Annotated in this window: 44 protein-coding genes and 9 pseudogenes (1 of these 53 cut by a window edge); 24 read left to right on the top strand and 29 right to left on the bottom strand. The window is 67.4% G+C overall.

Going from position 1 to position 52,621, the window contains the following annotated elements; translation table 11 throughout:
- The 3 genes from OG963_RS42850 to OG963_RS42840 all read left to right on the top strand — a co-directional run.
- The coding region (locus OG963_RS42850; RefSeq protein WP_371800244.1) for a Helicase associated domain protein at nucleotides 1-1,526 on the top strand (1,526 nt) is incomplete at its 5' end.
- 92 nt (nucleotides 1,527-1,618) lie between these two features.
- The gene (locus OG963_RS42845) at nucleotides 1,619-2,374 is read left to right on the top strand and encodes a TRIC cation channel family protein (RefSeq protein ID WP_319741055.1); all 756 of its coding nucleotides are present in this window, start codon (nucleotides 1,619-1,621) and stop codon (nucleotides 2,372-2,374) included.
- Nucleotides 2,371-3,627, top strand: coding sequence for a M20 family metallopeptidase (locus OG963_RS42840; RefSeq protein WP_371800243.1), 1,257 nt, complete (start codon nucleotides 2,371-2,373; stop codon nucleotides 3,625-3,627). The genes OG963_RS42845 and OG963_RS42840 overlap by 4 nt, the downstream gene beginning before the upstream one ends.
- A 455-nt stretch (nucleotides 3,628-4,082) precedes the next feature.
- Here OG963_RS42840 and OG963_RS42835 read toward each other — a convergent pair whose 3' ends face one another.
- On the bottom strand, nucleotides 4,083-4,289 hold the full coding sequence (locus tag OG963_RS42835) for a hypothetical protein (protein ID WP_319741057.1): 207 nt from the start codon (nucleotides 4,287-4,289) through the stop codon (nucleotides 4,083-4,085).
- 229 nt (nucleotides 4,290-4,518) lie between these two features.
- Between OG963_RS42835 and OG963_RS42830 the strand changes: the two genes are divergently transcribed.
- Both OG963_RS42830 and OG963_RS42825 read left to right on the top strand, forming a co-directional pair.
- Nucleotides 4,519-4,743, top strand: coding sequence for a hypothetical protein (locus OG963_RS42830; protein WP_356476044.1), 225 nt, complete (start codon nucleotides 4,519-4,521; stop codon nucleotides 4,741-4,743).
- Nucleotides 4,743-4,892 (top strand): hypothetical protein, encoded by a 150-nt coding sequence (locus OG963_RS42825; RefSeq protein WP_319741059.1) that lies wholly within the window; start codon nucleotides 4,743-4,745, stop codon nucleotides 4,890-4,892. Before OG963_RS42830 ends, OG963_RS42825 begins: the two co-directional genes overlap by 1 nt.
- Nucleotides 4,893-4,912: 20 nt before the next feature.
- Here the strand turns inward: OG963_RS42825 and OG963_RS42820 are convergent.
- Nucleotides 4,913-5,338, bottom strand: a pseudogene (locus OG963_RS42820) (transposase); the annotation flags it as partial.
- A 742-nt stretch (nucleotides 5,339-6,080) separates the two neighbouring features.
- Here OG963_RS42820 and OG963_RS42815 point away from each other — a divergent pair.
- Nucleotides 6,081-6,272, top strand: a complete 192-nt coding sequence (locus OG963_RS42815) for a hypothetical protein (RefSeq protein ID WP_319741060.1) — start codon at nucleotides 6,081-6,083, stop codon at nucleotides 6,270-6,272.
- Between the two features lie 316 nt (nucleotides 6,273-6,588).
- On the opposite strand, the gene OG963_RS42810 is transcribed toward OG963_RS42815, so the two are convergent.
- Nucleotides 6,589-6,789, bottom strand: coding sequence for a hypothetical protein (locus OG963_RS42810; RefSeq protein WP_319741061.1), 201 nt, complete (start codon nucleotides 6,787-6,789; stop codon nucleotides 6,589-6,591).
- Between the two features lie 6 nt (nucleotides 6,790-6,795).
- On the opposite strand from OG963_RS42810, the gene OG963_RS42805 reads away from it, so the two are divergent.
- Nucleotides 6,796-7,185 (top strand): hypothetical protein, encoded by a 390-nt coding sequence (locus OG963_RS42805; protein ID WP_319741062.1) that lies wholly within the window; start codon nucleotides 6,796-6,798, stop codon nucleotides 7,183-7,185.
- A 9-nt stretch (nucleotides 7,186-7,194) separates the two neighbouring features.
- On the opposite strand, the gene OG963_RS42800 is transcribed toward OG963_RS42805, so the two are convergent.
- Nucleotides 7,195-8,550 (bottom strand): capsule biosynthesis protein CapZ, encoded by a 1,356-nt coding sequence (locus OG963_RS42800; protein ID WP_319741063.1) that lies wholly within the window; start codon nucleotides 8,548-8,550, stop codon nucleotides 7,195-7,197.
- A gap of 225 nt (nucleotides 8,551-8,775) precedes the next feature.
- On the opposite strand from OG963_RS42800, the gene OG963_RS42795 reads away from it, so the two are divergent.
- A complete protein-coding gene (locus tag OG963_RS42795; protein WP_371800242.1) occupies nucleotides 8,776-9,084 on the top strand; it encodes a hypothetical protein in 309 nt (102 codons plus the stop codon).
- Here the strand turns inward: OG963_RS42795 and OG963_RS42790 are convergent, their stop codons facing one another.
- The 7 genes from OG963_RS42790 to OG963_RS42760 all read right to left on the bottom strand — a co-directional run bounded on the left by OG963_RS42790 (nucleotide 9,085) and on the right by OG963_RS42760 (nucleotide 15,308).
- The gene (locus tag OG963_RS42790) at nucleotides 9,085-10,185 is read right to left on the bottom strand and encodes an integrase core domain-containing protein (RefSeq protein WP_319741065.1); all 1,101 of its coding nucleotides are present in this window, start codon (nucleotides 10,183-10,185) and stop codon (nucleotides 9,085-9,087) included.
- Nucleotides 10,186-10,295: 110 nt separating this feature from the next.
- A complete protein-coding gene (locus tag OG963_RS42785; RefSeq protein ID WP_319741066.1) occupies nucleotides 10,296-10,511 on the bottom strand; it encodes a hypothetical protein in 216 nt (71 codons plus the stop codon).
- 280 nt (nucleotides 10,512-10,791) lie between these two features.
- Complete coding sequence (locus OG963_RS42780; protein ID WP_371800241.1) at nucleotides 10,792-11,178, bottom strand: hypothetical protein; 387 nt, start codon at nucleotides 11,176-11,178, stop codon at nucleotides 10,792-10,794.
- 243 nt (nucleotides 11,179-11,421) lie between these two features.
- Nucleotides 11,422-12,189 (bottom strand): transposase, encoded by a 768-nt coding sequence (locus OG963_RS42775; RefSeq protein ID WP_371800240.1) that lies wholly within the window; start codon nucleotides 12,187-12,189, stop codon nucleotides 11,422-11,424.
- A gap of 35 nt (nucleotides 12,190-12,224) precedes the next feature.
- Nucleotides 12,225-12,584, bottom strand: coding sequence for a hypothetical protein (locus OG963_RS42770; RefSeq protein WP_371800239.1), 360 nt, complete (start codon nucleotides 12,582-12,584; stop codon nucleotides 12,225-12,227).
- On the bottom strand, nucleotides 12,506-13,306 hold the full coding sequence (locus OG963_RS42765; RefSeq protein WP_371800238.1) for a polymorphic toxin-type HINT domain-containing protein: 801 nt from the start codon (nucleotides 13,304-13,306) through the stop codon (nucleotides 12,506-12,508). Before OG963_RS42765 ends, OG963_RS42770 begins: the two co-directional genes overlap by 79 nt.
- A 664-nt stretch (nucleotides 13,307-13,970) precedes the next feature.
- Nucleotides 13,971-15,308, bottom strand: a complete 1,338-nt coding sequence (locus OG963_RS42760) for a hypothetical protein (RefSeq protein ID WP_356476056.1) — start codon at nucleotides 15,306-15,308, stop codon at nucleotides 13,971-13,973.
- A gap of 132 nt (nucleotides 15,309-15,440) precedes the next feature.
- Here OG963_RS42760 and OG963_RS42755 point away from each other — a divergent pair, with 132 nt between their 5' ends.
- The 5 genes and pseudogenes from OG963_RS42755 (at nucleotide 15,441) to OG963_RS42735 (ending at nucleotide 18,410) form a co-directional block, all read left to right on the top strand.
- A complete protein-coding gene (locus OG963_RS42755) occupies nucleotides 15,441-15,602 on the top strand; it encodes a nitroreductase/quinone reductase family protein (protein WP_319741070.1) in 162 nt (53 codons plus the stop codon).
- Nucleotides 15,603-15,747: 145 nt separating this feature from the next.
- A pseudogene (locus OG963_RS42750) lies at nucleotides 15,748-16,245 on the top strand (transposase); the annotation flags it as partial.
- A 149-nt stretch (nucleotides 16,246-16,394) separates the two neighbouring features.
- Nucleotides 16,395-16,649, top strand: a pseudogene (locus tag OG963_RS42745) (SMI1/KNR4 family protein); the annotation flags it as partial.
- 210 nt (nucleotides 16,650-16,859) lie between these two features.
- Nucleotides 16,860-17,966, top strand: a complete 1,107-nt coding sequence (locus tag OG963_RS42740; protein ID WP_371800237.1) for a hypothetical protein — start codon at nucleotides 16,860-16,862, stop codon at nucleotides 17,964-17,966.
- 168 nt (nucleotides 17,967-18,134) lie between these two features.
- On the top strand, nucleotides 18,135-18,410 hold the full coding sequence (locus OG963_RS42735; RefSeq protein WP_371800236.1) for a hypothetical protein: 276 nt from the start codon (nucleotides 18,135-18,137) through the stop codon (nucleotides 18,408-18,410).
- A gap of 9 nt (nucleotides 18,411-18,419) precedes the next feature.
- Here the strand turns inward: OG963_RS42735 and OG963_RS42730 are convergent, their stop codons facing one another.
- Nucleotides 18,420-20,018, bottom strand: a complete 1,599-nt coding sequence (locus tag OG963_RS42730) for an ISL3 family transposase (RefSeq protein ID WP_371800235.1) — start codon at nucleotides 20,016-20,018, stop codon at nucleotides 18,420-18,422.
- A gap of 307 nt (nucleotides 20,019-20,325) precedes the next feature.
- On the opposite strand from OG963_RS42730, the gene OG963_RS42725 reads away from it, so the two are divergent.
- The 3 genes from OG963_RS42725 (at nucleotide 20,326) to OG963_RS42715 (ending at nucleotide 23,513) form a co-directional block, all read left to right on the top strand.
- Nucleotides 20,326-22,206 (top strand): TerD family protein, encoded by a 1,881-nt coding sequence (locus OG963_RS42725; protein ID WP_371800234.1) that lies wholly within the window; start codon nucleotides 20,326-20,328, stop codon nucleotides 22,204-22,206.
- A 747-nt stretch (nucleotides 22,207-22,953) separates the two neighbouring features.
- Nucleotides 22,954-23,292: a hypothetical protein gene (locus OG963_RS42720; protein ID WP_371800233.1), complete on the top strand. Its 339-nt coding sequence runs from the start codon at nucleotides 22,954-22,956 to the stop codon at nucleotides 23,290-23,292.
- Nucleotides 23,293-23,312: 20 nt separating this feature from the next.
- Nucleotides 23,313-23,513, top strand: a complete 201-nt coding sequence (locus OG963_RS42715; protein ID WP_371800232.1) for a DUF6243 family protein — start codon at nucleotides 23,313-23,315, stop codon at nucleotides 23,511-23,513.
- Nucleotides 23,514-23,774: 261 nt separating this feature from the next.
- Here the strand turns inward: OG963_RS42715 and OG963_RS42710 are convergent, their stop codons facing one another.
- From OG963_RS42710 to OG963_RS42700, 3 genes and pseudogenes are all read right to left on the bottom strand, one after another.
- Nucleotides 23,775-23,903, bottom strand: a complete 129-nt coding sequence (locus OG963_RS42710; RefSeq protein ID WP_371800231.1) for a hypothetical protein — start codon at nucleotides 23,901-23,903, stop codon at nucleotides 23,775-23,777.
- 102 nt (nucleotides 23,904-24,005) lie between these two features.
- Nucleotides 24,006-24,272: pseudogene (locus OG963_RS42705) on the bottom strand (lamin tail domain-containing protein); the annotation flags it as partial.
- Nucleotides 24,273-24,351: 79 nt separating this feature from the next.
- Nucleotides 24,352-25,110, bottom strand: coding sequence for an IS6 family transposase (locus OG963_RS42700; RefSeq protein WP_371800230.1), 759 nt, complete (start codon nucleotides 25,108-25,110; stop codon nucleotides 24,352-24,354).
- 39 nt (nucleotides 25,111-25,149) lie between these two features.
- Between OG963_RS42700 and OG963_RS42695 the strand changes: the two genes are divergently transcribed.
- Complete coding sequence (locus OG963_RS42695) at nucleotides 25,150-25,332, top strand: hypothetical protein (protein ID WP_371800229.1); 183 nt, start codon at nucleotides 25,150-25,152, stop codon at nucleotides 25,330-25,332.
- A gap of 419 nt (nucleotides 25,333-25,751) precedes the next feature.
- On the opposite strand, the gene OG963_RS42690 is transcribed toward OG963_RS42695, so the two are convergent.
- The 4 genes and pseudogenes from OG963_RS42690 to OG963_RS42675 form a co-directional block, all read right to left on the bottom strand.
- A complete protein-coding gene (locus OG963_RS42690; RefSeq protein WP_371800362.1) occupies nucleotides 25,752-32,306 on the bottom strand; it encodes an RHS repeat-associated core domain-containing protein in 6,555 nt (2,184 codons plus the stop codon).
- A 171-nt stretch (nucleotides 32,307-32,477) separates the two neighbouring features.
- On the bottom strand, nucleotides 32,478-36,071 hold the full coding sequence (locus OG963_RS42685; RefSeq protein WP_371800228.1) for a LamG-like jellyroll fold domain-containing protein: 3,594 nt from the start codon (nucleotides 36,069-36,071) through the stop codon (nucleotides 32,478-32,480).
- A gap of 509 nt (nucleotides 36,072-36,580) precedes the next feature.
- Nucleotides 36,581-36,709, bottom strand: a pseudogene (locus tag OG963_RS42680) (IS5/IS1182 family transposase); the annotation flags it as partial.
- 1 nt (nucleotide 36,710) lies between these two features.
- Nucleotides 36,711-37,217: pseudogene (locus OG963_RS42675) on the bottom strand (UvrD-helicase domain-containing protein); the annotation flags it as partial.
- A 116-nt stretch (nucleotides 37,218-37,333) separates the two neighbouring features.
- Here OG963_RS42675 and OG963_RS42670 point away from each other — a divergent pair.
- Nucleotides 37,334-37,470: pseudogene (locus OG963_RS42670) on the top strand (IS3 family transposase); the annotation flags it as partial.
- Between the two features lie 420 nt (nucleotides 37,471-37,890).
- Here the strand turns inward: OG963_RS42670 and OG963_RS42665 are convergent.
- The 4 genes from OG963_RS42665 to OG963_RS42650 all read right to left on the bottom strand — a co-directional run bounded on the left by OG963_RS42665 (nucleotide 37,891) and on the right by OG963_RS42650 (nucleotide 42,251).
- Nucleotides 37,891-39,360: an MFS transporter gene (locus OG963_RS42665; protein WP_371800227.1), complete on the bottom strand. Its 1,470-nt coding sequence runs from the start codon at nucleotides 39,358-39,360 to the stop codon at nucleotides 37,891-37,893.
- Nucleotides 39,361-39,417: 57 nt separating this feature from the next.
- Entirely contained in the window at nucleotides 39,418-40,377 is a 960-nt protein-coding gene (locus OG963_RS42660; RefSeq protein ID WP_327419786.1) for an NADP-dependent oxidoreductase, read from the bottom strand.
- Between the two features lie 98 nt (nucleotides 40,378-40,475).
- Nucleotides 40,476-41,576 (bottom strand): Gfo/Idh/MocA family protein, encoded by a 1,101-nt coding sequence (locus OG963_RS42655; protein WP_371800226.1) that lies wholly within the window; start codon nucleotides 41,574-41,576, stop codon nucleotides 40,476-40,478.
- 63 nt (nucleotides 41,577-41,639) lie between these two features.
- The gene (locus tag OG963_RS42650) at nucleotides 41,640-42,251 is read right to left on the bottom strand and encodes a nuclear transport factor 2 family protein (RefSeq protein WP_371800225.1); all 612 of its coding nucleotides are present in this window, start codon (nucleotides 42,249-42,251) and stop codon (nucleotides 41,640-41,642) included.
- Between the two features lie 240 nt (nucleotides 42,252-42,491).
- Here OG963_RS42650 and OG963_RS42645 point away from each other — a divergent pair, with 240 nt between their 5' ends.
- The 3 genes from OG963_RS42645 to OG963_RS42635 all read left to right on the top strand — a co-directional run bounded on the left by OG963_RS42645 (nucleotide 42,492) and on the right by OG963_RS42635 (nucleotide 45,109).
- Complete coding sequence (locus OG963_RS42645) at nucleotides 42,492-43,073, top strand: TetR/AcrR family transcriptional regulator (RefSeq protein ID WP_371800224.1); 582 nt, start codon at nucleotides 42,492-42,494, stop codon at nucleotides 43,071-43,073.
- A gap of 340 nt (nucleotides 43,074-43,413) precedes the next feature.
- On the top strand, nucleotides 43,414-44,001 hold the full coding sequence (locus OG963_RS42640; protein ID WP_319741184.1) for a TetR/AcrR family transcriptional regulator: 588 nt from the start codon (nucleotides 43,414-43,416) through the stop codon (nucleotides 43,999-44,001).
- An 88-nt stretch (nucleotides 44,002-44,089) separates the two neighbouring features.
- The gene (locus OG963_RS42635; protein WP_371800223.1) at nucleotides 44,090-45,109 is read left to right on the top strand and encodes a zinc-dependent alcohol dehydrogenase family protein; all 1,020 of its coding nucleotides are present in this window, start codon (nucleotides 44,090-44,092) and stop codon (nucleotides 45,107-45,109) included.
- An 11-nt stretch (nucleotides 45,110-45,120) separates the two neighbouring features.
- On the opposite strand, the gene OG963_RS42630 is transcribed toward OG963_RS42635, so the two are convergent.
- The 4 genes from OG963_RS42630 to OG963_RS42615 all read right to left on the bottom strand — a co-directional run bounded on the left by OG963_RS42630 (nucleotide 45,121) and on the right by OG963_RS42615 (nucleotide 48,756).
- Nucleotides 45,121-45,288: a hypothetical protein gene (locus tag OG963_RS42630; protein ID WP_371800222.1), complete on the bottom strand. Its 168-nt coding sequence runs from the start codon at nucleotides 45,286-45,288 to the stop codon at nucleotides 45,121-45,123.
- A 558-nt stretch (nucleotides 45,289-45,846) separates the two neighbouring features.
- Entirely contained in the window at nucleotides 45,847-46,497 is a 651-nt protein-coding gene (locus OG963_RS42625; protein WP_371800221.1) for an FMN-dependent NADH-azoreductase, read from the bottom strand.
- Between the two features lie 85 nt (nucleotides 46,498-46,582).
- Nucleotides 46,583-47,893 (bottom strand): FAD-binding oxidoreductase, encoded by a 1,311-nt coding sequence (locus OG963_RS42620; RefSeq protein WP_371800220.1) that lies wholly within the window; start codon nucleotides 47,891-47,893, stop codon nucleotides 46,583-46,585.
- Nucleotides 47,890-48,756 (bottom strand): LLM class flavin-dependent oxidoreductase, encoded by an 867-nt coding sequence (locus tag OG963_RS42615; RefSeq protein ID WP_371800219.1) that lies wholly within the window; start codon nucleotides 48,754-48,756, stop codon nucleotides 47,890-47,892. Before OG963_RS42615 ends, OG963_RS42620 begins: the two co-directional genes overlap by 4 nt.
- Nucleotides 48,757-48,782: 26 nt before the next feature.
- Here OG963_RS42615 and OG963_RS42610 point away from each other — a divergent pair.
- The 3 genes and pseudogenes from OG963_RS42610 to OG963_RS42600 all read left to right on the top strand — a co-directional run.
- A pseudogene (locus OG963_RS42610) lies at nucleotides 48,783-49,082 on the top strand (transposase); the annotation flags it as partial.
- Nucleotides 49,083-49,143: 61 nt separating this feature from the next.
- Nucleotides 49,144-49,830 (top strand): HAD-IA family hydrolase, encoded by a 687-nt coding sequence (locus OG963_RS42605; RefSeq protein ID WP_319741192.1) that lies wholly within the window; start codon nucleotides 49,144-49,146, stop codon nucleotides 49,828-49,830.
- Nucleotides 49,831-49,837: 7 nt separating this feature from the next.
- A pseudogene (locus tag OG963_RS42600) lies at nucleotides 49,838-50,010 on the top strand (IS5/IS1182 family transposase); the annotation flags it as partial.
- Between the two features lie 1,222 nt (nucleotides 50,011-51,232).
- Here OG963_RS42600 and OG963_RS42595 read toward each other — a convergent pair.
- Both OG963_RS42595 and OG963_RS42590 read right to left on the bottom strand, forming a co-directional pair.
- Nucleotides 51,233-51,604: a DoxX family protein gene (locus OG963_RS42595; protein ID WP_319741193.1), complete on the bottom strand. Its 372-nt coding sequence runs from the start codon at nucleotides 51,602-51,604 to the stop codon at nucleotides 51,233-51,235.
- Nucleotides 51,605-52,132: 528 nt separating this feature from the next.
- Nucleotides 52,133-52,621, bottom strand: the 3' portion of a protein-coding gene (locus OG963_RS42590) for an SDR family NAD(P)-dependent oxidoreductase (RefSeq protein ID WP_319741194.1). It continues 276 nt past the right edge of the window; 489 of the gene's 765 nt are visible here — the last part of the coding sequence; the start codon falls outside the window, past its right edge — the gene reads right to left on this strand; its stop codon occupies nucleotides 52,133-52,135.

Here is a 52,621-nt window from a genome sequence, read left to right as displayed (position 1 = left end):
TCCACCACCGCACGATAGAGGCGTCCGCGTTCGCGGAGGGGCTGCCGCGGGTGGCGCAGCGGCTGCATGCGTCGGATCCGAAGCGGTACCCGGAACACGTGTGGGCGGACTGGCTGAGCGGTGAGCACGAGGTGGACCACAGGCGCTCCGTGCTCGCTGATTTCGGGCGCAGGGCGGGGCGTGCGGTGCTTTCGAATTGTCGTGTTCTGAACGAGGGTGTGGATATTCGAGCGGTGGACAGTGTGGCCCTGTTGGATCCCAAGGGGTCCGCGGTCGATATCGTGCAGGCTATTGGCCGGGCGTTGCGTCAGAAACCCGGGCAGGGGAAGATTGCGACGCTGATCGTACCCGTGTTTCTGGCACGGGGTGAGCAGCCGGAAGACATGTTCACGTCTTCTTCGTATCGCCCTTTGGTGAAGGTTCTTGAGGGGCTTCGGGCACACGATGAACGTGCCATTGAGATGCTCGCTATTCCGCAGGAAAACCAGAAACAGGTCGTTGATCCGTCGCAGAACATCGGTCCGGAGCCGGAGGAGGGTGAGGAGGAGTCACGGCTGCTGCTCCGGTTCGCAGCCCCCAGAGACCCCGTGATGATCGCGAAATGGGTCAAGTTCCAGATCCTCGACACCGAACGCCAGGACTGGACCCGCGGCTACGACACCGCCCGCCGCTACTTCGACCGCGAGGGCTCCCTGGACGTGCCCTACGAACACACCGAAGACGCCTACCCACTGGGCCGGTGGCTGTCCGACCAACGGCGGTCCTACCGGGCCGGGACCATGTCCAGCACCCGGGCCGACGAGCTGGAAGAACTCGGCATGATCTGGGACACCGCCGACACCGCGTTCGCCGAAAACCTCGCCGCGGCCCGCGCGTACTACGCAGAAGCCGGCACCCTGGCCGCGCCCCGCCACGCCACCGCCCTCGACAAACCGGTGGGGCAATGGCTCACCAACCTCCGACGCCCAGGCGGACTCGGCAAGGACCCCGAGCGCGCGGCACGGCGTGCCGAGCAGCTCGCCGCGATCGACCCCGACTGGAACCCAGGACAGTTGGGGTGGACCGTCGACTGGCAACGCCACTGGGCCGGCCTGCGCGAGCTGGTCCTCGCCGGCGGTGCTGGCCTCGAGGAGATCGTGCCGGGGGTGACGCATCGCGGCGACGACATCGGACGCTGGCTCGCACGGCAGGTCCGCGACTGGGCACGCCTGAACACCGAGCAGCAACGCCGCCTCGGCGAGGTGGGCGTGAAACCGGCTGCACGACCCCAGAAGGCCACAGCGCGAGCCAACGTGAAGGCCGGGGCAGCGAAGGGCTCCGACGCCTTCACACGGGGCGTAGCAGCCCTCCAGCAATACATTGCGCGAGAGGGGAAGCACGTGGTTGGCAGGCAGCACGTCGAAGAACTCCCCGACGGTACCTCCGTACGCCTCGGCGTCTTCCTCAGCAACCAAAAGAGCCGCCGCGACCGCCTCACCGACCAGCAACTCGCACAGCTCGCCAACCTCGGATACGACTGGGCATGAAGGACTTGTAGCACGCGCCCGATCAGCCTGCTGCTATCCGTCCCGCTATTCGTCCAGGTGATCAAAGGCGGGGCCACGAGTAGGCTCACCCTATGTCCGCTATGCCCGCGATGTCGGCTTCTTCGCTCTCGCACGGGATTGATGTCGCGACGCGTTACCTGGACCTTGCCGGCGTCTTCTCGTGCGCCCTGCTGGGCGGTGCGGTGGCCCGCACGGCCGGCCTGGACCTGTTCGGGTTCCTGGTGGTCGGCATCATCTCCGGTCTGGGCGGGGGCTTGATCAGGGATGTGCTGCTGCAGCACGGCACACCGGTCGCGCTGACCGACTACGCCTACCTGCTGACCGCCGTCGTTGGTTCCGTGGTGGTGTTCCTCATCAAGATCAGCGAGGAGTCCTGGAACCGGCTGTTCACCGCGCTCGACGCCGCGGTCATCGGGTTCTGGGCAGTCGCGGGCGCCAACAAGACGCTGGCGGTCGGCCTGGGTTGGCTTCCGGCCGTCCTGCTGGGCACCCTGACCGCCGTCGGCGGCGGCGCCCTGCGCGACGTCATCCTCGGCCGAGTGCCAGCTGTCTTGGGCCGCAACGGCCTGTACGCCACCGTCGCCGTCGCGGTAGCCGGAGTCACGGTGCTCTGCTCGTACCTCGGCGTCCCCCAGGTCGGCATCGGCCTGGGCATCGCCCTGGCCCTGGTCTTCCGGCTCACCGCCGTGCACTACGACTGGAACCTGCCCAACAGTCTGGACTGGCAGCCCCGCTCCAAACTTGCCTCGACGATGCGGCGCCGCTCCGATCCCGCCACCCGAACCGGGGGAGAAGAGCAGTCCGAGCCGCCCAAGGAGTCATCATGACCGACCGTGCCCCCACCGTGCTGGCCGGCCTCGACGGCATCCGCTCCGACCTCGAGGACATCTACAAGGACCTGCACCGACACCCTGAACTCGGTCTGCAGGAGTACCGCACCGCGAAGAAGGCATCCGACGCCTTGCGGGCCTTCGGCTACGAAGTCACCGCCGGCATCGGCGGCACCGGCGTGATCGGAGTCCTGGCCAATGGCGACGGCCCGACGGTCATGGCCCGCGCCGACATGGACGCCCTTCCGGTACGCGAACAGACCGGCCTGCCCTACGCCTCCACCGTGACCACCACCGGCCCGGACGGCACCGAGCAGCCGGTCATGCACGCCTGCGGGCACGACGTGCACGTGACCTGCCTGATCGGCTGCGCACGGCTGATGGCTCAGGCCCAGCACGCCTGGCGGGGTACCTTCGTGGTGCTCTTCCAGCCCTCGGAGGAGAACGGCGACGGCGCCGACGCCATGATCGACGACGGTCTGACGTCCAAGTCGCCCAGGCCCGACGTGGTGCTCGCCCAGCACGTCCTGCCCTACCCGGCCGGCTACGTCGGCACCCGCCCCGGGTCCTTCCTGTCTGCCGCGGACAGCCTGCGCATCACCGTCCACGGACGAGGGGCGCACGGTTCCATGCCCCAGGCCGCGGTCGACCCCGTGGTCCTGGCCGCGATGATCGTCGTACGCCTGCAGACCATCGTCTCCCGGGAATTGGCCGCCACCACCCCCGCCGTAGTCACCGTGGGCAGCATCCACGCCGGCACCGGCCCCAACGTCATCCCCGACAGCGCCGTCATCCAGCTCAACTTGCGCACCTACGACAACGCCACGCGCACCCAGGTCCTCGACGCCATCGAACGGACCGTCAAAACCGAGTGCGAGGCGTCCCGCTCGCCCAAGGCACCCGAGATCGAGCGGACCACATCCTTCCCGCCCACCGTCAACGACGAGGCGCCTACCCGGCGCGTCGCCGACGCCTTCGCCGCCCACTTCGGCGACGACGCACACACCATCGACCTGCAGACCGCCAGCGAGGACATGAGCGAGATCCCCAAGGCGTTCGGCGCCCAGTTCACCTACTGGGGAATCGGCGGCATCGACCCCGGCCGCTACGCCGAGGCCGCCAAGAACGGCACCATCGCCCAGGACATCCCGGTCAATCACAGCCCGACCTTCGCCCCCGTCATCCAGCCCACCCTGGACACCGGCGTCAGCGCCATGACCGTAGCCGCCCTCGCCTGGCTCGGCACCTGACACAAGCCCGGGCGCTCGCTGACGCGGAACGGCACCCCACTGACATGAGAGTGGGACGGCGCCTGGTCGACGAGATGGCGCGGCCGGCGGAAAGCTGGGCCAGACCGCTCTCGAACTCGCCCCGGCCTACCTGTCCGACCAGGAAGCCACCGACACCGTCCTCGCCCGGTACACCGGCGTCGGCTGCCCCGTGGACACCCTCCTCGCCACACGCCACTGCGCCCTCACCGGCGACCACCGCGCCCTGCAAGGCACCTGGATCTGACACCCTCACCGCGGTGCGCGGCGGCTACGTGCGACGCAGGCGGGCCAGGATCCCGATAGTCTCGGCGGCCTCCGCAGCCGAGACCGCCCGTTCTACCGTGGGCGGCTGCTGGCCTGTCCGTGCCTGTGCGGCACCCACGACCGGTGGGCGGGCGACCTCCGCCAGCCGCACGCCGACCGGTCGTGGTTTCTCAGCCGGCCTGCGAGATGCCCTGCACGAGCTGGCTCAGGACGCTCAGAACTCCCTGACCGAAGTCTGTCGGCGCAATCAACACCCCGAAGGCCAGCACGATGACCACGGTGAACTTCTCGTCCAACCGGCTTCTGGCCTGTGTCCGACGGCGCAGCCGCAGAACGACAATGACAGCAAGCAGCACCGCCACATTGATCGTCAGCACCCGACCAGTCCCCCCGTCGCACAAGAGAGCGTCATCCGCCCTCCTTGTGTAGCGCGAGCCCGCTACGAGAGTGGCCCGGTTGCCGATCATTGGCGGCAAAGCGCACCCCTGGCCGGAATCATCGAGGATGCGACCTACAGAGGCATCACGATGGCGGCAACTGGCTTAGGTCGCACGGCAAGAGCATGGGGGGCTGGACGCGCGGGATCTACCGGACCAGGGTGTGTAGATGAACGACGACAACCATGCAGATGAGACGCCGCAGGACCGGATCGCGAAGGTCGCGCTCTACCTGGAGTCGGTCAGGGCCCGGATGCCCCCAGAGCAGTTCGAGACGCTGCATGAGGCCGTGCACGAGATGATCCAGCTGCTCGCCGACGGCCACGACGGCTTCCTGGAAGCCGGTGACCGCAACGACTTCACGGACGAGGTTAGAAAGAGGTCCTCATCGTGATGGCAATCGTGACGACCGGCCGCATGGATCACCAGGTCGTGGACATGCCCGGCCCTGACGGCAGCCCCGGCTACGCAGTCGTCTCCCCGGAACTCGCCAACGATCCCCAAGGACTGGCAGAACTCCGCGACAAGCTCCACGGGCCTTGACCCCGAATCCTGAACACGGGTTATGCGGCTGGTGCCAGCGTAGTTGGTGGGTGGAAGTCGTTCTCGAAGGCGATCGGTGATCGTTGTCCGAGGCGGGAGTGTCGGCGCCGGGTGTTGTAGCGGTGGAGCCATCTGAAGGCGTCGAGTCGAGCCTCGCGCTCGCTGGGCCAGCTCTTTCGTCCCTGCAGGGTCTCGCGTTTGAAGGTCGCGTTGAAGGACTCGGCGAGTGCGTTGTCCGCGCTGGACCCGACCGAGCTCATGCTTCGCCGAACCCCTGCTGACCTGCAAGCTTCAGCGAAGGCCCTGCTCGTGTACTGGGCTCCGTGGTCGGTGCGCATGATCGATCCGGCGCTGCTGCCGCGGGTGCGGATCGCCGCGGCCAGGGCGTCGGTCACGAGATCCGCGCGCATGTGGTCGGCGATCGCCCAGCCGGCCAGACGGCGCGAGGCCACTTGAGCATCAGACAAAAGCCGAGCCGGTCGGGCCCGAAGGTGCGTGAGAGCGCGCAGCGCCCGGACCGGGCCCAAGCGCAGCGCAGGCCCGGCACGCAGCACGGTGGGACGGGCAGCGCAGCGGACCACCCCACCGACCGACACGGACCACGCAGCGCCCCACCCCCGAAGAGGAAAAGACGCTGCGCCTGTCTCTGAACCTCGAATCAGATGCAGTCGGCACCGGGCGGGCACGGTTGCGAGTGACGCGATAGCCAACGGCCACAGTGACCGGATCGCTCCGAGAGCGTTAAAGATCACACCGGGCGCGCGCCCGACAACGAATTTTTAGGGGAGCCGATGAAGCGCAAGACCATCATGCAGATCAGGGCAGCCGCCCTGATTGCCGTACCGTCCATGGTCCTCTTGGGCGCCGTGAGCACTGCTGGCACGGCACAGGCAGCGCCCCTTGACTCGTCCCCGGGGGTCGGGTCAAGCAACGGCGCGAGGGTCAACTTCTGGCAGGGAATCTCGATTACTGATGAGTCAGGTAACCCGTACGCCTCATAGCTTCCATGCACCTCGTCAGGTCAGTCCAGGCCGTACTACGAGACGGTGAGCACCGGTTCGCCGTTGTCACCGCCAGTGATCTCGGCAACGACACATGTCTTCCAGGCGGTGCCAGCAGGCCGCATCGGCCGATGGGTGGCTCGGCCAAAGCACCCCGCCCCGACTCAGCCTGAGCGACGATGTCGGGATGACGATGAAGCGCATGGTGTTGGTCGTGACGTGCGTGGTGGTCACCGCCTTGGGGTGGGTGTTCGCCGTGTCGCAATGGGAGACAGCAAGCCGGATCGCGACAGTGGCCTCCGCTCTCGCAGGCGTGGCGGCCGTGGGTATCGGAATCTGGCGCTTCCCGGCGCCAGCCCGTCTGGCCAGGATGGCCTGAGCGCGCGTCAGATTGATCTCGTCAACGGTTCCTCGCCTGACGCCCGACGAGGCGCAGTTCGCAACAGGGGTGTTGGCTCTGAGACCGATGGGCGCGCACGTTGTCGCGGGCGGGCAGGGGGATGGTGGTCGGCGCGGTCCAGGGCCGCTCGGCGACATCGCTCTCCCGGGGAAGATGGTGCTCCCGCCACTGAGCAGCGGGCGCTCTCGTAACTCGGTTCTGGCACACATTCCGTAGAGCGGTTACGGAGAGTCAGATCCCGTCAAGGAACGCGCTGGGGTCTGCCACGCTGATTCCGAAGCTGGCACAGCGGCGGTCAGGCGCGAACCAGGAGTACGACGCCTGCGGCCAGGAACGCGAGTCCGAAGACAGAGAGAAACCCACCCCAGATTCGCACGAGCCGCCGCTGGAGTGGGGCGTACCGCAGGAAGTCCATCCCTGGATGCTCGAATCCCAGTCGGTTGAAGGTGCGCAGGAGGCTGGGGTCGGCGTGGGCAGGGTTGAGGTACGTATCCACGGCCCGTTGAGCGATACCGCGGTGGTCCGTCGCCAGCGCAAGGCCGAGGCGCGCGTGCGCCCGCAGCACCGGGCGGCGCCGTTCGCGCTCCTGCCGTTCGCCGCCTCGGGCCCGTCCCTGCTGCTCCTCCAGGTGCCGAACGCGCTGTGGACCGCCGTGCTCGTGAGCCTGCCCATGGTCCTCGTGCAGCGCGAGATCCCCGGCGGCGCGGGCACCGCCGCCGCGCTCTTCTCGGCGACCTTCCCCGTCGCCCAGCTTCTCGCCGGCGCCCTCACCGGCCTCGTCGCCGCCCGGACCGGCTACAGCGGCACCTTCTGGTGCGGCGCCGCGCTGTGCGCGCTGGCCTGCGTGCTGCTCCGGGCGCGCGGGCGAGCGGGGAGGAACCTGCCGGGGTGAGGCGGGCGGCTACCAGGTGCCCCGGACTTCTTCAGGGCTGGAGCCGAAGACGAGGTCGAGGACGCGGCTCATGCGTGGGTCGTAGACGTGGGCGTCCGGCTGGGCGACGCCCTCGGAGCGGTCGTAACGCCAGCCGCTGTTCACACCCGCGAAGTGCCGGTGGTGGATCTTGTCGGTCTTCACGGTTCCCGAGCCTGCGACGCTGTGCACGCGCCACTGCGTGGTCATCTCGTCCACGACGCCCGGCAGGGCCGCCCACTTCACCGTCGTCGTGCCCTTGGAACGGTGGTGGTAGTCGGTGAAGCGGCGCTGGCGGTCGGAGGCCATCGGGGTGCGCGTCGCCTTGGCCATCCAGTAGCCGGAGAACATCACGACGCCGGTCTCCGACTCGGCGGCGTGATCGAAGACGGACCGGCCGTCATCGGCGAGCATCAGCTCGTCGATGTCCGCGCTGATCACACCGGCCGCCTGGGATAGATAGCGGAAGCGGCCGTGCTCCAGGAGCCCGTACTGGCAGTAGTCCGAGTCCCAGATCTTGTTGGGGCCGCCCTGCGGGCCGAAGGGGAAGGGCCAGTCCACGACGACGGCCGTGGTGATCCCGTCCACCTCCGCGATGGCGTCGGCGACGTCCTGCGGGGTGTAGCGCGTGGAATTGTTGTCGTAGAAGACGATTCCGGTCACCCCGTGCACGAGGTGGTAGTAGCGCAGGAAGTCCTGGATCCAGACGAGGTCGTTGTCCTTGGACTTCGTGATGATCGTGCGCTGCCCGGCGAAGAGGTCCGACTCGTTCGGCGCGATGTCCGCGCTGAACCTGTCGTTCCCCAGGCTGAAGGACAGCTCGCGGCCCGCACCGGCCCCCGCGATCACCGAGCGCTGCGTGCGGCCCCAGTCGCGGAGACCGAGGTCGCCCGTGACGTCGACGCCGTCGACGCGCCAGGCCCCGTTGCTGAGCGGCGCCTTGAGGTTGCTCACCGGCGGGCCGCTCAGCCACACGTCGTCGCCGTGCTGGAAGGCGTCGTAGAAGAGGGTGCGGGCGTCGAACTGCTCAAGGTATTCGGGCTGCCGGTCCTCCGGCTTGCGCGGCGGCTCCCGGCGGAAGAGGGAGGAGAGGGGCAGCGTCACCGCGGACGGCCGGACTACCTTGATCACCTTGCGCTGCGGCTCCCCGCTCGCCCGCCGCAGGTCCCAGGCCCGGCGCGAGAGACGGACCGGTTCGAGGAATTCATCGAGAGTGAGGGAGCCGGAGCCGTGCGCGTACCTGCGGCGCTCCGCCTCCAGCTCGGCCACGCGGCGGTCGAGGCGCGCTAACTCCGCCCGCAGGGCCTCCGCCGGCGCGTGGGTGTCCTCGACGGCTCCAGATATCATTCTCGCTCCCGTTTCCGAGCGCCCTCCGGTAGGCCGGTCGCCGGGTCACGGCCGGCGGCGGTGCGCGCCGATGAGGACGACGGTTCGCAGTCAATGAAGCGACAATCGTATGGCAGTCCATCGCGCCATCGCGGTGCCGCTTCGCGCGAGCCCGAAGGGGTGCCTGGCAGTGGCCGGAGACCTGGCCGGGCGGTGACCCGGTCCCCGTCGTCACAGGGCGCAACGGTGCTGGTCAGCCCCTTCCGGCCCGGGTTGGTGCGCTGGCACGCCGCACCGCCCCGGGGGATCAACAAGCTGGTAGTCAACGTCCAGGCCGCAAGGCTGGACAGCACCTACCTGGCGCAGACGGCGGTGTTCTTCAAGGAGCTCGCGACCGAGAAGGCGGACACCCTGGCCATCGGACTCTTCGGGGTCTACACCGCCATCAGCGCCGAGCCGCACACGCTCGACAACATCCGCGACCTCTGGCCGAAGCTCTGGCCCTACATCTCCGACGACACCCGCTTCTGGGCCGGCACTGCGGGTGCCGATTAATCATCCGTCCAGCTCAGGCGGCAGGTACTCGTGGAGGGTTCCGCCGAGCCGATCTCGTCGGTGGATGTCCAGGGCTGCGATCTGTCCTGGATTGTTGGTCGGTTCGGGCAAGGGGCGGAGCGGAGCGGCTTGGTGCAGGGTCCGGTGCGGTCGATGGCCGTTGTAGAACGACTCGAACTCGGATAGGGCGTGGAGTAGGTGGCGCTGGTTCCATATGAGGGTGTGGTCCAGCAGCTCGCGTCGGCAGGTCTGTACCCAGCGCTCCATGATGGAGTTCATGCGAGGCGTTCGGATGCCACAGGTCACCACGCGCAGGCCCGCATCCTGGAACACAGCATCGAACGCCGCGGTGAACTTCGAGTCCCGGTCACGGATCAAGGACGTCGCCCTTGCGCCCGCGTCCTCCAGGTCCATGACGAGATTGCGTCCCAACTGCACCACCCAAGCTGCGGTCGGATGCGCAGTAGCGCCAAGGATCCGGATGCGCCTGCCGGCGTGCTCGATGACGGCGAAGACGTACAGGCGCGCCCCGGTCAGGGTGCGGGTCTCGAAGAAGTCGCAGGCGAGCAGCGCGTCCGCCTGGCTGTGCAGGAAGTCGGCCCAGGTAGTGCTCTGGCGTTCCGGGGCGGGTGGGATGCCGTGTTCGCGGAGGGTTTCCCAGACGGTGGAGGCTGCGACCTTGATGCCCAGCGCCGCGAGCTCACCGTGGATTCTGCGGTACCCCCAAGAGCTGTTCTCGCGTGCCAGGCGAATGACCAGGGTGCGGATGGATCGGACCGTGGGCGGGCGTCCGCGCCGCTTCGGTGCGCAGATCGCGGCGTGGCGCCGTTTGAGCAGGTCGCGATGCCAGCGCAAGATCGTGTCCGGGCGTACCAGCAGCGGGAGTTGGCGCAGCTTGTCCATCGGAAGGTGCTGGAGCAGGCCGGCGAGCAGCGCGCGGTCGGTGTTGGTGAACGCGGCCTTGCCGGCTTGGCGCTGCAGGACCAGTATCTGGTGCCGCAGCGCGAGGATCTCGATGTCTTTGTCCCGCTCGCTCATCGGCAGCAGCCGCAGCAGCGTGAAGGTGTTGGTCACGGCGAGGTAGGCCAGGCGCAGCAGCACGGCAGATCATGATGCCGCCCGACCGCCATCCATGTGAACAACACGGGCGAACTGCGCGGTAGCAGCGGACCATGTCATCGACGATCAAGCTCCTGACCTGGCCGGATGATTTATCGGCACCCGCAGAGTCGGTGCAGTAGCGCCGCCAGGAATGCCCGATCTTTCAGGGTGAACCGCACCCTCTTCTCGCCCAGTTGGCGTTCCAGGACCGTGATCTGATGGCGCAGGGCGAGGATCTCCGCGTCCTTCTCTCGATCGCTCATCGGTAGCAGGCGCAGCATGGCGAACGCGTTCACCATGCCCAGGTAAGCCAGTCGAAGCAGCATGGTCGATCATCATGCCGTGGTGATCGACAACCCACGCGAGGGCACTGGCTCAAGCGACCGCCGTGGACATCGCCTACACCGTGCACACCGGCGCCCACCAGCGCGGATGAGCATTCGGCAGGCGCACCGCCGCTTTGTGCAACACCCGTCCGCTGACGTTGCCGTCAACTACTGCCGTCAAGGCACGCAAAGGGCCCCACCGGAAGGAAAATCCGGTGGGGCCCCTTGGTATCTCTCAGACTGCGATAAACCACCAATTGACGGATCGCTGGCGAGTCCCTCAGTCCAGATTCAAGTCATCGACGGAGACTTCATTCAGCGAGTGTCCAGCCTGCAACGCCCAGGGGCGACGACCGAGGATCGGGCGAGGAATTCCAGGCCCCCATGAATCCCAGGACTGGAACTGCTCAATCGCACCCAGGGCCGGGCCGTAAGGGCCAATCACCACCCCCGAGCTGATCGACTGAGAGAGAAGCCGAAGAAGCTTCTTGACCTCATCTAGAGAAGGTTGCGGCTCCCTGCTCCAACATCCGAGCCATGAAACCGCAGGCGCCGATTCGGCCGCGCGGACGCAGACCCATACCCGCTCAGCGGACTCCTCATCTCCGCGCAGCACAAACGCAGTGAAGTGCACCGGAGCGTCTAGTCGCACCGCAACGACGTTCATTGCCCTCCTATCATCATCTCGATAAGCGTATTTGGATCCATTCGACCAGAAAGAACTCGATTAGCGATTTCCGCCGTACGATTGTTTCCATCGACGATATTCAACCGCGACCCCGGGAGCCTGATATCGTCACCCGGCGCATACTCTCTGAATCCCGTAATGGGCTCCTGCCCGCTAAGGGCTGTCCCGTAAATGATCTCTGAGCGGCCTCGGGCATGGTGGGCTGCTGTACAGCTGGGTGGTCTATCCGGCGAGGGCGAGGTTGTGCATCCGTGCGATTCCGAGCATGGCGTGGTGGACGCCGTCGCCTTTGAGGCGGCAGTCGCGGAGAATCTTCCAGGTCTTCATGCGGGCGAAGACGTGCTCGACGCGGGCGCGGACCTGTTTGTGGGACTTGTTGTGGGCCTGCTTCCAGTCAGGCAGCTCCTCGCCCTTGCGGCGCCGGTGGGGCATCACGAGCCCTGTGCCCGGATAGCCCCCGTCGGCGATGGTCACGCTCGTGCCGACGGCGGCCTTCGCACCGGACTCCTCCCACGCCTTGCAGTCGTTGCGGTTGCCCGGCAGGGGCCGCCCGACCACCACGACAAGGCAGGTGTCGGCGTCGATGACGACCTGATGATTGGTGGAGTACCGGTAGTTCTTCGACTGCTCGGCGACAGTGTGATCGCGGGTGGGCACGAGGGTGCCGTCAACGATCAGCACCGTGTCCTTCGCGAACCGCTTGCGGGGCCGGAGGGCGAGCATCGGCCCGAGGTGATCGATGATCCGGTCCGCCGCCGACTTGGAAACCCCGAACAGCGGGGCCAGCTGGCGCATGGTCAGGTTCGTGCGCCAGTAGGCCGCGACCAGCAGTGCCCGGTCCTCCAGCGGCAGACTCCACGGCCGGCCCCTGCGGACCGCATCCGCACCCTCACGCCGCAGGACCGCTACCAACTTCCCGAATAGGCGGGGGCTCAGCCCGGTGAACGGGGCTATCCAAGACGGCTCCGACGTCGTGATCACACCAGCCATACCAAGATCATCTCACCCGTGAACAAAGAGATGACTCAAATACGGACGCTCAGCCGCAGGTCAAGCAGGTGACGTAGGCGGGCAGAGGCCCCACGGAGGGTCCCGAGCTTCCTCACCTCGTCCACCTCAAGCTCCAGCCGGTCTGCGAGAGCAAGCGCGGCGGCGTAGGGCCGTTCGCCCTCCTCGAGCTTCGCGGCAACGGCATGGAGGACAGCTCGAAGAACGACGGGGTTCGCGCCGGGATGTTCTGCCAGCAGGCGAAGGAGCTTGTTGTCGTTCCAGACGCTGTCTCGGGCCGTGCTCAGTTCCTGGAGGGCTACGGGCGGGGTGTGGGGATTGGCGGCCAGGGCTTGCCAGACGAAGGGGTACGGACATTGCGCGAGACGCTGCAGCACAACGCTGTCTCTCTCGGCATGCGCCAGTGCGAGGTAGTCGGCAGGCGTGGGCACGACGATGGCCTCTCAGGATGGTCGAGGCTGTCATCTTGCCACTGCACCTTGCCCCACCTGTCCTGATCATCACTTACGGGACAAGTCTTAGGACCTCCGAACCGAATCAGATCTTCATTTGAGAGTGCCGACACTCCCCCATGTCCAGCATCTACACTGCCGTACATCTGCTCGTGAGTTGTCGGGTTTCCGGCAACTCGTTCCAGCATCTCTCCAGCCCTCGCGTAAAACCTGGTCGGCTGCGCGTGGATAGGCAAGCCAGCCTGGGCTGAATTCGTCGGGCCACAGGTATTGTGCACCAAGACCGGCGTGGTCCCCGCGAGCACATAGTACGTGTGGAGGTCGGCGACAGTCAGGTTGTACATGTCTGCCGCCCCAGTCAACGCCTGCACGCTGACGATGCGGATGTGACGGTCCGTTGCGGTGGTGAGCGCGTGGCCTGAAGTGAGATCGCCGGCCTGGACCCAAGCGTGGAGGGTGGCGTCCCAGAAGGGATGGCGAGAGGTGGTGTGCAGGACGGCGGTATGACCGTTGTTACGACGGATCGTCACATTGACGAGGTCGCGGTCATGGTGAACAAGTTGTGCGGTGACGGTGCGGGGACCTTGGTGCTTGCCGTTTCCGGGCTCGGCGGACTCAACGCGGTCACCGGGTTTGATTTGCCACACGACTTGTAGGGTTCCCCCTTCGCTTCACCTGCGTACTGGGCGGTGGGAGTGCGGCTGCGGCCAACACACGTAGTTCCGCGTCCGACGTGTCGCTATGCACGCCGCGCCCAACGCTGTGACCCAGGGGGAACGATGTGGACGGCGCCCGCATGCCTTCTCCCTGCCCTATCCGCCCCTGCCGCGGACACGGGTGCTGGCGGCTCAGTAGCCCGGCTCCTTGTGGTGGGGGGACGTCGTCGAACACCCGCTGCACAGCAACGTCACGGCACACCGAGCGGCGCCTGGATGCTTCTCAGCCCAATCGGTCCTCCGCGTGCGAGCAGCTCTTCTTCCGCTGGAAGAGGAGCTGACGACGCGGCCTGCTGCTATCCACTCGGTGACAGCAACGCGGCTCCGGCGACAGCTGTGACGCTTCGGTCCCAGGCACTCATGTTGCAGAGCCTCCGGCGGGCGATTCGACCCCGGCGTGCGCGATCTGCTCCCCGCGTTCGATGGGGCGCAGCAAGGACGTGGCGACCCCGACGCCACGGCGATCGCCGTGGCGTCGGGGTCGAGCCAACCGATGAGGGCGTTGATGTCCGTGGCTTCCTCGAGGGGAAAATCGCGGTCGGTGTCGCCGTGCGGCGGGGCTACTGGTGTGGGAGTGGGCCTTCCGGTGTGGTCGTCAGCCGGAGCAGCTGGGCACGGGGTTGGCGCTGCCTGCGCAGTTGGTGGGGGTGTTGTCGGTGATGTTGATTTGGCCGTTGGTGGTGACGGTGCCGCTGTTGTAGATACCGCCTGCGGGTTGGTTGGCGGTGTTGTGGGCTACTTCGACGTCGGTGAGTGTCAGGTTGTTGACGTTGACGATGCCGCCGCCAATGGAGGTGCTTGCCCGGTTCTCGTTGACCTGACTGCGGCGCATGGTCATGTCGCCGATGATCACCACAATGCCGCCGCCAGTAGCGGCGGAGTTTCCGTTGACCTTGCTGTCTTCGATCACCGCGTGGTTTTGGTCCTGAAAGCCGCCGGCCTGGGTGGCGGTGTTCTCGCTGATGGAGCTGTGCCGGAGATGTACGGAGCCGCCGGAAGTGGTGGCCAGGCCGCCGCCGATGGAGGCGGCGGTGTTGTGCTGGATGATGCTGTCGTCGATGTCCAACGTCGTGTTGGAAGCATAGGTGCCGCCGGCGTTTTGGGCGGTGTTGTCCTCGATCAGGCTCTTGCTGATCGTCGCGGACCCTCCGTCAAGGTTGACGGCTCCCCCGTTGCCCGCGGTGTTCTGGTCGAGCTTGGATGCGGTGAGGTTCAGCTTGCCGTTCTGACTGTTGATGGCGCCGCCAAAACCAGTTCCGGCGGAGTTGCTGCTGAAGGTGCTGGCGCGGAGGTCGGCGGTGCCCTGGTTGTGGATGGCGCCGCCGTTTGCCGCGGTGTTGTTGGTGAGGGTGATGCAGTGAAGGGTGAGGCTGCGGTTGTCGTCGACGAAGACGGCGCCCCCGTTGCCGGTGCTGTTCCCACCCCGGACGGTCAGGCCTGAGCCGTTCCGGCAAGCCTGGTCACGGTCGCCGGGGTGGTCGCGGTCAATGCTGGTGAGGAGCGCGTTGGCGGTGTTCCAGGGGTCCGGGCGGTCGCCGCGGTAGCGGCCTTGGTTTGTGCCGTCGAGGGTGAGGGCGCCCGCGGGGCCGGAGACTTCGAAGATACGGAACGCGGGTGCGTCGGCGGCGCGTTCGATGATCGTGTTCTTGCCGGCTTCGAGGGTGATGGGGGTGGTGACGACCGGGAGGCCGTTCGAGCCGTTGAGGCCGGTGTTGTCTGCTGTGGTGAGTGTGTAGGTGCATCTGCGGGCCAGCTGGATGGTGCCGCCTCCATCGGTGTTGGCGGCGTCGATGGCGTCTTTGAGGGCCTCGGCATCGCAGGCGATGGCATGGACGGGTCTGGCGAGGGCGGCATGTGCGGGGGTGGCGGGCAGGATGACAACGCCCAGGGCCAGGGCAGCGCAGGTACGGCCGGCGCTCGGTACGAGCTTCATGGTGTCTCCAGAGGCTGAGGCTGACCGGCACCGTAGGCGCCACCTGCCCGGCCCCGGCCTCGACACCCCTGCGGGCATGGCCGTCCCACACTGATGCCGCCACCCGGGCACTCGACCGGCCGCACCGGTCACGTGGGCAGCGAGACGTACGACCTGACGGCGGCCGAGATCGAAGGCGCGGAGCGCGAGCGGCTCCGCGCCCAGCAACTGGAGCACGCGCCCTACTTCGCAGGGTTCCAGGAGCGGGTCGGACGTCGCATTCCCGTGTCGCGTTGGTGCGTGCGGCCGGGGTAATCCGCCCTCTGCCATGAGCCTTCATTACCCCCACGGCCACCTCTGGGTTGCCAGCGCACCCCCACTGGCGACGTCCTTGCAGGCCCGGCCTCGATCCGGTCTCGGAGCCGGCGGGCCGTCAGCTGCACCGCGCCCCCGGAGGGGCGTCACTGCCGCCGATGTGACGACCAACCCTTCGGACGCGCTGAACTACACCACGATGCTCGACCAGTGCGCCCAGAACACCGGCGTCCACCCCAAGCAGGCACTGGTCGACGCCGGGTACTGCTCCGAGACCAACCTGCAGGCCGCGAACGACCGCCAACTTGCCTGCGGGACCGACACGTTCATGGCCACCGGCCGCCTGGCCCACGACGAACAAATACCGCCCGCACCCCGCGGACGCATCCCGGCGAACGCCACACTGAGGGAACGCATGGCCCGCAAACTGAGGACCAAACCCGGCAAGGCCGCCTACAGTCGCCGCAAGGCCATCGTCGAACCCGTCTTCGGCCAGATCATGACCTGCCACAACGGCCGCCAACTCCTCCTGAGCGGCGAGGACGGGGCCCGCGGCGAGTGGCGACTGCTGGCCGCCTGCCACAACCTCCGCAAGATCTTCCGACACGCCGGAACCGCCGGACTCGCCACCCTCGCCAGCTGACCAGCCGGGCAGTCACCGCCCTACCGGGCCGCACATGCGACGGGCAGGGCCCCAACCACCGCTTTACAAGCGCCGGCGGGGGCGACCGCGAGCAATTCCATCGATCACGGCCAGCACGCCGCTTGCTCGTTACTGACCCACGCTCCTAGCCGTTCCCGCTGACCGTGCTATGGATGTGGGAGGACGACTCGGACCAGTTCGAAGATGCCGACGAGATCCTCGAGCAGGTCTGCAACCACGGCTCGATCGTGCTCGGCACCGACGGGTGCGCAATGAACTGGCATCTCATCGTTACCGGACCTCACCGAGGGCACGTCTGGCTGATCACCGACGTCGGCGCTGTCCCCTTCGGCGAGCAATTCGGGTTCACCACCTGGCTTTGTTCACGTGAATGGGCAGCAGATGTTCACCACTTCGGGAGGCACCGCAGCACACCGGGAATTCGAACACCGAGTGAGTCGCTTGCCGTGTTCCGAGGCGGCGGCTGGCACCTGCTCGCGCTGCGTTGATACTCCACGTCGGTGGCAGGTGCCGTTCCCGTAGCGGATGAGAAAATATGTTGGCCGCCCGCCGGTGAGCTGCGACGATGCGTCTGTTTCCCAGCCGGAGGAAGTTTGTTCGTTTTTGTGTGTGCGGGATGCGGTGTCGAGTTGACCATCCCGCTGTCCCAGGTCTCACTGCCGGTCCACGCCCGTCAGCAGTACGGGAACGGAGCCCAGCTTCCGGTGCTCATGGAGTCAGGGACGTTTGCTGTGGACCCGGATCCCTGGGGAGGGCCGTGGCGGCTGTGGGACGAGCTTGGTCCGGGCGAGGCTGAGGCACGCGGCATCTACGCGCCAGTCCATGCCTTGTCCGACGGCACGCCCGGGGCAAGTGTCATTGCGCCCGGTGATATCCGTGGAACCCGGCTGATTCCTGAGAAGCGTGGCGGTGCGTGCTGTGGGCTCGACGGGGCCGACGGGCCCAACATGGCCTGCGAGGCATGCGACCTCCCTGTGGCGACCAGGGTCGACGACTGCTCACTCTGGCAGATGGTGCGACTCGGCTCGGACGTCGTGCACCGCGTTCCCGTCGACGATATCCACGCCGCGCCCCTCTCCTGGGCGGAGCTGGCAGAGAAGGGGGAGAAAACGCCCCCGTTCGAGCCGATCGCCACGTGGGGAGGACGGCTGGGGCCGAACCACTACTGGTCGTGGAGTCCGCAGTGGGAGGCGGCAGCCGGCCAGGCGCTCGCCCACCTGCTGATCGCCTCCGAGGGGCAGCCGGTGAAGGTCCCGGACGGCCTGACCGCGGACATGTTCCAACGCGCCCTCGACGCCTTGCTGCCGGCAGGCACCCTGAAGCGGCGCGCCGTCCTGGCCGGACCGGGACAGCCCTCCCCGGAGGCGGACGTCGACATCCTCCTCGCCCCCGTCCATCCCCAGACGGGCCGGACCTGGACCCCTGCCGACCCGACCGCACCGGCATACCTGGTGTCCCTGCCGCTGGGGGTGTGGCTGTGGCTGGTCTCTCCCGAACCGAGCTTGCCGGTTCCCACGTCGGGCCGCATAGCCCAAGACTTCCTCCGCGACGACCCGCTCCCGCTGCTCCCCAACCACCTGTTCCGGGCCGACCGGGGAACGTTCCAACACACCTTGGTCCGGCTACCAGCCGTGCGCAGCCCGTGGCTGCACACGATCCTCGAGAACCTCACGCAGAGCACCTCGGCCGGCCTCTTCTAGCCGTCCGGCAATCGAACAGCAACAGACTCTCGTGCCTCCCAAAGTGGTCGACATCTGCTGTCCAATCTCGGGCTCTGGCCCACTTGTTGTGGAGAGCTCACCGGCGGTGATGTCAGTGGCGTGTGGTGGGATGACCGTGCTCTATCAGTCTCTGGAAGAGGTAGTGCTGTGTCCGGGTATCCGTCGCTGACATGTGCTCTGGCCGAGGCGCTGGTCGACGTTCTCTGGTTCGTCGAAGGGTGCGAGGACGAGCAGATGGACCCGGATGACGCGGTGAGGGTCCTGGAGGGTGTTGCCGCTCTGGTGTCCCATCTGTCGGTTGATCAGCGAAGTGAGTTCATGGATTTGCTCGGCTCGATGGCTTCGGAGGAGAAGGACCCATCGCGTCGCGAATTCTTGCTGGCCTTCCCCGAGGGATTCGGCCTCGTCGAGGAAGACTCCTGACCTGCGTCCCTATGCGTAGAGCAGGACCCGTTTGCGGAGGAGTTCGAATCCTGCGCGGCCGAACATCTGACGCTTGAGCATCTTGATCCGGTTGACGTGTCCTTCCACGACGCCCGAGTTCCAGGGCAGCGTGAGGCCGGCGATGACCGCGTTGAGGTCACGTTCGAGGTGCTGAGCGAACCGGCTGAGGCTGGGCAGGTCGCTGGCAGCGCGGGCGGATGTGATCCATTCCGGCAGACGCTCGCCCTCCAGCTCGGTGACCATGCGAGCGAAGGAGCGCACGTGCTCGGAGAGCGCGGCCAGTTCAGGGCAGTTGGCCAGTACGGCCTTGAGCTGGATCCGGTCACTTTCGGGCAGGGCGTCGGGGTGGGTGAGGAGCCAGCGTGTGACGGAACGGGCCGAGGGTGGACGAGGGCCGACCGGTCGGGGCTTGCCGCGGAGGTTCCTGCTTGCGTAGGCACGGACCCCGGCGTAACCCCGGGGATATCCCTGTTCCTTGATCTCCTCCCACAGTTTCCAGGCGTTGGTGCATCCTTCCTGCCAACGCTGATCGAGGTAGGGCTTGTAGGCGTCCAGCGTGGTCGGACGGTTTTGCCACTGTCCGGTGAACATCTCCTCCGGGGTGGCGGCGCGGGAGAAGCGCAGGATCGTGTTGAGCGTCATGCCGAGCTGCCGGGCGACGGACCGCTTGCTGTGCCCGGCGGCGAGGAGCGCGTGGATGGTGGCGTGCTTGGCGCGAGTACGTTCGGCGAAGCGGTGCCCTGTGGGCCAGGGCGACGAGGCGGCTGACTCCGGCTCCTCCTGGAGCTCCCGGGGCTGTTCCGGTGTGGGGCGCAGGCAATTGCGGTGCCGGTAGACGCACTTCTCGGTGGCTTCGCCCAGGTTGTGCCAAAGGTGCCACCGATCGGCGACTTGCAGGGCTTGTGGGGCGCCGCGGGTGGAGCCGTCGGCGAAGAACGGGGCCCTGTCGCGGCAGACGATCTCGATGCCGGGGCGCTCGGCGAGCCAGGCCGCGAGGGTGTCGGCCTCCCGGTCGGGCAGGAGATCGATCGGACGACGTGTCTCGACGTCGACGAGCACGGTTCCGTAGTTCTGCCCCTTGCGCTGGGCGTATTCATCTACCCCGAGCACGCGGGGCGTGGCCGTGGGCGGATCCGGAAGCGAGGCGATCAGCCGCAGCAGGGTGTTGCGGCTGACTGGCGTCCCAAAGACGTCTGTCATGCGGGCCCCGGCCCGCCCCGCGAGCGCAAGGCCGACCGAGACGAGCGTTGATCGCAGCCGTTCCGTCCGCCGGCCGAACCGGCGGGTCAGTCCCGGTACCTGCTCGACGAATGTCTTGCGTGGACAGAAGCTCGCTGCGCAGACGAACCGGCGCACCCGTAGTGCCACGACGACGGACTTGCCCGCCGTCGGTAGATCGTGAGGAAACCGCAGATAGGAACCGTGTATTCGTTCTGACCAGCTCCCACAGCCCGGACAGGGCGCCTGCCGGACCGTGCTCACTGCCTCCACCCGGACGGCCATGTCGGTCGTCACGACCGACTCCACCAACACGTTCTCCACCGAGGAGAACAGCAACTCCTCGAGTTGCAGCCGTACTTCGTTCACGGCGCAGCACTGTCGACCACACCGCACACCGGCCGGGCGATTTTCGGGCTATCTCAGCCGCCGATCCGATGAGATCGACAGTCACGCTGCGTACGCGACCACACCAAGTGGACCAGAGCCCAATCTCGTGCACAAAGTCAACCACCGCTGAACCTGGCTTTGCCGGCTGGGTCCAGCACTGGGCCGCGAACAAGCCCTGGCATGACGCTGCGTAACTCTCCGCGAGTCGTCGAGGCTGGCCCTGCGGCGTTCCCAGTCGGTGCGGGCGAGTTCGGTGGCAGACTCCTTGAGGAAAGAAGGAGTTGCCATGGGGTTTGGCTTCCGGGTCGGTGTGCCGGGAATGAGTGTGCGGGTCTCAACACGAGGTGTACGTACGTCGGTCGGTCCCCGCGCGGCACGCATCAGCGTCGGCAGCGGCGGAACCCGCATCTCGTCCGGCCTCGGCCCCTTCTACGCCTCCAGTTCGCTGCGCGGCGCAGGCAGCCGACGCGGTACGAGTACCCGCCGCACGGCCTCGCGCCCCAGGGCCGTGGCGCCTTCGGCGGCGCAGCTCGACCGGGCACGTCGGCAGGCGGAGCGGGCACAGCAAGATGCTCAGCGAGATGCGGCTATTGCCCAGTTGACCGAGCTTCGCCGGCAGATGACCAGTGTGCACCTGCAGTCCTTCCCGATGGCGCGCCAGCCCGTCGTGCCTGGGCCTCCCCCGCTGGGCCTGCCCTGGGCGCAAGCTGAGGCTCAGGCGTTCCATCTGCAGCAAGTGGGCCGTTTCGCCCGCGCCGAACGCAGCGCGGCCAAGTCCCGTGCGGCTCTGGAGGCGCCCTCCTTCCTGTCCGCCGAACAGGCACGTCTGCATGCCGCGCACGCATCGCTGTGCGCCGAGGCGGAACACTGGTGGCAGGCGCTCGTAGCGAACGACGAGGAGACCGTCTGCGAGGCAGTGAACACCGCGTTCTCCGACAATCCGGCTGCTGGGTGCGCGGTCGGTGTCGACGGTTCGGTGCTGTCGGTCGTCATGCGCCAGCAGGACCTCGACGCGATGCCCACCCAGACCCCGGGCCTCACGCCCAGCGGGCGCCCCACTCTCAAGAACCTCACCAAGCGAGACCGGACCCTGTGGTGGCTCACCTCCATGGGCTCCAACATCATCGCCACCCTCAAGGAAGGATTCGCCACCGCACCCGGCATCGCTGCCATCGATCTCGCTGTTCTCACCCGCCTCCCTGACACCCAGCTCCTCGGTTTCGTGGCCTACGGGCGCTGGACCCGCCAGGCCGTCGAGTCGACACCCTGGCACGAACCCGAGGACGCCCTGCGGTTCCTGGACATCGGGCAGGACGTGGCGTGTTCGGTCACCACGACGGCCTCCGGAAACTTCTCCAGCACGATCAAGCCGCTCGACATCAGCCGCACCACCGGACTCCAGGACCTCCTCGACCACGCCCAAGAGGACCCGGACACACCAGAACCTTCCCTGGCCGACCTGGACATCGGACTCGGTGCCAACAACACGCCAGGTAGTCGTACGCCGGCCACAGGTGCCGATCCGTACCGGATCCGCACTTTCGCGGAATGGCAGAGCGACACGGCGACTTCACCGATCGCACCCCAGCCTCCGAACCCGGCCACCCCGCAACCGCACCACGCGCCGCCCACGTCTCTCATCCCCGGCCAGACAGTGATACTGCCGGAAGAGGCTTGGCAAGGAATGCTCATCGCGTTCACCTTCGCCGGAGCGGACGCCGACCTGACCCTCTTCCTGACCGGCACTGACGGCCGCGTGGCCGACGACCAGGACTTCGTCTTCTACAACCAGCCCTCTGCCGCCAACGGCGCGGCCCGCCTCCTGGGCAAGCAGGCCGAAGGCCCCCACGTCACCGAGAAAGCCGCCATACACCTCACCGCCCTGCCCGAACACGTCCAACGCGTCGTCGTCTCCATCAACATGGACGTGGACACCGGCCTGACCTGCGCCGCCCTCACCCACGCGACGCTCCACATGGACTGCGCCACCGGCACCGCCTGGACCTTCCAGCCCCCAGCAGATCCCCACATCCGCGCCATGGTCATCGCCGAGCTCTACCGCCACCACACGGACGGCCAACCCATCTGGAAACTACGGGCCATCGGGCAAGGCTGGGCCGACGGCCTCGACGCACTCGCCCGCGCACACGGAGTCGACATCGAGTAACCACCCCACCCGACTGTCGAGGCGCTCCAAGTCGTCCTCCCCGACGCCCAAGCGGAATATCGAGACACCCGGTAGCTTCTCACCGCGCGCCACCACTGCTGCAACACCACACGCGAACCTCGAGGAAACGCGTCACCATGCGGCAGCATCTGATCCACCAAACATCTTGAACCCGACGGCCCGTGAGAACAGAACGTGCGAGGACCGGGCGGCGCCCCGGCGCCGGCCTCTTCACAGACCTCCCCCCCCAGCAATCACGGAGCCCTGACAATCACCGCCGACGGCACGCAGATCAAGTTCGCCTACAGCGCGAACGCATGGCGCTGGACCTACTCCTGAGGGGGCACGGACAAACGGACGGGGTATTCGGTCCGAACTGAAGACCCTGGGCGCGATCACTGCCAGGCGCAGCCAACGTTCCCCCTCGGCGATGTGGTCAAGTCGGCGAAATCATTCAAACGGATTGAGGACGCGGCCGATGCAGGATCCGACACCCGGAAGTCCTGGTCGGATGACTTCGGTAACCTTGCGGCAGGCAAGCAGGGGCGTTCGGCAGATCTCCACAGAGAAGGAGATGCGCGAATTGTCCGACGCCTGGACCCAGGGAGCACAGAGATTGCGGGCACGCGGACCTAAGGTTCGAGGACGGCACCGTGATGCAGTGGCGGAACGCGTCCAAGTCGGGCGGCGGGACAATCGACATCACGCCTGGATCCGGTGGCAAGAACTTGAAGGTGCACCTTCCCCATGAATGAGATGAAAGCCCTCAGAGACGTTCTTATCGAAGGTCTCGACGATTGGGTCCCAATCGATCAGTTGCTATGGGCCGCGGGCGAATATCCGGCAGGTCGCACACGGCAGGAGCGCCTCGTTGAGCTACTGCGGTACGCGCTGTCGAGCGGTCTCATCGAGGTCGGCGAATTGATGGAGACGGGCTTTGTAGCATGGACTGGAGATGTAGATGAGCAGGTTCGCCGAGTGACTGCGGACCTGGACCGACTCGACTGGGCACCGCAGCTCGGTAGTTCAGTTTGGCTCTCCAATACCGCCAAGGGTGACGAGCTGGCCCGCTGGAACAGCGGGTAACAACACATCGGTATTGGCCAATGTGGGGCCTGGCACACCTGGGCCAGGCCCCACCTGGATGCAAGCTGTCCCGCGCCGAACGGCAGAGCAACGGTCCGCACCGCAACCTCGACCGCCAGGGTGCAGCCGACCAGAAGGCGGAGCTGGTGCGCATGATGCGCGAGAAGGCACGCGCAGCTGAGGGCGTCGGGCAGGCGGGCGACGACACCGCACAGAGCTGACGCAGCGCCGCCGCAGGGCGGCACCGCACGGGGCAGGACCCGGACCGCGACGCGCGGTCCGGGTCCTGCTGCCGTATCGGGGCTCTGCTGCCGTACCGGGCGCGGCCGGTCCCGCTCAGCTCTCGACCATGAGTAGGCAGGCGCTCGCGTCGGGATCAAGCCCGCCACCGAAGACGAGAAGCCGCCCCCGCGCCGCACGCAGGCCGACAAATGGGCACTCCACCTCACCGCCGCCCGCGAGCACTACCAACGCGAAGGCAACTACTGGTCGACGCCGGCGGCCGCGAAGGTCTCGGCCAGCCACGCGTTGTCCCGCTCGCTGCGCGCTTCCAGCACGCTCTCCACGAGGCCGTCCTTGGAAGCGAAGTCCAGGTAGAGCGTCTCTTGCACACCCCGATGCGGGCGCACAACTCGGCAAGCACACCCTTCCCGCGTGGGAGGCAGCGCGCTGCCCCCACCGCGCCAGGCGGTGGGGCCGCGATCTCTGCGGGTTCAGTGGTAGGTGATGTAGCCGTTGCCGTCGCGGTCGTTCTTGCTCTTCGTGTAGGAGTGGACGTCCGCGCGGGCGCCGGAGGGCTTGTAGAGGTAGATCGTGTCCTTGCCGTTGTTCCACATGAAGTTGCAGTTGTCGCGGTAGACGACGTTCTTGGCGTCGGAGTCGGTGCCGTTGCCGCCCCGGAGTTTCACGTAGTCGCCGGGCTGCAGGTAGTGGTTCGCGGGGAACGTGAACCGGTTCCCGGCGGCGTCCTTGACGACGTAGCGGTGTTGTCACGTTGTTGGGTGCGTGGGTGCCTGACGGTGTGTCGGGGCATGGTGGGGCCGCGTTCCGGGCTGGTGCTCAGGCCGCGGTGGGCAGGCCCGTGGCGCCGGTGATCTGGTCCCAGATGGTGAAGCGGATGGTCATTTCGAAGCGGTGGTCGGCGGCGGTGCGGAGATGTCGCCGGGTGCGGAAGTGAGGTGAGATGCCGCTGAACGCGGACAGGAACCGCTGCGCTCCACCAACGCTGCGGAAGCCCTTCATCGCCCGTTCACGCTGCCGGGCCGGCTGGTGGGAGTTCTCGGCCCGATTGTTCAAGCCCTTGTGCGAGCGGTGCTCCACCGAGGGCAGGACCTCGCGGTGGGCGGCGCCGTAGGAACGCAGCTTGTCCGTGACGATCACCCGCGGCACCGTCCGGGTCCTCTTCATCAAACGGCGGAAGAACCGCCTGGCCGCACCCTTGTCCCGTCGGTTCTGGACGAGGATGTCGAGGACGTTGCCGTCCTGGTCGACGGCCCGCCACAGATACTTCAGCTCGCCGTTGATCTTGATGAACACCTCGTCCAGGTGCCGTTTGTCGCCGGGCCGGGGCCGGCGGCGACGCAGCCCGTTGGCGTAGGCCTGGCCGAACTTCCGGCACCAGCGGCGGATGGTCTCGTGGGAGACGATCACGCCGCGCTGGAACATCAGCTCCTCCACCTCACGGAAGCTGAGAGAGAACCGGAAGTACAGCCACACACAATGGGAGATCACCTCGACCGGGTACCGGTGCCCCCTGTACGACGGCGGCACAGACGACACCAGCGATCCCCTCCCCAGCGTGATCAACACGAAGATCATCCCACCCGGTCAGCCAACGTGACAGCGCCCTTCGTAGCCATGTCGCGGTTCGTGTGGCAGTTCGCGAACCGCGCCGGGGACGACCTGCTCACGCTCCTGGGCGACATCGGCATCGAGGCGGACGGCAGGACAACGGACGCCGCTGCCTGGGAGGACTGGATGAGGTGCGTTCGCTCGGTCGTCGACGGCGCAGAGGACCCGGCAGGTGGGTCGGCGGGATAGAGGCCCGTCGAGCGAGTCTCAGCATCGCGATGACGAGAACGCTCTGGCCGCTCGTGGACAAGATCACGATCTACAACTGCCGTACTAATAAGATCTACCTAGAATTACTCCAATTATGCCCCAGATCGCGCCTGCCGCTATGACGGCACCGATAAGTCTTTGATGCCCATAAGAGAACGAGGACTCCCGGCGATCACTCCCACCCCAACTCTCATGCCATCGCTTAGGGATGCCCCGGAAATTAGCCGCCACGAATACGCCAACCAGCGCAGCCAATGAGCAGAGAAGGATGGTCAGCCAAGCGGGTGGAGGCGTTCGCTCAACCGAGGCTGCAATCACCTCATGAAAATCCACTCAATACCCCTTCGCCACCCCAAAAGGGGCACCTTTGGTAAACCCAACGCCTGACGACAATGACCCTACCAAGGGAGCGGATAGGCGACATTGAGACCGACAAACCACCCGATGCCTGGAGCAGCGGCCCCTCCATACCAGTAGTCGCCCGTACCGGCCTGCGCGGTTGACCATGTCGGCACGTTGGGATCGGATCGTGTTCCGATTGTCCCGCAGACTCCGGGACCTAGACTCCCACACGCCTGAACACTGAACCACGACTGTTCACCGCTTACTGCAGTAGCCGCTCCGCCAGAGGTGCTCCTACCACCGAAGCCAACCGCACCTATGTTCAAGTATCTGTGCCCATCGCCAGCCTGTGATATTCCGATGCAGAGCGCCATGCAGTACTGCACCCCTACGTAGCCGTGAGCCGCCTCATCCAGCCAATCCGGCCCGATGTGCCCTGACAGATCCCCTTTCGCAGCACACCGTGTTTCCTGGTTGGCGTGGGAGGTGCATGCATTGAAGTCTCCCTTCTCATTCGTGTACGCGGATTCCCAGTCCTGGCCATCGAACGCGAGATCAATACATTCCCTCGCCCTTGGGTTTTTGTCGCACCGCTCCTCGAGCGCCTGGTGTGCCTGTGCAGTATCAAACATTTTGTCGAGCTTATTGAAAGTTTCAGAGAGATCCGAGTTTGGGATACATGCAGCGGTCTGATAGCAGAGCAGCTGCGGGGCAGGTTCAGACCCCAGAATGAGATTCCCCGATCCAGAGGAGCTATTTGTCAGGGATGCGGTGCCGACGCTTGCGCGGGTTCCGTTGTATGGGCCGTTGTAGGGCGGGTTGGTGTTTCCGTAGGCCGGGTCCGGTTTCTGGGATCCGCTCTTGCCGCCGTCGTCGGGCTGGCAGTGTCCGTTTCCGGGGTCAATACACAGACCCGTCGGGTCGCTGGAAGTGACGGGACTGTTGTTGGCGTAGGCGTAGCCGTTGAGGGACTGCGGCTGGTTGAGGCTCAGGACGGGGTCGACGCTGAGGAACTGGCCGATGCCCGGGTCGTACTCGCGGGCGCCGACATGCGTCAGACCCGTGGACTCGTCGGCTGGTTTGCCGAGGAATGCCTTGTCGTCGGGCCAGTTGGTCGCCTTCGAGCCGCGGGGGGCGCCGAACGGCGTGCTGTAGCGCTTCGTGAGCGCGTACGTCGTGGCGTCCAGGGCAATGCTGGAGGTGCCGTGGTGGTCGGCGGCGAGGAAGGCAAGCTTCGTCCCTGAGGTGCCCGAGACCGCCGTCCGGACAGCGATGGTCTGGCCACCTGCGGTGTAGTAGCGGGTGCCACTGAGGGTTTTGGTGGTGCCCTTGATAGTGAGGCGGACTTCGGTGTCGCCGAGGTAGAGGATGGTGTCGCCGTCGCCGGTGGCCCGGCGGATCAGGAGATTGCCGTTCGCGTCGTAGATGTAGTTGGTCTGCTTGGTGCCTTCGGTGAGGCTGGCGAGTTTGCCTTCGCTGTTGTAGGTGAGGGTTTGGGTTGCCGTGGTGCCGGGCCGGTGTGTCGTGTTGCCGGTCTTGTCGTAGGTGTAGGTGGTGTTCTTGGTTCCGGTGGTGTGGTCCAGGGGGTGGGGCTGGCCGTTGGCGGTTCCGTAAACGTAGTTGGTGCTCTGATTGCCGGTGGGCAGGTTCTGTGTCTCGGTGTTGCGCTGCCCGGAGGCGGTGTAGCTGTAGGAGGTCCAGTAGGGGGCGGCGCCGCCGAGGTTGGCGGTGGTGCGTCCGGTGTCGGCGCAGTCGGCGGTCTTGGGGGTCCAGGCTTCGGTCAGGCGGCTGTAGCCGTCGTAGGTGAAGCACTGGTTGTCGGCCTTGCCGGTGCCGCCGAGGGTGCTGGCGTCGCTGATGGAGGTGACGTTGCCCGCGTCGTCCTGCTTGAAGTTGAGGTCCTGCGGCATGTAGCCGTGGACGTCGTCGGTGACGTAGGACCGGGTCAGGCGGCGGGTGCCGTTCTCGTAGCCGTAATTGAGGTACGCCTTCCTCGCCGAACTGGTGTCGTCCATGCCCAGCGTGAGGGTGGTGAGGTCGCCGAGTTCGGAGTAGGCGGCGCCAAGCAGGTATCCGGTGGTGCCGTTGACGGTTTTCAGGCTGCCGAGGTTGTCGTAGACGTTGGTGATGCCTTCCAGGGCCAGGCCGGCGACGGCAGGGTCGTCGATGCCGGACAGCTGATTGGTGGCGTTGTAGAAGGCATCGAAGTTCAGTGTCTGCGGGACACCTGCGGAGACGAGCGGGTCGTTGGCCGGGAGGGTGAGCGAGGTGTTGGTGGCGTTGTAGAAGCCGTCGAACTTGGTGATCTTCTGGATGTAGGCCTGCCCGCTGCTGCCGCCGACGTATCGGGTGGCGGTGTCCTGCTGGCCCTTGCCATTGGTGGCTTGGTCGTAGTCCCAGTGGGCGAGCTTGTTGGCGGCGGTGGTGTCGGTCTGCCACAGGTCGGTCTTACGGCCGAGTACGTCGTACTGGTAGAGGAGCTTGCGGTTTTCCGCGTCCTGGGTCCAGTCGACCTGGTCGAGGTTGTTGTAGTGGGTGGAGCTGCTGCCCTTGTCGGGATCGGTGGCGCTTATCTGGCGGCCGAAGAGGTCGTAGGTGTAGGAGAAGACGCTGTTGTCGTGGGCGGTGATGGTCTTCTGCTGCCCGGCGGGTGTGTAGGTGTAGCGGGTGTGGTTGTAGGACCCGGTGGCGTCCGGTGCGGCGTACTCCCGGCTCTCGGTGGTCTGGCCCAGGGCGTTGGTCAATGTCGCGGTCGCCTGACCGTCGGCGGGGGCCGTCTGGATGACGCGGTCGCCCTGGTAGTCGGTGGTGGTGGTCCAGCGATGGGCGCCTTGCACCTTGGTCTCGCTGGTGACGGGGCGGGCGGCGCCGTCGTAGGTGGTGTCCACCTGCAGGGGTGCCTGGCCGCCCTCGACGGTGGCCGGGGTGCCCGACGGTGCGTTGTGCGCGTCCCAGATGTCGGACAGGGTGGAGGTGGTCAGACCGCGGGTGTCGTACTGGGTCAGGTTGACGATGCGGCCGCCCGACGGGGAGGGGGACTGGGTTTCCCGGGCGCGTAGCAGGGAGTCGTAGATGGTGTAGGTGGTGGTGTAGCCCGAGGCTGTCGGTGTGAGGGAGTTGGTGGAGACCCAGGACGCGGTGTCCTGGGACGGGTGGTAGGCGTAGGTGTAGTTGGGTGTGGCGTTCGCGATGCGGAGTCGGTTGGGCAGCCAGACCTGGGTGGTGCGTCCGAGGCTGTCGTAGGTGGTCTCGGTGATCTTTGAGTTGGGGTCGGTGACTTTGGTGGGCGCGCCGGTGGCGAAGTCGACGACGGTGTTGGTCGTGAACTTCGCGTCAGCAACGGCCACGGCGGTCAGGGGACCGGCGGCGACCGGAGTGTAGGTGGTCTTGCTCAGCTGCGTGTCAGCAGTGTCCCGAACGACCAGGGGTCTGCCCAGTGTGTCGAACGTCGTGGTGCTGAGCTTCTGCCAGCTCGGCTGATCGCTGCTGTCGTAGCCGCTGGCACGGCCGGTCCATTGGGGCTCGCCTCGCGTGGGGCTCTGGTCGGCGGTCCAGGCGGTGGTCGCGTCGTAGGTGGTGGCGGTGTCGGAGATGACGTCGCCGGCGGTGGTGGAGTCGGTCGGCAGGTTCAGTGCGCTGTCGGCGGTGTCGCACGGCTTGGCGGTCGTACGACTGCGGGAAGGCAGTGAGGTCAGGCCGGCGGAGGTGTTGCGGGCGTACCAGGTGCGGGTGCAGGTCTCGTCCCCGGTAACGGCGTCGTCACCGTTGTCTTCCACGGTCTGTGGCATGCCGTAGTCGTCGTAGGTGGTGGCGGTCGTGCGGGTGCGGTCCGCGGACGGGCTGCTGGTGATGCGGGTGCGGGTGTGGCTGGCGCCGGTGCGGACGTAGTACGCCTCGGTGTCGGCGTACGACTTGTGCTGGGTCGCGGTCTTGTGGGACCAGGGGTCATTTACCGTGCCAGCGACTTCACTGGCACCGTCGTAGGTAACGGACTCCCGGGTGAAGCCGGCGTACTGGTCCGCATCGGTGAGGGCGGCGGCCGTGATGCCAGCGCTCTGGGCTGTTCTGCGGGCGTCCGGGTCCAGGGTCTTGCCGTCCGCCTCCAGGAGACGGTCACCGTTCATGCCGCGCATGTAGACGTTGACGGTCTTGCTCTGGGTGCCGTTGCTCGGACCGGTGAGGTGGGTGACCTTCGCGAAGCCGCGCCAGAGGGACCAGGTGCGCTCCTTCTGCGGGGTCATGGGGTCGTCGTTGTAGTGCCAGGCCCCGCCGCCGGTGTACTGGTAGGTGTCGCTGATGGTGCCGGAGGCGCCCGTCTCGTCGCTGGTCGCGACGGCGGTGACGGGGTACTTCTGGAACCAGTCCAGTACAGGCTCGCCGCCGTTGGGTGCCCAGTAGACGGGGTAGCAGGTACGGGTGTTCTGGTCGGGGCGCGGCATGGTCTCGCCGGCAACGCAGTCGGGAGCCGCGTAGGTGACGGCGGTCTTGGCGCCGGTCTCCGTCGTGATGCCGGTCAGGCGCGGCTTGGCCAGCGGCAGGATGTCGTCGGCGCTGCCGTCGACGCGGTTGGTGAGGAATTCGCTGGTGAAGCTGACCGGGTCCGTGGACAGCGGTGTGCCGTGTTCACCGGTGTGCTGGATGGACTTCAGCCACAGGGACTGGTCGGCGGAGTCCCCGGTCTCACCGGGGTCCCGGTAATCCTGCGTCAGCTTCCACGAGTCGACGGCCTGGAAGTCGGCGGTCGGGGTGAGGGCAGCGTTCCAGGCGTAGGTGGTGATGCCGGTCAGGCGTTTGCGGGTGAAGAAGGTGGGGCCGGCGTTGCCGGTGCATTTGTCGCCGTCCTTGCAGATGGCGTCGTAGGGGACGTCGGGCCAGTGGGCGCTGGTGGAGGCGGTCAGGGAGTCGCATCCGTCGTCGTCGCGGATGCAGCGCTCGTTGTAGGTGAAGGTGACCTTGCCGGAGGCGGCCGGGGTGGCGGAGAACAGGTTGCCGGCCCGCTGGCCGTAGAGGATTTTGCTGAGGTATCCGCCGCGGGTGTACGGGGTGCCGGTGGTGTCGTCGCCGAGCTTGTCGTAGTTGTTGGTTTCGGCGGTGTACCAGTAGCTCATGGCGTTGCCGTGGGTGTCCTCGACGTAGTCGAGGTTCCATCGCCAGGCCTGGGTCTTGGCACGTGCGCTGAAGGAGGCGCCGTCGGAGTAGCCGGGCTCGCTGTCGTCGTCGCCGAAGACCGGCACGGTCCAGACGCTGTTGGTGCGTTCGCTTCCTGCGCCGTCGAGCTTGTTCAGGCCGAAGACGTACTTGTTGCCACCGCCAGTGGTGACGGTCCAGTACTCGCCCTTTCCGTCCCCCTTGCCACTAGTGACGTCATCGCCGTTGTCGGCGCCGGTGGAGTGGGTGACGATCGAGGCGTCGTCATCCTTGAGGCGCCACTTGCCGGTGCTGTCGTCCTTGACCAGCTCGGTGGCCTTGCCATTGAGGACCAGCGAGGCATTGTCGTACTTCCAGCACAGGTCGTACTTGCCGTCCTGGCCATCGTCGTCGCAGGACCCGTACTTGCGCTCGACGTAGGAGGAGGTCAGGTCGAAGCCTTCGCCGATCTGGCTGCCCTGGTTGTTGGTACTGGCGGTACGACCGTCCACACTTCCGGAGTCGTAGGAGATGGCCAGGTCGGGACTGGGGCCGGCGGCGACCGGCGGCGCCTTGAGCGGGTAGTTCCAGGTAAAGGTCCCCGAGGAGCCGCCAGCCTGCCAGGTCGAGGACGCCGACAGCGGGGTGGCCTTGTAGTCTCCACCGCCGGACTTGGTTCCCGCCGCGAGCGCGAGCACCATGGTCTGCCCATCGGTCACCTGCGACTTCGCGGCGGGCGACGTGCCGGACCCAGTTGTCGCGGATGCGGGGTCGGTGGTGCTGAAGGCGAGGTGAGTGCGGAGCTTCTGACCGCGGCGGTCGTTGGTGAAGGTCACAGGCGTCGTACTGCGGCACGATGCCTTGCCGGGATGAGCCAGGGCACAGTCGGGCAGGCGCAGGACCTGGAGGCGTCCGGCCCAGTCGCCGCCGTAGGCGTCGGCGAAGGCAGAGTAGTCGACAGCGAGATCGGCCGTTCCGCCGCTGCGCGGGGCCGTGACGGTCAGAGCGACGCCCTTGACGCCGAGCGCCGTGGTCCGCGAGTGGCTGAGCACGGACACCTTGACCGTCTGCGCCGCCTTCTTGGCGCGGGCCTGTTTGCCGGTGGGGGCGGACAGGGCAACGGGCAGGGATCCTGCCGTGACCTTGGTCGCTCCAGTGGTAGGCGTGGTCAGCGTGGCGGTCGTAGCCTTCGGCCAGACCACGGTGGTGTCCTGGTCGCGCAGTGCCCGGTCCGCCGCCTTCTTGTTGGCTGCTGCCTGGCGGGCTATGAGGCGTCCGGTTGCCGTCTGCTTCGGCTTCAGCGGGAGCATTTTGGCCGAGACCGGCTTGGGTTGATCGGGCCGGCCCAGCGGATGCGATTCCTGGGCCGTCGCGGTCAACGGCGTGAGCACGCCGGGCAGGAGGACGAAGGCGACGGTGACGGCTATCCGGGTGTGCCAGCGGGTGGCGGTCTTAGTGGCGGTGCGGCGGCCAAACAGCGGCATGGGTCTCACGTCGAAGCTCCATGAACGGCCCCCGCAGGGGCATCAGGTGGCAGACCGTACTCGTGCACGGCGGGGGCAGGATCAAGGGGACGCAGCAGCCTGAACCGCTGTTCGTGCGCGTCGGCCCGGCGGACGGAGGACAATGAGGCGTCTCCGCCCGCCGGGATCGGATCAGTCAGTGGAGATGACGCGGGAGCGGATGTCGTCGCGCGTCATGGCGCCGGCCCAGATCCGCAGTCGGCTCAGCCGTCCGGCGAAGTAGCTGCTGTCAGAGGTGCCGCCCATGGACAGGCTTCCGGTGCCCTGCTGGGGGGTGGTGACGGCGTTGTTGGTGCCGTCCTCCACCTGCTCGGCACCGACGTACAGGTGCATGCGGCCGCCTTGGTCCTGTGCGTCGTAGACACCGGTCAGCGTCACCGGGGAGCCGGTGTCGGCCAGTTCGGACAGGTCGGTCACATCAGCCGTGGCCACGGTGGTCCCGGAGGACGTGGTGCGAAGGAACTTCCACACGTAGGAGTCCGTGCCCAGCTTCTGCACGGCCAGGGCCCACGAGGCTCCCCCGCTGCCGGCCTGGCCGGCGATCTGGGCCTGATAGCCGTCGGGTTTGGTGTTAAGGACGTCGGGGTCGAGCTGGGCCTGGGCGGAGACAGTGAACGAGCCTGTCTCGTCGACCACCGGACCGGTCATTGACGCGTAGCCGCCGCTGCCGTTCAGAAGTAGCGTGCTGGACTCGTCGTCCAGGCTCGCCCCTGACGACAGGGCCATGGCGCCGATCGGGTAGGGCGAAAACTCGCTGACCGTGGTGCCCGACGAGTTCTCCGCGTTCCAGTCGGCCATCAGCTCGACGGTCGGTGCGTTCTTCTCGCTTGCCTGAGCTTCCTTGGCGACCTCGTCAGCGGACAGGGCGCTCTGCCAGGCGGCGACTTCGTCGATCCGGCCGCGGAAGTACTGCCCGGTTGCCCCCCGCACGATCGACTGGCCCACCTGCAGGCCTTTTCCTGCTTCCCACGGAACGTAGCCGGGTGCGGCGGCGTACAGGTTGACCGGGTCGCCCTGGGCGCGGCCGTTGACGTAGAGCTGGATGGTGTCGTCGTGCGGCGTGCGGTTGCCGTTCGTGTCGGTGGCCGCGGTGTAGACCCCTGCCAGATGCGTCCATACCCGCAGCGGTGGATCGGTCGCCGCCGCCTGGGACTTGACGAAGACCGGCGTCGCGGAGTCCGTGGCCGAGTAGTGGAACACGTACGACTTCGTGGACGAGGAGTAGTACAGCGCGAATGCCTGAGCCTGCGTACCGGGTGCGGTCAGGATCATGTGGCTGGACGAGGCGTCGGTGAGGTACACCCAGGCCGAGACGGTGAACGAGTGCGCGGTGTTCACCACCGGGGCGGACGAGTCGGCGTACGCCTTCTGCAGGTCGGGGTTGCTGCTGTCCAGCCACAGCGAGGTGTCCTCATCACCGCGCCTGGCCATGGAGGAGAAGCCGGCACCGTCGTGCATCGTCAGGTCATGGGTGGCGGCGGACGGGTCGTGCTGAAGGTCGTCCGCGGCGCTGTCCTTGGCCGTGGTCACACCGGAACCGGGGGCGGCGTCGTTGAAGTGCCAGCGTCCGACCGGCCCGGGGGGAAGAGTGACCTGGAAGTCGAAGGTCTCGGGTGTACCGGTGCGCGCCCGGACGTCCATGGCCCACACCGTCAGATGGTGGGTGCCGCCCATGCTCGGTATGACGTCGCTCGCCTCGGCCGTGTGATCGGACTTCGCCGTGATGGTGTGGGGGTCCCCGACCTTCCCGCTCGGGCCGGTCAGCGTCCACTGGTATTTGCTGATGTCCGGATCGGCACTGTTGGGCTTGAACACGAAGCTGCCGGCAACGCCCCGGCCGCCCTTGGCCGGGCACGCGTCCGTGGTGCACTCCACGTAGGGCGAACCGTTGGCGGGGTCCTTGGGCTGAATCTGCGGGGCCTTGGGGGCGGTGGAGTCGATGGTGAAGTAGCACCAGGGTGAGAACGAGGAGTACAGATCGCCGCTGTCACCGTTGTAGGACCAGTGGGACTGTGTGCGGGCACGGTAACGGTACTGGGTGCCGTCCGTGCGCTTGGACGTCTGCTTGTCCAGCAGCGTGCCGTCCAGGACGTAGCCGCTGTCGAGGCTGTCCTCCGCCCAGATTTCCTCCCACGCGCCGGTATCGAGTTTGCGCGCGATGCGGTAGTTGGCCTTCAGCTGGCCCTTGCTGTCGTTGGTTCCCGGTGCGACCTCCGTCTCGACCCGGGCGCGGACCGTGGGCTGGTCCACCGTGACGGCCAGCGGGTCGCTCGCCGGCTGGCAGTAGCCGTGCGCGTTCGCCCCGGCCACACCCGGGATGACGCCGACATTGATCGGGACACCGGGATCCGGCACGTAGTCCACGGTGATCTCGGCGTTGTCGTCAAAGCGCTTCCAGGCGCGCGGTTCGCTCTCGTCGCCGGCGCGCAGCATCAGCGTGAGCCGGGAGAACTTGCCGTCTGCGAAATCCTGCACGTTCTTCGTCAGGCTGCCGTTGAACTCGACCCAGGAATCGGGCTGGGAGGGGCTGCAGTTGTCGCCCCGGCCCGCCGAGACCTTCCGGGAGTCCATGAGATTTCCGATGGCCGGCCCGGGCCACCGCGTACCCTCGGAGATATTCCCGGTGCGCTCCAGATTGACCGTATAGGGGTCGCAGTTGAACGACCACGTCTCGTGCGCCCGGAAAGTGGCATGCAAAACATGCTTACCGGCCAGAGCACTGGGGCTGAACTCGAAATACATGCGGTTTACGTAATTTTCACCGCAGTAGTAGCCGTCCGCGCTCGAACAGCGCCCCACACCGTATTCGCCGGAGAACTGGTAGAACTTGTCGCCGTCGGAGGACAGCACGGTGCGCTCCGCGCGCGAGAGCCCCACCGACGGGTCGATGAAGACCGGGTAGACGGTGTCGTCGCCGCGCAGCAGGTTCAGGTCGGGGGCGACAGCGATGCTGTCGGCGTCGACCTGCACAGGCAGGGTGGCGGTTACGTCGCCGTCGCCCGGCTGCGCGGGCACACCGCCGCCGTCAACGGTGCTGCCGGACGCCCCCGAGGAAGGCGCCGTCTCGGGGCCTGCCGCCCGGAGCGTCTGAGGCTGGACGCCGGTGTCGTCTCCGGCGGAGTCCCACATCTGTCCTGCCGGACCCGTGAACACCGCGTTGCTGTCCGCATCGATCGCCCGCAGCCCGCCACCGGCTCCCGTAACCAGGGCCAGGCCCTTGCCCGCGATGGTGAACCGCAACTGCTCCAGGGCCTCGTTCTGCGCAGCCTGCGCGGACTTGACCTGCAGCACCTCCCGGTACCCGTCCGGCATCGCAGTCAGCTGCAGATCCACCCCGGGCAAGACCTCCGCGTAGGTCGCAGTCGCGCCGTCCAGCGAAGGCTCCGGGAGAGAACCCGGCCAGCTCACCGACAGCGCCTGCACATCGCGTTCCAGACGGACCATCGTCTGGCTGCCGCCGGCCGAGAACGACTCGGCCACAGCCGCAGACCGCGGACCGATCGTGCCGTCGGCCCGGCGCACGAGCGCCGTGTCGATGTCATGCCACTGGCCCGAGGCGTCCTTCGCCCGCTGCGGCGACGTCGCCTGCTTCAGGCTGTACGTCCCGTCCGGATTCGCGAACGTCTGCGAATACTCCGTCCGCTCGGATGTGACCTCGACCGGCTCACCCGACGCCGCAGCCTCCTCGGACGGCGTCTGCGCCGATGCCGTAGCAGCGTGAACCACCGGCGAATTCACCACGCACGCACCGCCGACGAACAACACCCACGCCAAAAATTTTACAAAAGCATGACGTGCCACCGGGTTTCGCCTACGCGAAACCCGGCCCCCCTTGTGTGAATTCACAGCCCCACCCCATGCGTCACACATACATCACGAATATGACGCTGACCGTAACCGGGCAATCGCACAAGTCAACAGTGATCCAGATCACACTCTAGAGTTTTGGACCCCCAACAGAGGAGAAGCACCGATTTAGGAAACCGAAAATCCGCCGAATGAAATGAACGACCATGTGGCACGAAATGAATAACAGGCAAATGAAAGATTTACGATGTACTGGCGTGCGGTACGGAGCCGTCGCGTGCGGATCTGTCCTGCCGTCAGATGCAAGCAGTCGTTGGTGGTGTGACTGGCTGATAGATGCCGTACGGTCCGGTCGCTGAGACGTCCGGACCGCCGACGGACACGCACAGGTCTCCCCCGCATGTCTCAAAGTCGCCCGCTAAGAGGTCCTAACAAAGGCGTTGGACGTGTCGGTGGGTGATGATGCAGGTGGCGAGGCCGAGGAAGGCTTCGTGGATGTCGTCGCGTCGTTCCCATCGGATGCGGAGGCGGCGGAAGCCGTGGAGCCAGGCGATGGTGGTCACGGCCGGCCGGGTCGTGTCCGGCGTAGTCCTGCAAGTCCCCCCACGTGGCAAACAGAACGAGCTCGGGGTGGGAGGTACGGCGGCCTTCTTTGAGGTCGTTGGCCGAGCGGGCCAGTGCACGCAGCGTGTCCCCTCCCCCGACCAGAGCTACACGTTGCCCTGCTGCCAGCTGTTGCATGACTTCGTTCATGGCGCCCACGTTGGTGCGGCACAAGATGGCATCCGGCCGATCCAAGGGACCGACCTCGGTGCAGATTGCCTCGGTCCCCTGGAGGCGCAGGGGTGCGTCAGCGATGGTGAGCCACCGGTTGGCTTCGGCCGCCAGATGGGGGCCGAAGCGGAAGGATCTTGACAGTGCCAGTTGTGCGGCCTGGAAGGTGGTCATCACGTCGCGTGCGCCACGCCATTGGTAGATGGCTTGTGCGGAGTCGCCGACCATCACCAACTGGGCGTGGCTACGCTGGTTGAGGAGGATTTCCTCAACCACGGGGTTGGTGTCCTGGGGTCTGACGCACGATCGGGTGACATCTGAACTGGCTTGCCCTGTGGGGCGGGTGGGAAGGATGTCGCTGTGCCCAAGCCATACCCGGAAGAGTTCCGCCAGGACGTCGTGCGGGTCGCGAGGAACTGCGGATCGCGATCGTGACCTGGATCGAGAGGACCTACCACCGCCGCCGCAGACAGGCCTCGCTCGGTCGGCTGACCCCATCGAATTCGAGACCGTCATGACCACACCGGCCCTCCAGGCCGCGTGACCGAAACTGTCACCCGATCGAGCACCAGACCCTCGAGTTTCAACAGCGGTTGGTGATCAGCGGTCCCGCAGTCCCGCGGATGTTCACGAGAAATGCCTCTGGCTCAACTTCTGATTCCGTGAAAGATCTCGCTAGCTCGGCGCCAACAGGACTCGCGCGTCACGTGACCTGCGCGGATCACGCATAATCACGCTCCGCCGAAGCCGGACTCGAGATCGCTACGGAATGTATGCCAGAACCCGTGCTCGTGGACGAAGCCAGGTAGGCACCGGCAAGGCCTTCTCAGCGCCCTCGAGGTGACGTAAGCATCGTCGGTGTGGGCAGCAGGATTGCTGGCCTCGGTCTTTGCGCCAGCACCTGGTCCGCCAGTACTCGATCTTGGGGAGGCTCAAAGGTCTGGCTTGCAGAGGGGTTCAGTGGTCAGATCGCCATCTCGGGGACCTTGGATGATTCAGGGGTGTGGTGGCTGGGATGGGGTGCGTTGACCGCGAGGAGGGAGATCAGCGCGGACAGGACGAGGAAGCCGACCGCCCACCAATAGGCCGTGGAGAATCCGTGCACCAGCGCGGCGTTGGTGTTGGCCTTGCCGTGTACGTGGGAGAGCAGGTAGGTGGCGGTGGAGCTGGCCGCGATGGTGTTCAGCAGCGCGGTGCCGACCGAACCGCCGACCTGCTGGGAGGCGCCGACCATCGCGGAGGCGACACCGGCGTGCTCGGGTCCGACTCCGTGGGTTCCCAGGCTCATGGAGGGCATGAAGGCGGTGCCGATGCCGAGGCCGGTGATGATCTCGGCGACGGCAAGCAGGCTGTAGGAGCTGTCTTCCCGCAGTAGGACCAGCAGGAGCACACCGATGGCGGTGACGAGGTAGCCGCCGCTCATCAGCAGGCCGGGGCGCATCCTGCCGGTGAGTCGCGTGCCGATGACCATGGAGCCGAAGGCCTGGGCGGCAGCCAGCGGCAGGAACGCCACACCGGTTTCGATCGGGGAGTAGCCCTTGACGAGCTGCAGGTAGTAGCTGAGGAACAGGAACATGCCGAACATGCTGATCACGGCGAGGGCCACTGAGAGGTAGGCGCCGGCCCGGTTGCGTTCCGTCAGGATGTGCAGTGGCAGCAGCGGCGACGTGAGCTTGCCCTCCAGGATGGCGAAGGCCAGCAGGAGGATCACGCTTGCGATGAGCATCGTGATGGTGAGACCGGAGTCCCAGCCGCGGCTCTCTGCCTCGGCGAAGCCGAAGACCAGGGCGACCAGGCCCAAAGTCGCGAGGATCGCGCCGGGTATGTCCAGGCGGGTGCGCTTGCCGTCGGTGGGGATGTCCTGGATGACGGTGATCGCGCCGATGATGCCGATGACGGCAATCGGGATGTTGACCAGCATCGACCAGCGCCAGTTCAGGTACTGGGTGAGCACCCCGCCGAGCAGCAGGCCGAGGGCGCCGCCGGCGGTGGCGATGGCGCCGAAGATACCGAAGGCCTTGGCGCGTTCCTTGGGGTTGGTGAAGGTCAGCGAGATCAGGGCCAGGGCGGAGGGCGCCAGCAGGGCACCGAAGACGCCCTGCCCGGCGCGCGCGGTCAGGAGAATGCCCAGGTTCGTGGCGGCTCCGCCCAGTGCGGAGGCCAGGGCGAAGCCGACCAGGCCGATGGTGAAGGTCCGCTTGCGGCCCAGGAGGTCGCTCAGGCGCCCGCCGAGGATGAGCAGTCCGCCGAAGGCCAGGCCGTAGGCGGTGATGACCCACTGGCGGCCGCCGTCGGAGAAGTGCAGGGCGTCCTGGGCGGAGGGCAGCGCGATGTTCATGACCGCGCTGTCCAGGAAGACCATCAGCTGGGCGATGGATATGAACAGCAGTGCAGCCCAGCGGCGCGGATGCGGATGTGCGGATGTCGCAGACATGAAGGAAGAGGTCCTCAGCAGTTGGTTGATGTGGTGCTGGTACTGGTGCTGGGAGGGTCAGAACTCCAGGACGAGTCGGCCGCGGACACCGCCTGCCTCGAGGAGACGGTGGGCTTCGGCGGCCTGTTCCGCCGGCAGGACGCGGGCGATACGCAAGGTGAGTTCGCCTGCTTCGGCCTGCGCGCGCAGGCGGTCCAGCCGGGCGCGGTCGTCGAGGTAGTCCGGAACGAACACCATGTAGGTGCGCAGGGATCGGCGTCGCAGCTCCGTGGGGCGAAGAGCGCGGGGGCCCTCGCCGAGGAGCGTGACGATGACGCCGCCGTCGTGGACGGCCCCGGCTACCGCCGAGGAGCCGATGACGGCCGTGTCCACCAGTCCGTCGACGCCCTCCGGTACGGCGTCGAGAATGCGCCGGGCCACACCGGGTCCACGCAGTACTACGAGGTCGGCCCCCAGCGAACGCACGAGTTCCTCGTCCGCCGGCGACGCGTCCGCCACCACTGTGATCCCCTCGGCCCTGGCCATCTGGATCACGAGTCCGCCGACCACTCCCGCACCACCGGTGACCGCGACGCTCTGCCCGGCGGACAGGCCGAGCAGGTCAAGGGCCCGCCGGGCGGTCAGTCCGTTCATAGGCAGCGTCGCAGCCTCGGCATGGCTGGTTCCCTCGGGTGCGCGGGTCACCCGTTGCGCGGGCAGGGTCAGGTACTGCGCATAGGCGCCGCCGCCGGGCTCGGTCGGCATGGTCATCGCCATCACCCGGTCCCCGATGCGCAGATCGGTGACCGCGCCCGCCCCGATCTCATCCAACACTCCGGCGGCTTCCATGCCCGGGACGTACGGGGGTGCAGGGGAGATGAGGCCGAGTGAACCGTTGCGCAGATACCTGTCGCCGGGATTCACCGATGCGGCGTGCACCCGGACGCGCACCTGACCGGGACCGGCGTGGGGCTCGGGCACCTCGAAGACCCGCAGGGCTTCAGGCCCCCCGAATCGGGTTACGCCTACTGTCTTCATGATCCCTCGCAATTTTGACCGTTCGTTACAGATTCGGGGCATGGGGGTGGCCGGGTGCACACGGCTGTCCTCACCGGCGTCGGGTCGGGTCGGGCAGGTCAGGCCAGGGTCTGTGCGGCGCCTTCGGCGGATGAGCGGTCGATGGCGTCCAGGAGCTGGTGGCGCGTGTGGGCGTAGGCGAAGTCGGGGACCGTGCGGGTTCCTTCGCGCAAGTCCCGCCCCAGGTCGGTGTAGAGCGCGGCAACGTTCCTGGCCGGGCCGACGAGGCCCGCGGGGATGCCGACGGAGTACTCGGCGGGCACCTCGAGCGGGGAGACCGCCGTGTCCGTACCGAAGCCGGCCTGGAGCGTGAGGTCGGTGACCTGGATGTTGCCCCACGGAGCGGTCAGGACGATGTCGCCATCGGTGCCGTTGATCTCCCAGCGGAAATTGTCACCGCGGGAGGTGCCGCCGCGGTAGAAGACGGACACCGCGGCGCCGCTGTCGAGGGTGCCGGTGAGGGAGATCTGGTCCGGGGCGGTCACCGGGACGACGGTGTTGCCGTCGTCGGTCACGGTGACCTGCGTGCGGCCCAGGACGAGGTTGGCCGACAGGTGACCGAACTGGCCGAGAGTGACGTTGAGCGCGTCGATGGCGTGGAGGGCGGCGCCGGTCAGCGGAGTGGCGCCCTGCGTCCGGTCGTACCAGTACGCATGGGCCCGGGTGGTCTCCCCGCCCCAGACCATGCCGGAGGCCACCATGCTGGTGCCCAGGACTCGGCCGATCCGGCCGTCCTCGACCAGGCGGCGCGCGAAGCGGAGTTCGGGGTGGTAACGGCCCTGCAGGCCGATCGCGGTGCGAACCCCCGCAGCCTCGGCGCGCCGGGTCAGCTCGGTGGCCTCGGCCAGGTTCAGGGCGAGTGGCCATTCGGCGTAGACCGTCTTGCCGGCGTCGATCGCCGCCGAGATCAGCTCCCGGTGGTGGGGGACCTTGACCGCGACCACGACGACGTCGACCCCGGGATGGGCGAGGAGGTCCGCGTGGTTGTCGAAGGCGGCCTCGACCCCGAACTCCTTCCCGGCAGCGTTCGCGGATTCCTGGCGCGAGGTACTGACGGCGCGCAGTTCGAAGTCCGGCAGTGCCTTCAGGGCGGGTATGTGGCTGATGGAGGCCCAGCCTCCCTGGCTGCCGCCGATGATGCCGACACCGATGGTGCTCATGTTTCACTCCTGCGAATAGGGGCCCAGACGGGCCCATGGGGGTGTGTCTGTCTTGACTTGTTGTTACTTCTTCGGCGCGGAGGGCGGCGTCCAGTTGGGGACGTTGTCCACCCGGAACCGGGACAGCACGGTGCTGTCGATGTACCAGTGGCCGTTGATCCGCTTGTACGTGTCGTGGTACTCGCCGTAGCCGTGGAAGCCGCTCTTGTAGCTGGAGCCGGCCGGGAAGCTCACGTAGTCCTCCATCGCCCAGATTGCCGAGGCGCGGTTGCCATTGACCTTGATCTCCGGGAGGAAGCCCTGGTGGGCGCTGGGGGCGTCGCCGAGCAGCGCCGCCGTCTTCTCGGCGAGCTCCTTGCCGCTGCTGTACTTGGCGCCGACGTCGATCGTGGGGTGGGCGGTGAAGAGCGTGGCCAGCTTCGACCACTGCTTGCTGTCGATGGACCGGAAGTAACGCGCCTTCAACTGCCGGATGTCCTCGATGTCGACCAGCCGCTGCACAGTGGCCGTGTCCGACGCGGTACGGGAGCGTGCCGGGCCGTGCTCGGCCGACGCGGGCTGGGAGGCCCAGGCCGCCGCTCCCGCGCCGCCGCCGACCAGCAGCGTGGCCGCCGCAGCCGCGGCGGCCACGCGAGAGCGCCACGCGGACGGCTTACGGGATTCCTGTTCGTCCATGATGTCTTCCTTTCGGCTCCGCGCCTCGTGGGCGGGCGCGGCAGGTCTTGTCCGGCCTTGAGTTCAGGCCGGCGTTGTGAGCGCGGACGCTGATCCAAGGAGCGCCGCTGCCGGGAGGGCGATCGTTGCGCCGTCCTTGCAGTGAAGCTTATGTGGAACGAAGAGTCAAAAAAAACTTCTGTCCATATGTCATATGGGCAAGTAAAATTTGTACTGCTCGTTCCTGATAGACTCCGGGGCATGGCGCGTATCAGGGAATTCGACACGGAGGCGGCGGTGGAGGCGGCGATGAACGCCTTTCGCCGCAGGGGCTACGAGGGAACGTCGATTCAGGACCTGGTGAGCGCCACCGGCGTGGGGCGCGGATCGCTGTATGCCGCGTTCGGCAGCAAGGAGGGGCTGTACCTGGCGGCCATGGACAGGTACCGCGAACGGTATGCGCTACCTCTGGTCGAGCTCCTGCGCGGCGGAGCCCCGGCTCGCGAACTGCTGCGCGAGGTCCTGGTCGGGACAGTGGACGCGATCGTGCGCGACGGCAGCCGGCAGGCCTGCCTGATCGTAGGCGCCACGACGGAGCGCATCGCACACGACCCCAAGGCCGCAGCGCACGTGCGCTCGACGACCGCCTCACTGGAGGACGCGCTCTGCGAGCTCATCGCGGAAGCGCAGGCAAGTGGGGAGCTGCCCGCCGCCCGCAGTCCCCGCGACCTGGCCCGATTCCTTCTGGTGACCATGCAGGGGCTGAAGGTGATGGGTGCCATCGATCCGGACCGGCCCTCGCTGATGGGGGTCGTCGAAGTGGCCCTGGGCGCCCTTGACTGAACGGGCGCCGCTTGATCCACGACGCATCGCGCCAGGGCGTCTTCAGCGAAGCACCGCGGGCCGCAGGTGGTGACTGCCTCGACCGCCTGGTCGCAGAGGGAGGATCTGGAAGGGACGGCACGATGGCGCCCGACGCCTCCCGGGTCGGCGTGGCCAACGAACCTTTCCATCCTGAAGAACGACCGCGCTCGCGCGATCCGCCTCATCACTGCGCCCCCGTATCTGCGAGGTCCTCGATCGCCAGCCAGGCACGCCGTCCGACCGCTTGATCGGACAGACCTGTCTGTTAGTCTTCAGGTGACGAATCCTAAGGGTCCCCGGAGAGGGTCGAGTAACTGCCATGCCTGCCACGGCCAAGCGCCTCCCGGCGCGCGAGCGCATCCTTACGACGGCGGAAGAGCTGTTCTCCGCCCATGGGCTGCGCGGAGTGGGCGTCGACCGCATCATCGCCGACTCGGGCGTCGCCAAGTCCACCCTGTATGTGCACTTCCCGTCCAAGGACGAACTGGCCGCCGCCTATCTGCGGCGGACCGACGACTCCTGGCGCGGCAAACTGCGGGCCGCTGCGCTGGCGGCCGGTGACAGTCCCCGCGATCAACTGGTGGGTCTGTTCGACGCGGTCACCGCCTCCTACGAACGGCACGGATTTCACGGCTGCCCGTTCATCAACGCCGCCGCCGAGAGCGAGCCGGGGAGCCTCCCGCACACCGTGACCGTCGAACACAAGCGAGCGGTGCGGGCATGGGTGCGCGACCTGGCCGAGGCGGCCGGAGCTGCCGACCCCGCCCAGCTGGCCCTGCAGCTCACCCTGCTGGTCGACGGTGCGCTGGCGGCGGGCAAGCTCGAGCAGGACCCGGCCATGCCTGCCGCCGCCAAGGAGGCGGCACGGTTCGCGGTCGAATACTCCTGCCCGTCTCCTACCACCTGACCCCTCCAGGCCCTCATGCACCCTCTCGGGGCATCTGAGAGATTTTCGGATCGAAAGAAAACAGACCTGTCTGTTCGAAAGGAATACTATGACCACGTCCCGCCCTGCGGCGGCCGCGTCCATGCGCGCGGTTGTGCTGGAGCAGTTCGGCGGCCCGCTGACCCAGAGCGAACTCACGACGCCTGCCGCAGGGGCGGGCCAGGTGCTGGTGCGAGTAGCGGCCAGCGGCGTGAACCCGCTGGACACCAAGATCCGGGCCGGTAAGGCGGCCCACGCTCGCAGCAGGCTGCCCGCCATCCTCGGAGTGGACCTGGCCGGCGTGGTCGAGGCCGTCGGCCCCGAGGTCACCGGCTTCGCCCCGGGCGACGAGGTGTACGGGCTCACCGGCGGCGTCGGCGACCTGCAAGGCTCGCTGGCCGAGTACGCGGCCGTCGACGCCCGGCTGCTTGCGCACAAGCCCGTCTCCTTGAGCCCGCGGGAGGCGGCGGCACTCCCGCTGATCGTCATCACGGCGTGGGAGGGTCTGGTGGACCGGGCGCAGGTGAAGACCGGTCAGCGGGTCCTCGTCCACGGCGGAGCCGGCGGCATCGGGCATGTGGCCATTCAGATCGCCCGGGCGAGGGGAGCCGAGGTCTTTGCGACCGGATCGGCCCGCAGCCTGGAGACCATCGCCCGCCTTGGAGCGACGCCGATCGACTACACCACCACCCCGGTCGAGGACTACGTCGCCCGGCACACCGGTGGTGAGGGCTTCGACATCGTCTTCGACACCGTCGGCGGCGAAACGCTCGACGCCTCCTTCACCGCGGTACGCACCTACACCGGGCATGTGGTCAGCGCCCTGGGTTGGGGCACCCACAGCATTGCACCCTTGTCGTTCCGCGGGGCCACGTACTCGGGCGTCTTCACGCTGCTGCCGATGCTGACCGGACGGGGCCGGGAGCACCACGGGGAGATTCTGCAGGAGACGGCCGCCCTTGTTGACGCCGGGGCGCTCATGCCCATGGTCGATCCCCGGCATTTCACCCTCCATACGGCCGCCGAGGCCCACAAGGCAGTGGAGAGCGGATCCGCCGCAGGCAAGATCATCATCGACGTCGCGGAGTGACCGTTCCGGGTTCAGGCGACGACGTCGGGGTGCATGGCATCTGCGTTGGCATTGGCGTTGAGGATAAGAACGGTCCCGCTCGGAGCACCAGGCGCCCGGAAGGCGTAGAGGTCGCACAGATCGAGGCGCTGGTCGCCGAGTGACAGCCCGAGGCTGAGGCCGGTGAAGTGGTTGGACATGTCAGGCTCTTCCATTGCTCGCCTGTCGAAAACCGTCAGAACGCTCGAACGGTCGTTCTGACGATGGGGCGACCCCAAGGACCCCGATGAGGCCGTCCGCGTACTGCGCCGCGCGGTCGACTTGGGCGTGAACTTCATCAACACGGCCGGCTCCTGATCAAGAGGCCTGCACCCGTACGCCAACGACCTGGTCATCGCCGGCAAGGCCGGACTGAGCCGTCAGGGACCGGATGTGTGAACGCCCATCGGACGCACCACGTGCCTGCGCCGGCAGCCCGAACTGGCCGGGAGTTCGGCCCGGCGCGCTCGCGTGCGGGATGACCAGACCGGTGCTCCGGCAGCCGCCCGTCCGCGATGGCTGTAGCCCGGCCGATGGCATGCTTGGCCTGCCTGCTCCCACTTTGCAGTCGTTGTGGTTGCCCGCCGCCGGCCGCGCGGCGGCGACGATGAGCCGGGCGTCGGCGTCGAGACGACCTTCACTCCCGTGGACGCTGTTGGGGCGAATCGAGGACGCCGTGCGATGCCCTGACGGCAGGGACGCGCACGGCGCTCCCATGTTTACGCGGCGAGGCGTTCGACGAGGGCCTTGGCCTTGGTGGTCGCGTCCTGCAGGGCGCGGTCGCGGGAGGTTTCGCAGAGCGGCACCAGTTCGGCCATGGCCGGGTTGTGCGGGGCCATGGTGAGTTCCGGAACGATGAAGTCGAGGTCGAGGGCGAGCATGTCGGCGAGAGTCGCCGTCAGGTAGTTCTGCACGTACTCGTAGGGCTCCTTCGGGGTGCCGGGCGCGTAGGAGCCGCCACGGCTGGCGACGACGGTGACCGGGGTGCCCTTGGCAGAGGGGTTCTCGCCCGAGGTGCGGCCGTGGAGGATCACGTTGTCCAGCCATGCCTTGAGGGTCGACGGGATCGAGTAGTTGTACATCGGCGCGCCGATCAGCACCGCGTCTGCCTGTTCCAGTTCCTCGATCAGCTGGAGGCGTTCAGCGAAGGCGGCGGCCTGCTCGGGCGAGTGGGCGTTCGGGTCGGTGAAGCCCGCGGTGTGTGCGGCGGCGGTGATCTGCGGGACAGGGGCGACGGAGAGGTCGCGGTAGATCACCGTGCTCTCCGGGTGTTGCTCTTCCCAGGTCTTGCGGAAGGTCTCCGTGACGGCGCGGGAGGCGGAGGCGCCGCCCGCGAACACGGAGGAGTCGATGTGCAGCAACGTGGCCATGGATTATCTCCAGTAGGGGTGACAGGGCGGGCGCCTGCGGCGGGTGCCGTGGGGCTCGTGGTCGGTGAGTCGATGGGGCCGGCGGTCAGGCCGGCGGCCGGGGGCGCAGGACGCCGTCGGGGTCGTAGCGCTTCCACAGGTCGGTGACGCGGGTACCGGTCGGTCCGGGGTAGGCACGTGTGAACGTCGTCTTGTCGGGATTGCTCTCGAAGTTCACGTAGGCGCCGTCGGTGTGTGGGGCGAGCGGCGCCCAGGCGGCGGCCAGCGTGGCGCGGTCGTCCGGCGGGAACGCCGAGGCGATGACGAGGGTGTTCTGATGGCGGTGTGTGAACGCCATGGCAGAGGGGGCCGGGTCGTGGGCTGCGCCGCCGAGCGAACGCAGCTGGACCAGGACCGGGTCGGGGGCGGCCGACGCCGCGACCAGGACGCGGGCGGCATCCGAAGTCATGTCGGTGAGCAGCCCGTTGGTCGAGCTGGAGGGCATCTGCCCGGTGTTGGGGTGCAGGTGGACCGGTGGGACCAGATCTGTATAGGAGACGACATGGGCCTGCTGGGCCATTACGTCACCGATGCCGAGCAGCGGTTCGATGGCGTCGCGGATGACGGACGGGCTGTCCGAGGCCACGACAGCGGTGATGAACGCGGCGGTGGCGGCGCCCTGTGAGGACAGCATCACCGCCGTCGACAGCTCGCGCGGCGCCCGCGCCATGACGGCCTCCCAGCGCCGCAGCGTCTCCCCGGCCGGGTCCACCGCCGCGACCAGCTGCGCATAACCGACGTCACGAAGCTCCATGGCCTCGATCTCGAAGGCCACCGCAATCCCGGCACCCGCGCCGGCCCCGCGCATCACCCACAGCAGGTCGGGCTCGGCCTCGGCATCGGCGCGCACGGCCGATCCGTCGGGCAGGACGACCTCGACGGCGCGGATGTGGTCGACGGTGAGCCCGTACTGCCGTACGAGCCATCCGACGCCGCCCCCGGTGGCGATGCCTCCGACCCCGACATTGCCGTGGTCGCCCGAACTGATCGCGAGCCCGTGCGGGGCGAGCGCCTGGGCGACCTGGGCCCAGCGGGCGCCTGCCTCGACACGGACCAGACGAGAACCGCGGTCGAGGACGTCGACTCGGTGCAGCGCGCTCAGGTCGATGACGAGCCCGCCGTTGTTGGTCCCGCTGCCGGACAGGCCGTGCCCGCCGCTGCGAACGGCCACCCGAAGCCCTGTCTCCCGCGCGAGCCGCAGCGCCGCCGCGACATCGCCCGCGGACTCGGGCAGGACGACAGCGGCCGGGTGGCCCACAGTGGTGTAGGTGGAGCGGAGCAGCCGGTAGCGGCGGTCGTCGGGCATGACCAGCTTGCCGGCCAGCTCGGCCGGCACGGTGGAGAAGGTGCCGTTCATCGCCCGCTCCGGAGGGCGCCGACGCGCTCGCGCACCGCGGGCACGACCTCGGCGGCGAAGAGCGCGAGCTGCTGCTCGGGGTCAGTGGCGGGCCAGAAGACGAAGGTGTCGAAGCCGAGTTCCACAGCCCACTCGGCGAGGCTGTCTGCCCACCGCCGCACATCGCCGACGAGCCCGGGTCCGTCCCCATGGTCGCCGATCACGCCGATCACGTTGTAGACACGCCGGAGCGTCCTCGGGTCGCGGCCTGCGTCGGCGACCGCCTCGTCGATGATCCGCTGACGCGAGGGCACCTCCTGCGGCGGGACGTAGATGTTCAGCGGAGAGATCCAGCCGTCGGCCAACCGGCCGGCAACGGCGAGCATCCTCGGCTTCTGGGCGCCGAGCCAGAGCTCGACGGGCTTCGGGGACACCGGTCCGGCGCGGTAACCGCCGACGGCGTGGTACTGGCTGTGCAGTCGTACGACGCCCCCGGACAGGGCCGTCCGCAGGAGCCCCAGGGACTCCTCGGCGAATGCCACCATGTCCTGTCCGCGTCGCGCCGGTCCGCCCATCGAGGCGATGGCATCGGGAATGCCGCCCCCGCCGACACCGAGTTGGATCCGTCCATCGGTGAGCACGCTCAGCGACGCGGCGGCCTTGGCGAGCATCACCGGCGGACGCAACTGCAGGTCGGCGACGTCGGTGAGGAAGGAGATGCGACCGGTGGCCGCGGACAGATGCGTGATCAGGGTCCAGGCGTCGAGGTGGCCGGGCTGGTAGGGGTGGTCCTGGACGGCGAGGTAGTCCAGGCCCGAGTCCTCCGCCATCCGCGCGAGGCGCCGGGTCTGCGCCCAGGCCCCGGCGGACGGGTCGAGGCTCACTCCGAAGGAGAGTGGACGTCCGTAGTGGCCTGCGCGGCCGGCCACGGCACCGGCCCCGGCGGCTGTTCGCCGACCGCGGCTACGACTTCGACAAGTACCGGCGCTTCATCCGGGCTCGCGGGATCGCACCCAAGATCGCCCGCCGTGGCACCCCGCACGGCTCAGGGCTGGGCAAGACCCGGTGGGTCGTCGAGCGCACCTTCGCCTGGTTGCATCAGTTCAAACGGCTCCGCATCCACTACGAGATACGCGCCGACCTCCACCTCGGACTGCTCCAACTCGCCTGCATCATCATCTGCTTGCGACGCCTCAAAACCTCATTCTGAAACGATCAGTAAGACTTGTCCCGCAAACTGCCTGCTCAGGGCGTGATGGCATGATCGAAGCGTGATCAGTGAACCCGGCCAGTCCGGCGCGATGAGATATGTCCTGTTTGATGTCGATGGCACGTTGATCGACGCCGTGGACAATCAGCGCCTGGTTTGGCGAACGTGGGCAGAGCGATACGGACTGGACCCCGATGAGGTCCATCGAGTGGCGCTGCGGACGAGGCCGATGGAGACCTTCGCGCAGGTTGCTCCGGACCAGGACCCCGGGGAGTGCCTTGCCGCATTGCACGAGCTGGAGGACGAGGACGTCCGCTCCGGCGCCTATACGGCCTTCGGCGGCGCCTCGGAGCTGCTGAGTACTCTGCATCCCGGGTCCTGGGCGCTGGTGACTTCGAACTACGAGCACCGGGTGCGTGGACGTTTCGCACGGACGGGCTTGCCGGTCCCGGAGGTCCTCGTGGATGCGGCCGCCGTAGAGGAAGGCAAGCCGTCGCCTGTGCCGTATCTGCAGGCAGCCGCGCGACTTGGTGCCAAACCGGAGGACTGTCTGGTCATCGAGGACGCCCCTTCCGGGGTGGAGTCCGGGCTGCGTGCCGGGATGACGGTGTGGGGAGTCAACGCCCCTGCGGCGGTGGACGGCGTGCATCGTCACTTCGGCAGCCTGCGCGAAGCGGTCCGCGACGTCCTTGCTTTCGTGTCCGGACCCCGCCTTCACGGGCTGGAGGGATCAGCCGCAGTGGAATGATCTTGATGTGGCTGGTGTGATCACGGCCTCGGAGCCGTCTTGGACAGTCCCGTTCTCCGGGCTGAGCCCGCGCCAGTTCATGAAACTGGTGACGGCGCTGCGTCGCGAGGGGTCGACGCCACCCGCCGGGGCAGGCCGCGGAGCCTGCCGGTGGAACGCCACGTCGTACGGATCCCGGCCAGCGCGGCAGGCTGTACGCAGCTGCGCCGTCAGCACTGCGCCGGCGATGACACCGCGGTCGTAGCGCAGCGGCACCCAGGGTATGTCCCACTGCCCCGCTTCGAGCGGAAGTCGGGGCGCGGCCGGGTCGCCGGGGCCGCCCGGGGGATTGCGGTCCGGCTCGGGAACATCGGTCGGCGGGCGCCGGGCGAAAGCGGCGCCGGGCAGGGCCCAGCGCGCGGTGTAGAGGCGGCACTCCGGGCCTCCGCGCGACGTCCTCGCGTCGGTGATGTCGGTGCAGTGCGCGGCGCGCACGGCGTCCACGATTTGCTCGTCCAGGCCCGGCTCGCGGGGGCGGCCGTGCAGGACGAGGCCGAGGTGGCAGCGGACTTCGGCAAGCAGGTGCCGACCGTGGAACCAGCCACCGCCGTTCATCACGAACACGCGCGCCGTGACGTCAACGGCCGCCAGGGCGACGCCGACCACCGCGGCGACGCGGGCCCGGATCGCGGCGGCCGCAGCGCGGGCGCGCTCGAGCAGAGACTCGATGACGTTGAGTCCACCCCAGAGTTGAGGATGGCGCTCGCCTTCCACCAGGCGCGCAGCTGGGCAGGCGGCCGGGCGCGCTGCTCGGGCGGGCAGGTCTTGCGGGCGGCGATCCGGTTCAGCATGGTGCGGGCCCGCTCGGAGACGACGGGCAGGAACTTCGGCTCGCCGTGGTCGTCGACGGCGGTGACGTACTCGGCCTCCAGCTCCGTGAGGCAGGCGGCGATCCGCCCGCCGCGCCGCGGGTCCAACCGATCAGCTCGTGCGGTACATCTCCATGCCCGGTCGGCGTCCCGGCGTGACCGAGCGCGGCTCAGAGGCCAAACCCAGGGCCTCGACCTCGTTGTGGAGCGCGAACGCGGCGACGGTGTTCTCGTACAGAGCCTCTGTGTGTACAGAACTGTAGGTTCCAATTCGGAATGTCCTATTCCGAATCAGTGGCCTGGGCGTCCTTACACCGTCTCAGTCGGGGACAAGGGGCGTCGTCTCACGATCCTGTCGCCAATGGCCTCGGCGATCTCGCGGAACGGGATGCCCCCGTCCCCAACCGCGTGCCAGCATTTGCCAGCTGGCCCCTTCTCCAGCGCCAAGCGGAACAGCAGCGAACGCTGATGTGCCGTTCGGGTGCAGGGCGTCCGCTGGGTGTGGGCCATACCGGCCGCTGCTGGGCACGGCCGCTGTCGGCCCCGGGGTGGAGTCAGATGGCGAGTACGAGCGCCACGGCGGTGGCCGCAAAGAATGGGATAAGAACGACGGCGGCCAGGGCATTCCCCCGTGTCTCGGGGTTGGCGTAGTCGCCCACCTGAATGTGGTATCCCACTGCACCGGTCATCATGAGGGCCATGCCGATGGCGGCCGCGATGCCCAGGGGCTGCCAGAAGAGTCCCACGACCAGACCTACCGTGGCGGAGATCTCAGCGAATCCAATGAAGCGGACGAGGCCGGCGCTCAGCCCCATGTGCGACTGCAACCCGGCGGAGACGTCGCCTTTGAGGACCGTCTTGGGCGCACCCGCAGCCAGAGTCACGAGGGCCAGGAGCACGCTGAGGATGGCAGCGGTGACGTACATGGGGTGGTTCCTTTCTTGCGGCCACGTCGGGATGGCGTGGTCCTGATAATGCTTGACCTGTCAAGGGGAGTAATTGGAAAGACATCGGATGCGTCGTCGACCAAGCAGTCGAGCTATTCCTGCTCGCGGCCCCGCGGAAGAAGGTCCGCGAGCTCGAGGAGGAACCCAAGGTCCTGCGGAGGGCGGCGAAGCACTTCGTCGGGAGACGCGCTGATAAATCGCTCCCAGTTCGTCGCTGATCACCAGCACCGCCTCAGCGTGAACCGGCGGTGCAGCGTTCTGGGCATCGCCCGCTTCAGATTCTCCCCTGACGCCCCGTGCGGGCCGCCTGCGAACCGACGCGGAATAAGCGCGAAGCCAGCCACTGCCTGCCGTTCACCGGCGGCGCTGGGAGCCTCATCTGCTACCGCAGGGGCCTTGTGGTCGGAACATCGGGGCGCGCGGGCCGCCGCCGGAACGGGCGCCCAGCCCGACCCCAGGCGGCCCGGTTGACCGCTTCGGCCCTGAATGTGCGAGCTGCGGGTGGCGCTACCAGGCGCTCGCGCCGCCGTCGACCGCATAGTTGGCGCCAGTGATGTATGCCGCCCGGTCAGAAGCGAGGAAGGCCGCCAGTTCGACGATCTCCTCGGGCTGGGCGAAGCGCTTGAGGAGCGTCTTGCGGGTGATCGCCTCCCGGGCCGCCTGGTTGTCGCCGAGGTCGCGGTCGCTGGCCGGGGTCAGGACGGGCCCGGGGCTGATCGCCACCGCACGGATCCCATGGGGCGCGCCTTCCAGCGCGAGCTGTCGCGTCATGCCGATGACGCCGGCGTTGGCCGCAGTGTGCCCGACCATCGGGGGGTTCTCGCCTGCGATCATGCCGGCCATGGACGCGACGTTGATGATGACGCCGCCACCGCGCCGGGCCAGGTGCGGCCATGCGAACTTCGACACGAAGAAGGGTATGTCCAGTTCGCCGGCCACGGTCGCCCGCCAGTCGTCGACAGGGAAATCGGGCATCGAGCCGAAGCGCAGCGAGGC

Source organism: Streptomyces sp. NBC_01707, from assembly GCF_041438805.1.
Lineage (GTDB): Bacteria > Actinomycetota > Actinomycetes > Streptomycetales > Streptomycetaceae > Streptomyces.
Note: the sequence above shows the minus strand (reverse complement) of the source record. Positions and strands in the feature narration are given on the sequence as shown.

What these genes read in the sequence shown, in the direction of transcription:
- OG963_RS42665 (WP_371800227.1), bottom strand. Translation starts at nt 39,360, where the DNA reads ATGTCTGCGACATCCGCACATCCGCATCCGCGCCGCTGGGCTGCACTG.
- OG963_RS42635 (WP_371800223.1), top strand. Translation starts at nt 44,090, where the DNA reads ATGACCACGTCCCGCCCTGCGGCGGCCGCGTCCATGCGCGCGGTTGTG.
- OG963_RS42630 (WP_371800222.1), bottom strand. Translation starts at nt 45,288, where the DNA reads ATGTCCAACCACTTCACCGGCCTCAGCCTCGGGCTGTCACTCGGCGAC.
- OG963_RS42655 (WP_371800226.1), bottom strand. Translation starts at nt 41,576, where the DNA reads ATGAGCACCATCGGTGTCGGCATCATCGGCGGCAGCCAGGGAGGCTGG.
- OG963_RS42595 (WP_319741193.1), bottom strand. Translation starts at nt 51,604, where the DNA reads ATGTACGTCACCGCTGCCATCCTCAGCGTGCTCCTGGCCCTCGTGACT.
- OG963_RS42715 (WP_371800232.1), top strand. Translation starts at nt 23,313, where the DNA reads ATGTGGGGCCTGGCACACCTGGGCCAGGCCCCACCTGGATGCAAGCTG.
- OG963_RS42760 (WP_356476056.1), bottom strand. Translation starts at nt 15,308, where the DNA reads ATGAAGCTCGTACCGAGCGCCGGCCGTACCTGCGCTGCCCTGGCCCTG.
- OG963_RS42650 (WP_371800225.1), bottom strand. Translation starts at nt 42,251, where the DNA reads ATGGACGAACAGGAATCCCGTAAGCCGTCCGCGTGGCGCTCTCGCGTG.
- OG963_RS42785 (WP_319741066.1), bottom strand. Translation starts at nt 10,511, where the DNA reads ATGCTGCTTCGACTGGCTTACCTGGGCATGGTGAACGCGTTCGCCATG.
- OG963_RS42625 (WP_371800221.1), bottom strand. Translation starts at nt 46,497, where the DNA reads ATGGCCACGTTGCTGCACATCGACTCCTCCGTGTTCGCGGGCGGCGCC.
- OG963_RS42775 (WP_371800240.1), bottom strand. Translation starts at nt 12,189, where the DNA reads ATGGCTGGTGTGATCACGACGTCGGAGCCGTCTTGGATAGCCCCGTTC.
- OG963_RS42700 (WP_371800230.1), bottom strand. Translation starts at nt 25,110, where the DNA reads ATGATCTTCGTGTTGATCACGCTGGGGAGGGGATCGCTGGTGTCGTCT.
- OG963_RS42690 (WP_371800362.1), bottom strand. Translation starts at nt 32,306, where the DNA reads ATGCCGCTGTTTGGCCGCCGCACCGCCACTAAGACCGCCACCCGCTGG.
- OG963_RS42640 (WP_319741184.1), top strand. Translation starts at nt 43,414, where the DNA reads ATGCCTGCCACGGCCAAGCGCCTCCCGGCGCGCGAGCGCATCCTTACG.
- OG963_RS42830 (WP_356476044.1), top strand. Translation starts at nt 4,519, where the DNA reads ATGAACGACGACAACCATGCAGATGAGACGCCGCAGGACCGGATCGCG.
- OG963_RS42660 (WP_327419786.1), bottom strand. Translation starts at nt 40,377, where the DNA reads ATGAAGACAGTAGGCGTAACCCGATTCGGGGGGCCTGAAGCCCTGCGG.
- OG963_RS42780 (WP_371800241.1), bottom strand. Translation starts at nt 11,178, where the DNA reads ATGAACGTCGTTGCGGTGCGACTAGACGCTCCGGTGCACTTCACTGCG.
- OG963_RS42840 (WP_371800243.1), top strand. Translation starts at nt 2,371, where the DNA reads ATGACCGACCGTGCCCCCACCGTGCTGGCCGGCCTCGACGGCATCCGC.
- OG963_RS42720 (WP_371800233.1), top strand. Translation starts at nt 22,954, where the DNA reads ATGAATGAGATGAAAGCCCTCAGAGACGTTCTTATCGAAGGTCTCGAC.
- OG963_RS42815 (WP_319741060.1), top strand. Translation starts at nt 6,081, where the DNA reads ATGACGATGAAGCGCATGGTGTTGGTCGTGACGTGCGTGGTGGTCACC.
- OG963_RS42845 (WP_319741055.1), top strand. Translation starts at nt 1,619, where the DNA reads ATGTCCGCTATGCCCGCGATGTCGGCTTCTTCGCTCTCGCACGGGATT.
- OG963_RS42695 (WP_371800229.1), top strand. Translation starts at nt 25,150, where the DNA reads ATGTCGCGGTTCGTGTGGCAGTTCGCGAACCGCGCCGGGGACGACCTG.
- OG963_RS42620 (WP_371800220.1), bottom strand. Translation starts at nt 47,893, where the DNA reads ATGAACGGCACCTTCTCCACCGTGCCGGCCGAGCTGGCCGGCAAGCTG.
- OG963_RS42725 (WP_371800234.1), top strand. Translation starts at nt 20,326, where the DNA reads ATGGGGTTTGGCTTCCGGGTCGGTGTGCCGGGAATGAGTGTGCGGGTC.
- OG963_RS42800 (WP_319741063.1), bottom strand. Translation starts at nt 8,550, where the DNA reads ATGATATCTGGAGCCGTCGAGGACACCCACGCGCCGGCGGAGGCCCTG.
- OG963_RS42645 (WP_371800224.1), top strand. Translation starts at nt 42,492, where the DNA reads ATGGCGCGTATCAGGGAATTCGACACGGAGGCGGCGGTGGAGGCGGCG.
- OG963_RS42825 (WP_319741059.1), top strand. Translation starts at nt 4,743, where the DNA reads ATGGCAATCGTGACGACCGGCCGCATGGATCACCAGGTCGTGGACATG.